The following is a 57671-nucleotide window of genomic DNA, read 5'->3' on the forward strand; positions in this document are numbered from 1 at the left end:
CCGTTTTCCCATGGGCTTCCCGGCTCGATAAACAGCGTCTTTACACCCACTTCGTTCAGCCAGTGCCGTACTCGCTTGCCTGTGAACTCCGGGCCATTGTCACTGCGGAGATGTTCCGGCACGCCTCGCGTTACAAATAGCGATGCTAAACGCTCTAGGCAGTGTTGATTCATGCTGTTGAATCCGGGCAACTTGGGGAATCATTTGAGCCAGATGGTGATGGCAGCGAAGAGAATCATGCCGAGAAAGTTTCGAGCCGTCTTTTCGTATCGGGTCGCCACTCGTCGGCATTGTTTCAGTTGACTGACACAGCGTTCCACCAAGTTTCTTTCCCGATAAGTATGTCGATCATAGTCCCGTGGCGTCTTGCGGTTGGATCGTGGTGGGATGATCGCGTGTGCTCCACCAGATTCGATCTTCTCCACCAGCGCGTTGCTGTCGTACCCTTTGTCAGCGATGACTTCTTCCACCGGATGGTCGCTCAACAGTTGTTCGGCATGGCTGATATCCGCATCCTGCCCCGGACTGAGACAGATCGTCATGGGTTGGCCCAACCCCTCTACCGACAAGTGGATTTTCGTGCCAAATCCGCCGCGAGATCGTCCCAACGCCTGGTCGTCCTCACCACCATTCATGCCGGCTGCATGCTGGTGAGCCCGAATGATCGTGCTGTCGAGCATCAAGCGTTCCAAGTCGGGATCCTGAACCACTTCCAGGATACGCTGCCAGACCTTCTTCTTGCACCACTCGTTGTAACGGTGGTAGGTCGTGTCCCATTTACCAAATCGCTCCGGAAGATCACGCCAGGGAATACCGGTCTTGGCTACATACCACACCGCGTTCATAAAGAGGCGGTTGTCGCGAGCCACCCCGCCATGTCCACCACGACGACCGGGAAGCAAACCTTCCAAACGGGCCCACTGCTCATCTGTCAACTCATGACGATGCATCGGCTTACTCCTTGCCTAATCTCGCACCATCATTTACCATCTTGGCTAGATTCAATCAACACGGCCTAATGATTTTGTGGAGAAAAATAGGTTTTTGTTCAATGGGATTTCGAATTCCGATGCTTGGAATGCCTCACAAGAGTTGCTTGACCGCATTTCAGAATAGTTTGTTACCTGCAATTACTGCTTGAAATTGTTGCCATTTTAGTGCTGTTCCGAATTCGGGAACAAATTTCTCACTCAAGGAAGTGATACGCGCCAGACTCCCATGCCAAGGTATGGAGTACCCCTTTCTTGGGTTTGGATTGCCGATAGATTAGCAGCATGAGGATAGCCGAGATCTTTTATTCGGTGCAGGGAGAAGGCATGCTGACGGGCATGCCTTCCGTTTTCGTACGCACCAGCGGCTGCAATCTGCGCTGCAGCTTCTGCGATACGCCTTACACCTCTTGGAAGCCTGAAGGCGATACGCTTTCTCTGGAACAGGTGGTGGAGAAGGTACTGAGTTACACGTGTCGGCACGTCGTAATCACCGGTGGCGAACCATTTATTGCGCCCGATCTGGAATCGCTTTGTCTAGCTGTGAGCCAGGCTGGCAAACACATCACGCTGGAAACTGCAGCCACGGTTTACAAACCTGTCAAAGCAGATTTGCTCAGCCTCAGTCCCAAGCTGAGCAATTCAAGTCCTGAAGCAGAAACAGGATGGGCAGAGCGCCATGAACGAGACCGAATGAACCTTCCCGTCATAAGGCAGTTTGTGGAAGAGTACCCCGTCCAGTTCAAGTGGGTGATTGATCAGCCGACGGATATTGATGAAGTTCGATCTATCATGGCTCAATTGCCTGCGGTTGATTCCGACAGGGTATTTCTGATGCCTCAGGCGATCACGCAGGAAGACTTTGTAGAAAAAGGCCGGTGGATTGCTGAACTGTGCAAACAGTATGGCTACCGTTTCGGTTCACGGCTGCATATCGAATTGTGGGGACATACGCGAGGGACGTAGAGGGACACGGTTAGCGTGCGTACACGCAGAGGCCATCCGGTAATTAAGTTGATCTAAACAGCCTGATCTCAAGAGGTTACGTTGTAGTTTGCGAACAGCAACACAACACATCAGGAGATCAGGCTTTGCGTGGTGCCAAGGAAGGCACGTCATTAGCCACGTTAATAGCGGAAGCGATCCCCGTATGCCAGGAAGCTGAACGACGTTGTCCGCGTCGAGGTGCAGGACGTAAGCCGGTCAGTCCCGATTGGGTCGTTGCCTTGCTGATTATGGTAGCGGTTCTGAAGCGAAAGAAGTCAAAATCAGCTCAATATCGGTTCATTCACCATCATCGTGCTGCTTTGTCGAAGGCTTTGGGAGGAGCACCCTTGCCCAGGCGAAGCACCTATTTTGAGCGGTATCGCCGAGCAGCGGGTTTGATGGAGATGGCCATCCGCATTCAAGGGGAATGGGCCGTGCGTGACGGGCTCGCTCAGCCTCAACGAGTGGCCATCGACAAGAGTGTGATTGCCGCGCGTGGACGTCGCTGGCATCACCAGTATCTGGCCGAGCGAGGCGGCTATCCACGCGGGGCTGATCGGGAGAGCACTTGGACACGCACTCCGCACGACGGTTGGATTCAGGGATATGCCTTCGAAGTGGTGGTAACTGCCCAGCCTAACGGTGTTGTTTGGCCGCTGCTGGCGTCTGCCCATCGAGCGTGCGACCGGGAAGCTCGTACATCCCTGGCTAAACTCCGGGCACTGCCGTCTGCCACACAGCATGTGATGGCGGACAGTGCCTACGACACCAACGATTGCACCGATGCGGTCGAGGGATCGCCTCGTCGACCGGGTCGTCGATTCGTGTGCCCTATTTACCACCGTGGCTGCCGCTCGAAGAAAGCTGTGCCGACGCCTCGCCGAGGCAAACGGCTTCGCTGGGTCAAGCGACGGCAGGAACGGGATAGCTATGTGAAGAGCCTTCAGGGTAAGCGACTGTTAACGCTTCGGAGCATCAGTGTCGAGCCTTTCAATGCACGTCTGAAAGCGCTCTTCGAACTCGAAGACACCGTCTGGCATCGTGGACTGGGCAACAACCAAACACAACTACTCGCTGCCATCGCCAACTATCAACTTCTGCTGCGACATAACCACCGCTGCGGAAACAACAACGGGCAAATACAATGGATCCTCGATGCACTCTGAATTACCGGACGGCCTCTGGCCGTACTCGGCCTAACCATGTTTGTGTGGTATGATGTAGTCGCTAGACTGCATGGTTAGCGTGCGTACACGCAAACGATGGCACCCAAGCTAACGGTTCTTATTATCTACTGTACCCCATACAAGATTAACGAATACAAAGCCAAAAAATGGCATCGCAGCTGACATCAATAAAATCATCAACCATGACATTTCGTTTGCTTTGAAATATACTTTTATAAAGCTTAATCCCGCGACCTGAATGAGAAAAAGAGCCAAGAAGAATTTCGCATACCCATTAATGATTTGAGTACCAATTTTATTCATCAACACTCCTTCTCGGTACCAGACAAGCCTGTCATGGGAACATTCAACTATGAAAACCACTGATTGATGAGGGGAAGAACGCTCCGGTGTGCAACTGGATACTTACAACTCCCCCAGTACCCCATTACTATCCCCAAACCGTTTCTGCTGAATCCCCAGCCTTTGCAGCATGGCGACGTAGAGATTAGTGATCGGCGTATTGAAGGCGTACTTCACATGTCGGCCCGGGTTCAGGCTGCCGCCAGCTTTACCGAAGAGGAGAATGGGAAGCTGGTCGTGGTTATGGCGGTTGCCATCGCCGATGCCTGAGCCGTAAAGGAGCATCATGTTATCGAGCAGGGTGCCGTTGCCTTCCTTGACCGACTTCAGCTTGCCGATGAGGTAGGCCAGATGTTCCAGATGGAACTGGTTGATCTTGGCGATCTTCTCGTGCTTGGCCTTGTCGCCGCCGTGATGCGACAGGTCGTGGTGCCCTTCGGGCACGCCAATGAACTTGTAGCTGCGGTTGCTGCCTTCGTTGGCAAAAACAAAAGTGCTGAAGCGGGTGATGTCAGCCTGGAAGGCGAGAACCTGCAGATCAGCCAGGGCCTTCATGTGGTCGCTGTATTCCTTGGGAATGCCGGTAGGCTTTTCCGTGGGCACTTTGATCTTGGCGTTTTCCTGCTTGTTGCGGTTGAGTCGGCTTTCCATCTCGCGGATGGAAGTGAGGTACTCATCGAGCTTGCGTTTATCAGAGCCGCCCAGTTGTTTTTCCAGCGAATGTGCGTCGTGGAGAACGGCGTCGAGCACGCTGCGGCGTTCATCGTGATTCTTGGGTGTACCGTACAGTCTTTCGAAAAGCTGCTTGGGGTCAACTTCCTTGGGCATCGGCGTTTGTTCAGAACGCCAGGAAAGGTTGTTGGAGTAGGCACAGGAGTAACCTGAATCACAGTTGCCAGCGTTCATGCCCTTGTCGCAGCCAATTTCCAGCGAAGGCAGCTTGGTGTGATGGCCGAGTTGGGAAGCAGCTACCTGATCTACCGACATGCCGATGCGGATATCAGCGCCAGCGGTTTTCTTGGGTTGGCTGCCTGTAAGAAATGCCGACATGGCACGGGCATGGTCGCCGGGGCCATCGCCGTTGGCACGGGCCTTGTCGCAAGTCAGGCCGCTGAGCACGCTGAAGTCATTCTTGAATTCAGCGAGCTTGGCGAGCGAGGGAGTGAGTTCATAATTGGCACCTTCACTATGTGGTGTCCAATCTTCCATATGGATGCCATTGGGTACATAGACGAATGCCATCCGCAGCGGAGCCTTGACGGTTTCAGCGGCAGAAGCCATCACCCCGCCGGGCAACATGCCTTCCAGGAAAGGCAGGGCAATAGACGCGGTTACACCCTTGAGCATCGTTCGGCGGGAAATCGGCTCTCTCATATTCCACTCCGGATGTTACGGCGTTTCTGGAACGGTTCACTCTTGACGATCTCTTGAATCAGGGCACTGAGCGTATCGCCCCGCTTTTGGGCCGCTTGTGCTATCTCGGCAAGATGCGGTCGATCACTCGACACGATTCCACGCCCTATAGCAAAGGTTACCATCTTTTCAGTCAGACAACGACGAAAATCTTCATCACGCTGCTTCAAAAGGACCACCAATTCCTGGGGCGACTTGAACGATTGCCCGCTCGGCAAGGTGCCAGCCGGGTCTACCGGATCGCTGCCATCCTTGGTGCGCCAGGTGCCGACGGCATCGAAATTCTCGAAGCCAAAGCCAATAGGATCCATGCGTTGATGGCAGGTAGCACAGTTGGGGTTCACCCTATGCTGTTCCATGCGCTGACGCAGAGTGCCTTTGAGTTCCTCTGTTTCTTTTAGTTCAGGAACATCAGGCGGTGGCGGCGGAGGTGGGGTGCCGAGGATCGTTTCCAGTACCCACTTCCCTCGCTTCACCGGCGACGTACGTGTCGGGTTCGAGGTCATAGTCAGGATGCTGGCATGCGTCAAGATGCCTCGACGGGGAGTCTCCTTCAAACTGACTTTTCGGAAATCGAGACCTTTGACCTCTTTCAGACCGTAATGCTTCGCCAGCCGTTCGTTCACGAACGTGAAGTCTGCATCAAGGAAGGTGGTGATGGGTAAATCCCTTACCAGCAGTTCCTGGAAGAAGAGTTCGGTTTCCTTCTGCATGGCCTGGCGGAGCGGTTCATCGAACGTGGGGAATCGCTTGGGATCGGGTGTGGCCTGCTGCAGGTTGCGCAGTTGCAGCCATTGCCCGGCAAAGTTCTCAACCAGAGCAAGGGCTTTGGGGTCGCGGAGCATCCGGCGGGCCTGAAGCTGAAGAACTTCAGGGTCTTTGAGCTTGCCTTGTTTGGCCAGGTTGAAGAGCGTTTCATCAGGCATACTGCTCCAGATGAAATACGACAACCTGCTGGCCAATTCGTAATCGTTCAGGCTCCGTACAGATGCGGTGCTGTCGTCCTTCTCGACACGGAAGAGGAAGTGAGGCGAGATCAGGATGGCCTGCAACGGAAGTTTGTGTGCTTCTTCAAAATTAGCGCCGCGCTGGCTGGCTTGGTCAAACAGTTTCATCAATCGATCAGTTTCGCTAGTGGATACAGGCCGCCTGAAGGCACGTTCAGCGAGTTGATGTAGATTGCGGCGGGCTGCTTCACGTGCAGACACTTTTTCGGCTGGAATGGTTCTCAATACAGGATGCAGCACCGCCACCGGCGTTGCATCCGTCGGCCCTTCTATCATCATGCCGACAATGATGAGGTTGCGATCACGCTGCTTTTCATCCTTGAGCGTGGGATCATAGAAATCATTGGTGAATGCAAGTGAAACCTTGTGCTGGCCTTCTTTTACCTGCACTTCAACTTCATAAGTCTTGCGGGGATCTTTGTCGGCTTCCACCGCTGAAATGTTAAATGTTTTGACGACTTTGTTATCGAGTTTCAGATCGAGTTTAGGCGGTTCGTTGCCCGCCTGTTGTCCGAAGGCACGCACACGTAGAGTATACTTGCCCGTCTTGGGAAATGGAAACTCGACATGCACTTCGGCATTGGTGTTCAATGCACGAAACTGATTGTTCTTGCTGAATGCTGAACCCACATTGCGAGGCTGCAACTCGCGGCCTTGAAAGCGTCGCTGCGTGCCAGACACCGGCTTGGCCACAGGTTTCATCGCCTGATCGGCAACCCGTTCTGCCGCGTTCAAATACTTTTCCAGCAATAGTGGCGGCAATGTCAGCACATCGCCAATGTTGTCGAACCCGTAGCCGACATCATCAGCAGGGAAATCATCAGCAGGTTTGAAATCGACTCCGAGCAAATCACGAATCGTGTTGTTGTACTCGTTGCGATTGAGCCGCCGCATGGTCACGCGGCCAGGGTCGCGTTTGCCTTGCAATTCTGAGCGTACCAGGGCAGCTTCCAGCCAGGCTGTCAGTTTGTCCCGCTCAGGCATGGAGGGCTGGGGCTTGTTCGCCGGGGGCATATCGCCATGCTTGACATTCTGAACCAGGGCGTGAAGCAACTCCGTCTTGGTGTTGAATGCTTCGGCATTTGGAAACGCTTCAAGATTGAGATCGCCCTTGGGCTTCTTTCCACCATGACAACTGATGCAATACTGCTTGAAGAGTGGAACAATCTGCGCTTGGTACTCATCAGCTTGCCCGGAAAACGGTTCGAGGGCAGAACCTGTCTGCAGGCATACAGCCATGCAAATACAGGCAACAAAACAAGCTATGGTGATGATCACCACACAACGCATGTATACCTCATGGAATGCTAAATGAACGGCGGGAAACAGGCAGATAATTTATCTTACCCCGTTAAAGCTGCGGAGTCGAGACGAAGGTGGATAGCAATTGATGAAAAGCTGTTAATCCAATCGCATTAACTTGAAATAGCAACATGCTTATCTGTCTGTTTGCCCGTCGCAATAGGAGCTGGTTTAGCTGGGACGGAGATTGGATCAGCTAAAGGAATAAACTGGAATATATGATGTTGACCGAGTTTGACTATGACGTTTGCTGGTATCAATGTATCCTTCGCGGTTTGTAGCCAGACTGTCAGATTCTTCAATTTGTTGTCGAGCAATTTCTGGTAGAACTCTTTGGAAGTCAGCCCGTGAGGCAGCGTGACATCCTGATTGAGAATCTGCGATGGTGGATCAGCCAGCAGCTTGGTGATAACCATTTGCTGCAGTTTGCTGGCAGGGTGGCCCAGCAGCTTTTCACCTGCCGGGTTCACATAGTGTATTTTCAGTTCCAGATCGGTGGCTATCAGGGCAATAGGCATATCTTTCAGCAATGCACCCATCGCCAGGTCGCGCGTTCGCAATCCCTGGAAATTCTTGAGGTGTATGTGATAGGTGGAAGAAAGCATCCGGCCTTCATCCTGATCAGGGCAGGGAGGCGGGCTTAGGTTCGCAGGAGGATTGAGTGGATGCGATAAAGAGGCCAAGGCTGTCGTGACATCATGCATAGTCTGCTTCAACTGGCTGCGTCTCTCAGCTAATCGTCTGCACAGTTCAATTACGAGGGCAGTCATCGACCACGGAGGTGGCTTGGCGCCTCGCCAGGGTTGAACCAGGGCTTCTTCGGTTTCGATGTTTTCTTCGAGAGATTCATTAATCTGATCAATGGCTTCCTGATGCCGACGTGGGCCAATGGTGGCAACATACGTTACTATGAGTGATATCAACGCAGCACTGAGGGCTGCAAAGACCAACCCCCACGACATGCCTACCAGCCAGGTGGCAAGCAAAACCATGAACGTAGGCAGCAGGGCGGCTACCATTAATAATGTGCGTTTCGCTTGGCTCATAACTCTAGCAAAATGTGGTTGCGTTTTTCACGCAGGGTCTATCTATTAAGGCGATGCAGAAACCTAGCTTACGAAAGAGTTCTCGTCCAATACAGGAAAATATTCTCATGATTCTCCAAAATGTTGTGGGGCGAGTTCATTGAAAATGCTTCTTGACAGTTTTGTAATGTGATATTCTCGTTCTGCTTCACCATTTGAAAGTTGATAACCATGCGACACATTCTTCTGCTTTTCATTCTGCCTTTAGTAACCATAACCAGTTACGGCAGTCTGCAGGACAAGCAAGCGGACAATTTTCGCCGCCTACCTCCAGCTGGCATCAAGATCAGCGATGCTGATCGAGCGGAGCTCACCAAGGATGTTGCTGCATTGGAGCAGGAGATCAAGGATGCACGTAAGGAACTGCAGGGCCAGCCTCGCCTGCTTGATCTCTTTCCCGATGTGATGATCTTCCACAAAGCGGTTGACTGGGCACTCAAGTACGATGAGTTCTACGAAGCCCGCGAAGTGAATGCTGCTCGTGAACTTTTGAAGGCTGGCCGTGAGCGGCTGGCCCAGATCAAGTCAAGAAAGCCTGAGTATATCAGTGAATGCGGCCTGGTGGTACGAGGCTACCTCTCCAAGATCGATAGCTCCGTACAACCCTATGGTCTGGCGATACCTGAATCGTACACACCCAAGACCTTGAGCAAGTATCGCCTCGATGTCTGGCTGCATGGCAGAGGTGAAAAGCTCACCGAGTTGGCGTTTATCGATCAGCGTTCCAGGCAACCTGGCGAGTTCACTCCACAAGATGCCTTCGTGCTGCATCCCTATGGCCGATATTGCAACGCGTTCAAGTTTGCCGGCGAAGTGGATGTGTTCGAAGCACTTGAACACTGCAAGAAACATTATCGCATCGATGAGAAGCGGCTGGTGGTGCGTGGCTTCAGCATGGGTGGAGCGGGCTGCTGGCATCTGGCAGTGCATCATCCCGATAAGTGGTGTACAGCTGCCCCGGGAGCAGGTTTTGCAGAGACAGCAGAGTTTGCAAACATCGCCAACGATCCTGTACCGCCAACCTGGTGGGAAAAGAAACTCTGGAACTGGTACGATGCGACGAGCTATGCGGAGAACCTGAAGAACCTGCCCACGGTGGCGTACAGTGGCGAGATCGACAAGCAGAAGCAGGCCGCCGACGTGATGGCCCGCGAGATGAAGAAGTTTGGTATGACGTTACGGCACATCATCGGCCCCAAGACGGGACATAGTTATCATCCCGAGGCGAAGCGGGAGGTGAATCGAAGTATTGCAAGAGCGATTGAATTTGAACGGCTCAAAGGTCTCGATGATGGTATCGAGTCGATTTTCACAACATGGACTTTACGATATGCATCATGTGGAGCATTAATGATCGATCAATTAGATGAGCACTGGAAACGAGCACGTATTGAATTTGAGAGACGAGGTGGTGTTGGCGGCCAAGGACTGAATGCGTCAACAGGCTTTAAGACCACGAATGTATCGGCGTTCAGCATTAAAACTCAGTTTGGGGGGATGTTCTCCGATGAACTGGGGATTGATGAAGACACAGTTGTTTTGCCAAAAACACAATCAGATGGCGCACTAATCGCCCACTTCCGCAAGGACAACGGCAAATGGAAACTTGTCGATACCCTCGATGACGGCAAACTCCGCAAGAAACCCGGCCTCCAAGGTCCCATTGATGATGCCTTCATGGACAGCTTCCTCATCGTGAAACCCAGCGATAAGTCGCCCTATGCCAAAGTGAACGAGTGGGTCGATGCAGAGATGAACCGGGCGATTGATCAATGGCGAAAACATTTCCGCGGCATTCCTCGCGTAAAGATGGACAAGGAAGTAACCGAAGCGGACATCAATAATCACAACCTCATTCTTTGGGGCCTGCCTGACAGCAATAGTGTGCTGAAGAAGATCGTAGGTAAACTGCCCATCCGCTGGGTTGATGGTAAACTGCATGCGGATGATAATTCTTACGATGCCGACACACATGCACCGATCCTGATCTACCCCAATCCACTCAACCCATCGAAGTACATTGTCCTCAACAGTGGCCACACTTTCCGCGAGGAAAGCAACCGCAGCAATGCAAGACAAACACCCAAACTCCCCGACTGGGCCATCGTTGATATCACCACGCCGCCAAACAGTTACCATCCAGGTAAGGTTGTGGATGCAGGATTCTTCGGCGAACAATGGGAATGGAAGAAACAAGAATCTCGCTAATCATGCTGGCAGTTCAGGCTGTTCCATGCGTACGATTTTGTACTGCTGTCCCTGTCGGATAATGGTGTCGCACCAGTTCTTTTCTTCAAAACGGTAATGAATCTGAATGGCTCGTGAAACTCCCTGTCGAAATCGTTCGATAGCCTGGGTGCTATCCACAGGTTCCTCATTGATGTGCTCATTCGGAGCGTGTTTTTCCTGCACACCCAATATGACACCGTGTTGTCGTAAATTGCGTATCAGTTCATCAAGGGTTTCCTGATCGACGAGTGCATTCCAGAGATCAGGCAAGGGAGCATCCTGGTTCATGGCCGCTCCTTCAGGAACTCCACCTGGTCGAGTTGTGCAGACGGGGCATGACACTGGGTACAGTTAGTCAGCCAGGGATGGGTGGTTCTGATGCCAGGCCGGGCAATCAGTCCATGACAGCTGGTGCAATCCTGCCTCATCCAGGTAGTGTGCGGAATGGTAGGTGGCGCTCCAGGCCAAGCTCGCGTTCCTGGTCCTGCTCGATCAGTGCCATGAAAATTATTCTCGGCCAAAATGGTCGTTGCCCAAGGAGTTTGCGTGCGATCACCTTCCACATGACATTGCGTGCAATTGGTGTAATGAGGATGGCTGACCTTGGTGGCAATACGATCACCCACCACAATTCCCTGTACATGGCAAGCCAGGCAACTGACGGCACTGCTCTGCGTGATGCCATGCGGAATGACAGGGGGTGCAGAATCATATGCACGTACACGTGCACGATCAGCTAACGCAGCAAGTTTCATTTCATCCGTACGAACGACAGGATCGAAAGGCCCTGGTTTGGGAAACTTGAAATCACTTAAGTGTGATGTCATGCCTGCATTGGCCTGTTGTCGTGCAACCGGCATTTCGCTGTAGCGAACAGCCTGTGGTACATCGGGCCTGGTAGTTCGTTCACTATTCCGCACCGGTGATGTCAGCGGGGCAGGTTCTGTGATCCCTCGAATATAACCGACCAGCGTGATACCGAGCACTATGACCACAATCAGGGAGAGAAATCGACGGACGAACAACGGCGTACGCAGTCTGCTGTCCACTGGAGTGGTTGTAGGCTCGTGGGATGGATGGGGTTGCGCGGAATTCATGACATCAACTCCCTGGCATCTAAACCTTAACCACTCTTGCTGCACATTTCTTATAGTCAGGTTGTTTGCTGTACGGACAATGTTCTTCGAGAGTCAGCAGATTGCACAGGAGCTTTTCATCGAAGAAGGGAATGAATAGGTGTCCCGGCGGACATTGCCCTCGGCCATCAACCCAGGCAGGCAGGGTCAATTTTCCACGTCGCGTTTCCAGTCTGATGGAATCTCCAGTCTTGACACCCAAGGCTGAAGCATCCTGCCTGCTGATTTCCACATAAGCCCCCGGCATGGCACGGCGAAGTTGGGGCACTCTCATCGTCATGGTGCCAGTATGCCAGTGTTCCAGAACTCTGCCGGTATCGAGCCAGAATGGATAGTCGCCATCAGGCACTTCAGGCGGTGGAACATAGGGCCTGAACCAGATCAGTGCTTTATCATCTTTGGTGACTGAGTGATAGAACTGCAATCCCTTTCCATGTTTCACGTAACTATCCTGACCCTCGATGAACCGGTATCGTGTCTCCTTCCAGCTGCCGTCTGATTGCTGTACCACCGGCCAGCGCAGGCCACGTGCTTTCGTCAGTTCAACGTAGGGTGCAACATCCTTGTGTTTTATTTTGGTGAATTGCCGATACTCTTCATAGAGTTTTTCATCGACGTTGATTTTGCCGTAGTAGTTTTCCCACTTCCAGCATTCGACTTCTTTGCCGTCTTTGTCTGTCATGCGGAAAAGGAATTTTCCATCGGCATCTTTCATACCGGTGTGGCCCAGTTCAAATAGCTTGTGAGCGACAGCAATGGTTTGCCAGCAGTCATCACGTGCCTGTCCTGGAGGTGGTACCATCTTGAACCATTGGTGTGTTCGCCTTTCTGAGTTGCCATACACACCGTTCTTTTCGACCCACAATGCAGAGGGCAGAATGAGATCAGCCAGTTCAGTCGTAGCAGTTGGGTAAACATCGGAGACAATGAGAAACTTGTTTTCCAGTCCCTGTTTTCCACGGAACAGCTTATTCAAATTAGGTAGCGATTGCCCCGGATTAGTGACTTGAACCCAGAGGGTGTCAATATCGCCCCCTTTCTCCGAAGGAGTGCAGAATTTCTCCCACATCTGGACCGTGTGGTAACCGGGCTTGGGGTTAATACGGCCATCAGGCAGATGCCAGAGCTTTTCAGCCTTTGCTTTCTGTTCAGGGATATCAACCCGTAAATCGCCCGGCAGTGCATGGCACAGCGTGCCAACCTCGCGGACTGTGCCGCACGCTGAAGGTTGGCCTGTCAGACTCTGTGGACCATCTCCTGGTTTGCCAAAGTGACCACTCAGTAAGTGAATACCGTGTACCAGATTATTGATGGCTGTGCCCATCGTGTGCTGGTTCATGCCCATGCACCACAGGCTGAGAATTTTCAGCTTGGGATTGCTGAAGAGGTCGCCCAGCAGCTTGAGTTGGTCAACGCTCAGTCCGCTGATTTCACTGACTTTTTCAGGGGTGTAGGGTGCCAGCATCTTCTGGTAATCTTCAAATGTGATGGGTTTTCCCATCAGAGTGCCAAAGGTTTTGTAATCTGCCCAGTCCTTAAGCTGCTCGTAACGTTCGGGTGGAGCATCAGCACGAAAGTTGCAGTATTTCGACACAAAATCCTGGCTGTAGGTTTTGCGGGCGATCAATTGTTGAGCAATGCAGTTAGCTACTGCGAGGTCGCTATGAGGTTTCACCAGTAGAAAATGATCAGCCTGCTCGGTAGTGCGGGTACGACGATAACCCATGTCGATGAGCATCACCTTCTCGCCACGCAGTCTGCGGTCAATGATCCTGCTGAATAACACAGGGTGCATCTCGGCAGGATTGTTCCCCCACAGGATTACGACATCGGCGTGATCGAGATCGTCGTAACAGTTGTAAGGTTCATCCACACCAAAGGTGCTGATGTAACCAGTGACTGCGGATGCCATGCACAATCGGGCATTAGGTTCGATGTGATTGTTGCTCAGACCAGCCTTCATGAACTTGTTGGCGGCATATCCTTCAGGCACGGTCCATTGCCCGGAGCCATAAAGAGCAAACTTCTCCGGAGCTTGATGAATACGCTGGGCAATGGTGTTGATTGCTTCTTCCCAACTGATGGGTTCGAGCTTGCCATTCCTTCGCAGCATTGGTGTCGTCAATCGATCTTTGCCATAAAGGATAGACCCGACATGGTAGCCTTTGACGCACAGCAGTCCTTTATTCACTTCTGCCTGGCGATCACCTGCGATGGCAACGACGCGATTATCCTTGACTGCAACCTGCACGTGACAGCCTGTACCGCAGAATCGGCAAGGCGCCTTGTTCCAGGTGACATCAGGTATCACCGGCAGTTCCTGTCGTGGGGGCTGTTTGGCAGTAGCAGTAGTGGTTGCGCGTTCTGCGGCCAGTGCGGTGGCAGCAGCCAGGGCCGAAGACTTCAGGAAATGTCGACGATGCAATTCAAGCGACATGATGTGCCTCCTGTTCTACGGTGCAATCATCCTCGAACGCAACATAAGCAACATGCACTTGTTGAACCCCTTCGAGGCAGGCGAGTTCATCATGCCAGCGCTGTGCGTCTTCTGCGGTATCTGTTTCCAATACTAAAGGCAGGCGATTTTCAATGACTTGACCGAGTGTGCATTGTACCATGTTGTTCAAATGACAAAGCACAGCATCGGATATCTGACGTTGTGGATCAAATTCGAGTACCAGGCCACAGAGTTGCATAATGGTAACCCCACTCGAATGCTAACACAGATACTGTAGCCGGTATATCGTCGATATCAAGAATAAAAGAATAATTATTCTTGATTTATCCAGCCGATGGTGTATTGTGACTGTGCAGTGAGGAGGTGCATCATGTTATCTCCGTGGTTTTCGCTATTCCGGAAAGTCCTCAAAATACTTTTCGCTGTAATAGCTGCTGTCTGCTCGTCTTGTTCCAGGACCGACAATGCAGAGAAGACTAATACAGCTGCGGTGGAAGCAGCCATAGTTGAAGCGCAGTACAGCACCTTCATTCGTAAGCCTGCCGGTCCGCCTACTGTCAAAACGGATATGCTGGATCATCACGGCTCCCCCATTTCCGTAGCCTGTAATACCTGCCATACGACAAGGCCTGCCAACCACGAAGCCAAGATCGGTACCGTACTACTGCAGTTTCATCAGGGCATCAAAGGGGCGCATGGCAACTTGAACTGCGTGGCGTGCCACCATCCTGATGAAGGCTATCAGTCGCTCCGTCTCGCCAATGGAAAATCGCTTCCTTATACGGAAGTCATGCAGCTTTGTGCCCAATGTCATGGCCCGCAGTATCGTGATTACCAGCATGGTGCACATGGTGGGATGAATGGCTACTGGGATCTGTCACGTGGCAACCGTTACCGTAACAATTGCATTGATTGCCACAATGCACATGCTCCCAAATTCCCGACGCTGCAACCTGCACCCGGCCCCATCAATCCCCATGCTTCTCAAACCAGCGGAATGCAAGGAGCAGGCCATGAGTAAAAAAGTGAACCTGCCTGTTCTGGGTGAAGTCAATCGCCGCACTCTGGTGAAAGCAGGTGCTGCGACATTGGGTGTAGGGCTCCTGGCGAAGGCACTCCAACCAATGATGGAGTGGACCGCTAACATGAGCACGGATGAGTTCCTGCAAAAACACTACAAGGAACTTGATGCTGCAGAAAAGCAGCGTGTGCTTCGCCGCCTTTCAGAAGAGGCTCAAAAGGAATACGGCGTCAATGTTAAGATCAAGGATCCACAGCCTCAACGTGGTGTTAAATATGCTTATGCCCTGAACCTGAGTGTTTGCACCGGTTGCCGCAAATGTGCTGAAGCCTGCACCATCGAAAACAACCACGATAGGGCGAGTAATAACAGCTACATTCGCGTCTACGAAATGCAGAAGGGTGGCATTGATTTCTCCAAAGGCAATTGCAATTACGATCACCCAGTACCCGCACCTGACAAATTCTACATGCCGGTGCAGTGTCAGCAGTGTAATAATCCGCCTTGCGTTTCGGTTTGCCCGGTAGAAGCCACGTGGAAGGAGCCCGATGGTCTGGTAGTGGTTGATTACAACTGGTGCATTGGCTGTCGGTATTGTGAAGCAGCCTGTCCTTACCATGCCCGTCGCTTCAATTGGACTAAGCCCGAAGTACCAGCGAAAGAGATGAATCCCAACCAGGGATATCTCTCTAACCGGGTACGTCCCCAGGGGGTAATGGAAAAGTGTACCTATTGTCTGCATCGTGTTCGCGAAGGCAGGCTGCCTGCCTGTCTGGAAGCCTGCCCGACAGGAGCTCGTGTCTTTGGCAATATTCTCGATCCAAAATCCGAGATTCGATGGATCATTGATAACAAGCGTGTGTTCGTTCTCAAGGAAGAACTCGGCACTCAACCGAGTTTCTTCTATTTCTTTGATAAATAATCGGAGGTGCACGATGAGTTCTCTTGCTGCCTCCCCTCAGAATCAGCCTTCAGCTATTCTCAGTTATCCCCGTTTTCTGAGGCTGGCATTACATGTCGCGACAGAAGGCAAATGGCTGTTTTACCTCTGGATGACCATTCTGACCGGTGTCGCTCTGGTCGGCGCCAATGCCTGGGCGGTGCAGGTGCGTGATGGTATGGCCCGTACCGGCATGAGCGATCATGTCAGTTGGGGGCTTTACATCGCCAACTTCACCTTCTTTGTCGGATTGGCAGCAGGTGGGGTCATGATGGTGATTCCAGCCTACCTGTATCACGATCATGAGATGCACGATGTGGTGATCGTTGGGGAAATTCTTGCCATTGCAGCCATCATTATGAGTACGCTTTCTGTCGTGGTGGATCTCGGAAGACCGGATCGCTTCTGGCATCTCATTCCTGGCATAGGCAGATTCAACTGGCCCATTTCCATGCTCACTTGGGATGTCATCGTCCTCAATGGATATCTCCTCATCAATCTCCATATTGTTGGTTATCTGCTCTACATGCGATTTCTGGGCCGACAGCCGAACCCAAAGTGGTACATTCCGTTCGTGTTTCTTTCCATCATCTGGGCAATCAGCATTCATACCGTGACGGCGTTCCTGTACTGTGGATTGGGTGGCAGACCGTTCTGGAACACCGCCCTCCTGGCTCCGCGTTTTCTGGCATCTGCTTTTGTTTCCGGTCCGTCATTCATCATTCTTCTGCTGATGGTTATTCGTTATTCCAGCCGCTTTGCAGTGCCTGATAAAGCAGTCAACACGCTGGTACAGATCATCCGTATTTCCATGTGCATCAACCTGCTCATGCTGGTTTCAGAATTGTTCACCATCTTCTATACCGGAGGTGGGCACCTGGCTTCTGCCAAATATCTGTTCTTTGGTGATCATGGTCACTACGGTCTAGTACCCTGGATCTGGACGTCGATTGCCTGCAGTGTATTAGGCTGCATTCTGTTTCTCAGCCCGTGGGTCTTTAGCAAGACATGGGTTCTATTAGGCGCCTGTGTGCTTTGCATCGTCGGAATATGGATCGAGAAAGGAATGGGTTTGATCATTCCAGGTTTTGTGCCATCGACTCTGCATGAAATGGTGGAATATACTCCCAGCTTGACGGAATGGAAAATCACTGCTGGCATCTGGGCGTTCGGTCTGATGATACTGACGGTTATTCTGAAGATTGCCATCGCTGTGTTTGGTGGTGAAATGAAACTGGAGGAAACGAAGAGTCAGTCTTCACAGCCCGATCTTCAAACTCCATGATCGAATGTGATTTTGCACCGCTTGAGGTTAACCAGGATTCAGCCATGTTCTCGTACAGCAAAACAACACAATATGCGATTGCTGCAGCGAGCAGGCTGGCAGAAGTGTACGATGACAAAATCAAGTTGAGTTCCATGGATATTGCCCATGATCGCGGATTGCCCAAGCCAGTGGTTGCTAAGGTATTAACTGTGTTGTCACAAGCAGGAATTGTTACCGGCTCACCAGGCCCCGGAGGTGGTTATACACTTGCTGAATCGCCTGAGAAAATCACTCTGCACCGCGTCGCAGAGTGCTTTGATCGATTGGAACAACCATTGACCTGTCCGTTTGGTCCGGGATACTGTGGTACGGGTAATCCCTGTCCGTTGCATCATCAACTGGTCAATTTGCAGGAGCAGTTCTCTCGCTTTCTGAAGAATAACTCACTGGCATCTTTCAGAAAAAAAGGACAGGGTGCTAAACTCCTGGAGTTGATTCCTCCCCGGAGGAAATCGTCATGAAAGGACTGATCCTCTGGTTGGCTGGGGGCAGCATTATTTCAATGATCTTGTGGTGCCTGCTGGGAATACTGCTCGGTGCCGGTGCGTACACGGTTTATTATGGGGAAGGGCTATCGTATCTCAGCAGCGACCCAAAAGCCTGTGTGAACTGTCACATCATGCGGGAACAGTACGATGAATGGCAGAAAGCCAGTCATCATGCCGCTGCCAGTTGTGTCGATTGTCATCTACCGCATGATCCATTAGGCAAGTGGATCGCCAAAGCCGAGAATGGATTCTGGCATTCCAAGGGATTTACTCTTCAGGATTTTCATGAGCCTATTCGCATACACAATAAAAATGCAACTATTCTGCAGGCGAATTGTGTGAGATGTCATCAGGATTTTGTTCATCAGATAACCACTATCAAGCCATCAGAATCAAACACTGTTCATTGCGTCCACTGTCATAACCATGTAGGACACGGGCCTTCACGCTGAAGTAATGCAAAGGAGCCACTGTGACAAACTCAACTGCCTCTACAACCTCATCCTGGTCACGTTCTTCCTGGTCGGGGAAGCTGTTGCTATGTCTGCTGGTGGCAGCGGCTACCATCGGTGTCATGCTGCTTTGGCAGAACATTGCTGAGCGCAAGCAGGAAGCGTTGCAGAATGTTTTCAAAGTGGTGGAAGTCACAGAGGATACGATAGATCCAGCCATCTGGGGGAAGAACTATCCCCGACAATATGACAGCTACAGTAGAACGGTTGATGTTGAACGAACCCGACATGGAGGTTCGGAAGCATTTCAGAAACTGGATGATGACCCCCGCTGGCGAATACTGTTCAAAGGATATGCCTTCGGAGTTGATTATCGCGAGGAACGTGGGCATGCCTACATGCTCAAGGATCAGGAAGAAACCGAACGCGTCAAGAACTTCAAGCAACCCGGCGCCTGTCTGCACTGCCATGCTTCCGTTCTGACTGCCTATCAGCAGACAGGAGTGAAGGCTGGCATTCCTAACGATGCAGCACATCGGCAACAGGCCATCATGAAAGGATTTGAAGAAGTCTGCGCCATGCCCTATGCCGAGGCAAACAAACTGGTTTCTCATCCTGTCAGTTGCGTTGATTGTCATGATCCTGCCACGATGGCACTGCGTGTCACCCGTCCTGGTTTCATCAATGGTATGCAGGTGCTGGCACAGTCGAGCGATCCGTTGCCCCATCTCCCAAGCGTGGAACGCTGGCGCAAAGGATCACGGAAAACGCCCTACGATCCGAATCTCGAAGCCAGCAGGCAGGAAATGCGTTCCATGGCTTGTGCTCAGTGCCATGTGGAGTATTACTTCAAAGGCGAAAAGAAATTGCTGACATACCCCTGGCACAAAGGATTGAAGGCTGACCAGATTGAAGAATACTACGATGAAGTGGGCTGGAAAGACTGGGTGCATGCTGATTCCGGTGCTCCGGTTCTCAAAGCTCAACATCCCGAATTTGAACTCTGGTCGCAAGGCATCCATGCTCGTTCCGGCGTTTCCTGTGCCGATTGTCACATGCCTTATAAACGTGAAGGTGCTATCAAGGTTAGTGACCATCACATCCGGAGCCCGATGCTCAACATCTCGCGTGCTTGTCAGACCTGCCATCATTACCCTGAGCAGGAAATTCTGAGCCGGGTGAATGCCATTCAAGACCGCACGAAGAACCTGATGCTGCGGGCAGAGAATGCCACGGTCGATCTGATCAAGGCATTGAATGAGGCAGGCAAGCAGGGCAAAAACGATGAACAACTGAAAGCGGTTCGTGCACTTCATCGCAAAGCGCAGTGGCGTCTAGATTTCATCGCTGCAGAAAACTCAACGGGTTTCCATGCCCCACAGGAATCAGCCAGGCTGCTGGGTGAAGCCATCGATTTCGCCCGCCAGGGGCAGATCAAACTGCTTGAAGTAAATAAGCCGACTGGAAAACCTTAAAGTGATTTCGCTAATCCAAGCGAAAGTCGAGGTGTTCGATGTTATTCAGATTCTCCCTCTCCATCGTGCTGTTGCTGCTTGTTGCATTGACACTTTTTGCAAGCGATATCGAACGTGAACCCATTAATTATTCCAAGGCAACTCCTGACAACTTGATCAGCAGGCTGCAGGAGAAACTGGAAGCAGGCAAAGCAAGACTGAAGTACGATCCGGAACATGGCTACCTCAAAGAACTGTTACGTGAGTTCAGTATCCCACTTTCATCTCAGGTATTGGTGTTTTCCAAAACCAGTCTGCAACGCAGCCATATCAGTCCCAAAACGCCTCGGGCCATCTATTTCAATGATGACATCTATCTTGGATACTGCATGAATGGCAGTGTCATGGAAATTTCCGTGGCCGATTCAAAACTGGGAACGGTCTTCTACACGATCGATCAGGAACAACAATCCAAGCCTGTCATCAAACGACAGACAGACAGTTGTCTGGTTTGCCATGCATCATCCTACAATCACGGCTTGCCCGGACATCTCGTCCGTTCGGTTTATCCTGACAGTACCGGCGAGCCACTGCTCGCATCCGGGTCGTATCGTACGGATCATACCAGTGCATTCGCTGAACGCTGGGGCGGCTGGTATGTGTCTGGTACTCATGGCAAGCAGGAACACATGGGAAATCAAATATTCAGTAAACGAAAGAATGAATCGTCAGGTAATCAACCTGCCAGCCAGAATCTGAATGATCTTTCCAGGTTCTTTACAGCTTCCATGTACCCATCGCCACACAGCGATATCGTAGCACTCATGGTCCTGGAGCACCAGACTATGGTTCATAATCGAATAACTCGTGCGTTGCTCGAAACCCGGATGGCTCAGCACTATCAGGATGATTTGAATAAAGCACTTCAGGAAAAGCCGGGGACGGTCTTTGATTCCACAAAAAGGCGCATCGAGAATCTGGCAGATGAACTGCTGAAATGCATGCTGTTGAGCGATGAAACAAAATTGACCAATCCGATAACTGGCACCACTTCATTTGCAAAAGAATTCACGGAGAATGGTCCACGGGACAGCAAAGGTCGTTCACTCCGAGATCTCGATTTGCAAACGAGGTTGTTTAAGTATCCATGCAGTTACCTGATCTATTCCAAATCTTTCGATGCATTACCACCGGCAGTACTAGACGTCTTCTACCAGAAACTGTTCAAAGTCTTGACTGGGAAAGATCAATCGCCTCATTTTTCACAACTCAGCGCGAGGGATAGACAAGCAATTCTTGAGATCCTGATTCAGACTAAATCTTCTTTACCCGGTTACTGGAATAAACGATAAAAAGCGCCTGGTTCCCTATATTCACATGGTCCATTCGTAGCGGATTTGCTGTCCGGAATGGATAATTCCATCAAATGCAGATTTCTTCATTCATGTAAATTGACGGGTTTCTTCACTTATGTCGATTAAATGAGATACCGATGTCATGAATGCGGCAGGATGCTACATTCATTCTGCTCAAGGAGTGAGCGATAATGTCTGTTTCGGCTTCCCGTATTGTTTGTTATCTTTCTGGCTTATTACTTGGATTTGCTGGATTTGTCTCTGTTCTAGCTGAAGATGGAACGAAGCCAGTAACACCGTCGAAACCCGAAACATCTCCTGCTATTTCGTTCGATTGCCAGTCCGATGGTTGTAGGAATTGCTGCGCGTTCGATTTTTCAAAAACACCACCCATTTGGCCAGCTCCACGAACTGGTAACTTTCCGAATCCACCCAAAGGGCCTGGCTATTATTCGCTGTTAGACCAGATCCGAGGTGAGTACAGGGAAAATCCACCTAAGTATGGTTACCCTCCTTTTGCTTTGATGCAGTACAGTTTTTTCAACGCTGATTTTCGATATCTTGATGATCCGAAGAACACTTCGTTTGATTATTGCGATCCCATCAAGCGAATGCATCTGGGTAACAACTGGCTCTTCTCAACAGGCGGACAGGTCTGGAACCGGTACATGAATGAAGACAACAGCCGACTGACTCATACTGACAATAACTACGATCTGTTCCGCGTTCGAGCTTATGGTGATCTCTGGTATCAGGATAAATTCCGGTTGTATGCCGAATTCATCAGCGCTCACATATTCGATCCTGATTTGCCTCAACTGCCTATTGATGCGAATGGTGCTGATTTTCAGAACCTGTTTATTGATCTGAAAATTGCTGAACTCGATGGTAATTCAGTATATCTTCGTGTTGGTCGTCAGGAATTGCTGTATGGTTCTCAGCGACTCATCTCGACACTCGACTGGGCAAATACTCGCCGCACCTTTCAAGGTGTATCAGCACTGTATCAAAGTGAAAAGTGGGATCTGTCCGCTTTCTGGGTTCAGCCTGTATTGCCAGACAAAGAAAAGTTCGATTCTGTGGATAACAATCAGAACTTTGCAGGCTTGTGGGCAACACATCGGCCTGAAAAAGGACAGTCCATCGATCTGTACTATCTGTTCCTTGACAATACCAATGAAGTGACTCAACTCAATATGACGCGTGCTCCATACAACGTGCACACAATGGGAAGTCGTTACTTTGGCGACAAGGATAATGTGCTTTGGGATGTGGAAGCTGCGTTGCAGTTAGGTAAACGTGGTGAAGGTCAGATTGTCGCAGGCATGGCAACAGCAGGTGCCGGGTATCATTTCTCCAATCTGCTCTTCAACCCTACCTTCTGGGTTTATTACGATTATGCAACAGGAGACAGCAATCCTAACGAGGGTAGCTACACCACATTCAACCAGCTGTTTCCATTCGGGCATTATTATCTGGGATGGGCTGACCTGGTTGGCAGGCAGAATATCCAGGATCTTAATGCCCATCTGTATCTCTATCCAACGAATTGGATAACACTTTGGCTGCAGTACCATCACTTCCGTTTGGCAGCAAGTCAGGATGCACTCTACAACGCTGCTGGACTGGCAATCCGTCGCGATCCATCGGGTAACGCCGGCTCAGAGGTAGGAAATGAGTTTGATCTTGTCCTCAACTTTCACTTAACCAAACACTCAGATCTGATGTTTGGCTATAGCAAGCTGTATGGAGGCTCTTTTCTCGAAGAGACATCTTCAGCGGAAAAAGCTGTCAATTCAGACATGCTCTTTCTGCTCTACAGTTACCGCTGGTAGCAAACCAACCTGTTAAAATTGACAGCTTCGTGTGGTGTAATGCTTTGGAAGATGACTGATGATCAGAAGATAAGACTGATTCGCAGGTTGGTAAACTTGCGTAATCAGGCATAGTTGCGATGTCTCTGTCGAGCAGGACAGGATAATTCATCGAAAAATGGCATTTATTGCCTGTTTTCTCTTGCAACCTGTTGTCAGAATGTAGAGAAATACAGTAGGATGTTTCGCATTCAGTAACATAGTCTACGATGCAAGTTACAGCTTGTAATAACGCTGTACTCATATACCGATACCACACCGAGGGTGCTATGAAACGCTTGATGGTTGCATGTATGGTCATGTCCTTGATGGCTAAGCCCATTTCCGCCCAGGACATCAACAAGTTGCTGCAACGTGTGCCTGCGACGGCTAATCTGTTAACAGTAATTGATTCTTCTGCACTGATGAAAACTGCCAAGGCACAGGCTGAAGGCTGGTCGCAAAAGAGAAATCTGGACTATCTCAGTGGCAAGATTCCTTTTCCTCCAGCCATCACGTTTGCCGTGATCGCTGCAGAAGTAGATACTGCTGAACGTCGCAATAACTGGCAGATCAGCCTCTTGCAATTTCCAGACAAGGTTTACGAAGACAAACTCGCTCAGCGTGAAGGTTCCGATGTCGAACTGATTGAAAACCTGTATGTAATTCCTTCCCGCCGCAACATGTACTTTGTCCAGTTCGACAGAGAAAGTTATGGCATCTATTCGCCAGCTAATCGTCAAAAGATGATCAACTGGGTCAAGTTTGCCAAGAACAACAGTGATGCTAAATTCAATCCCTATCTGATTGATGCTGTTTCACGTGGCGGCGCGAATGGCCAACTCAATATTGCCATGGACCTGTCACACAGTCTGGATCGTGTCGAAATCATCAACAGGTTGCAATCATCCAAGTTGATTATGGATTCCGGAATTGATCGCAAGCAATTGACCGATTTGATCGCTGGAATCAAAGGCTTGCGTTTCAGCTTGAACGTCACCAATAATTACATGGGCGAGCTAAGCATTGACTTTAACGACAATGTTCAGCCTTTCGAAAAGGTGCTGCCTGGGTTCCTGGTAGAAACGCTGGAACGCGCCGGATTCAACATGGGTGATTTGACACAATGGCAGAGCACCATGCGTGGAAAAACGCTTACTCTTAAAGGGGCGATCGATAATGACGATGTGACACGAATTCTGCACATGGTGATGCCACCAACAGTAGACACCTCGACGAATAATAATCTCAGCGGCGAAGCATTGATGGCAGCTACTTCACAATCCTATTTCAAAGCAGTGGATTCGCTTCTCAAAGACCTGCGTGCTCGAAGTGATCGTTTCGATCGCAACAAGGATTGGAATACCAATGCACAGTGGTATGAATACACGGTAAACAAGATCAATTCACTTCCAGTGGTGAATACGGATGAAGCTCTGCTGGCCTATGCAGCACAGGTAACGGATCAATTGTCTATCTGTTCTGAAAACCTCCGGGGTGTCAGCATTGAGGGCAAGGTTATTGATAGTTATCGTCGCGGCGGACGTGTTGCTGGTTGGGGTGGCTATTATGGTGGCGGTGGTTACAATGGTCTGGCTGGTGGTGGATTCGTGGGCAACACTTCAAATCGCCTCGAAGTGGAATCAGCGAAATTGGAAAATGCAGCCAAGGGAACCAAGGACCGCAATGCCATCTGGACTAAGATCAGTGAACAAACCACAACTATTCGCGATCAGATGGCTAAGAAGTACCGACTGGAATTCTAATATCTCAGAATCTGAATACATCTAACCGACCTGTCCGCAGGTCGGTTTTTTTTACGCCTGTTAGCTTGCTGGATAAAGCCTTCGTTTCTCTTAAGATGATAGTGCCTGCCTATACTCTCGCTGTCAGGAGAGCCTGCCATTCGATTTTGTCTGGTTGTTTTAATCTCGATAATTTCTGGCACTGCTGCACAGGCTGGCCCGCCAGCATTCACTGGGCTATACCCGGCCGGTACACAGCGCGGTACCACCACCGAAATTACTGCTTTAGGTACTTTTGATACATGGCCTGTACAGATCTGGGTCAGCGACAGTAAAGTCAGTATCAAGCCAGGCAAAGATAAAGGTAAGCTGGCAGTTTCCGTTGCTGCAGATGCGGTACCCGGCATTTACTGGATTCGATTAATCTCCAGCGATGGCTCGAGTTCTCAACGCCCTCTACTCGTCAGTACGACACAGGAAGCCTTGGAAAGAGAGCCGAACGATAAGGCCGATCAGGCAGCCATCATAACTTTGCCTCACATCATTAATGGTAAGTTGAATCGCAACGGCGACGTCGATCACTTTGCCGTTTCACTCAAAAAGGGCGAGACATTGACGGCTGCAGTCGAAGCACATCAGGCTTTTCGATCAGCTGCAGATACAGTCCTGCAATTGGTCACACCAACAGGTACGGTACTGGCCCAGAATCATGATTATCGTGGCCTGGATCCACAACTGGTTTACGAGGCAGGCAGCGATCAGAAAGTGATCATCCGTGTTTTCGGGTTTCCAGCTAATCCGGATCAATCCATTCGTTTATCCGGCGGCGATCTTTTTGTGTATCGTCTTTTGCTCACCACTCAGGGAATTGCTGAATATGCATTGCCCTTGGCAGTGAATCGTGACAAACCAGACCCCATTAAATTGTTCGGTCAACGATCCGTTGAAAAGCAACCACTGGTGAATTGGAATGGAGTTGCGGGTGTAGTGTATCATCCACATTTCTTGGGTTATGCTGCAATTCGAAAAGAAACCATACCGTTGAAAGACGCCAGCGATACCAGCGTCACGGAAATGGTGAATGCTCCAGTTGGCATCACCGGCCGATTATCTAAATCCAATCCTGAGTTTCAGTTGAAATGGCAGGGTGAAAAAGGCAGGAAAGTTATCATTCAGGTACTGAGTCACAGCTATGGACTGGAAGTCGATCCAGTTGTCGTCATTCAGGATTCAGGTGGCAAGCAGGTTCATCAGGCACAACTTAATACTTTGATTAACGATTTGTCTACTCCATTTGTACCTGCCGATAGTGGAGTATTTACAGTCAAAGTTAGAGATCTTCATGGCAGACATGGATTTCGGCAGGTGTTCATGCTGCGTATTACGTATGAGGTGCCCGACTTCAGTGTTCAACTGGATAAGGACAGCTTCATCCTCTCTGCCTCTAAACCGCTTGAGATTCCTCTGAAGTTGACTTCAGTGTCAGGCTTTTCTGAAGATGTCGACTATCAGGTACAGGGGCTGCCAGCAGGTGTACAGAACAATGTCATCACAACAGGTTCGGGAGACAAGAAAACTATCGCAATTCAATTGCAGACAACCCAGGTGGGGATACAGACTCCATTCCAGATACGTGCTGTCTGCAGGAAAAGTAACCTTCAACGTGCTGTACTGGCTTCACTACCCGATTACGGCGAAACAACTTCGAATTTCTGGCTAACGACCATCAAGTAGATTGAACAGGGTAATTAGTTGATATTACTGAATAGTTCCTCCGCCTTCTCCAGCAGTCTGGCTCCCATCTCGCGTAAATGAAATTTCTGAACTTTGCCGGTTACCGTCATGGGAAAACTGTCGGTAAATTGCCAGTATTTGGGTATTTTGAATGCACTGAGACGAGGCTGACAATAGTTGATGAGGTCGGTTCTGGTCAGCGATGCATCAGGCCGTAATCGAATCCATGCCATCACCTCTTCACCATATTTTGTGCTGGGAACACCGACGATGTGCGCTTCACTCACATCAGGATGTGTATGCAATACAGCTTCAATTTCTGCAGGATAAATATTCTCGCCGCCACGAATGATCATGTCTTTGATTCTTCCGACAATTTTCAGATATCCATCTTCATCCATGACAGCAAGATCGCCGGTACGCATCCAGCCTGCCGAATCAATGCTGGCTGTGGTTGCTTCGAGATTATCCCAGTAGCCTGACATGACACTGTAGCCTCGGGTGCAGAGTTCGCCAGGCGTATTGCGCGGTAGAACCTGGGCTGTACATGCATCACGGATGCAGATTTCCACATGTGGATGTACTTTACCTACTGTGCTGACACGACGTTCAACTGGATCATCTCTTAGCGACATGGTTGAGATGGGAGAAGTTTCCGTCATGCCATATCCAATAGCAACCTCAGGCATGTGCAGCTTGGAAATAACATCGCACATCAATTCAATCGGGCAGGGTGCTCCTGCCATCACACCGGTTCGTAACGAAGAAACATCGTAGGATTCAAACCCTGGCTCCTCCAGCAGGCAGCGGAACATGGTCGGTACTCCATAGAGTGAAGTACATCGCTCCTGCTGTACTGCCTGCAAGGTGGGTTTGGCTGCAAATGCTTCAGCAGGCACGACCACACAGGCTCCACGAGCCAGACACGCGAGATTTCCCAGTACCATTCCGAAACAATGATAAAAAGGTACCGGTACGCAGACACGGTCCCGTTCCGAATAGGCAAGGGATTCTCCTACAAACCAGGCATTGTTGAGAATGTTATGATGTGTAAGCGTTGCCCCCTTGGGATGCCCGGTGGTTCCTGAAGTGTATTGGATGTTGATGGGGTCATCAAACTGGAGCATGCTCGCTCGCATTTCCAGATCTTTTTCCGGAACTGTTTTGCCTGTTGCCAATAGTGTTTCCCAATCTTGATTTAGAAACAGAATATGTTGCAACGCATCACAACGTGGCCGAACGGTTTCAATGATGCTCAAGTAATTGCTGTGCTTGAAGCCAGCAGCATGAATGAGGACGGATATACCAGCCTGCTGGAGGACAAATTCCAATTCCGGAGCCTGGTATGCCGGGTTGACATTAACCAGAATGGCACCAACACGTGCTGTGGCATACTGAACCGCAACCCATTCATAACAATTGGGTGACCAGATGCCTACACGGTCTCCTGGCCTTACACCCATCGCCAAGAGTCCCCTGGCACAATCATTGATCAGTTCCCAAAGCTTTGCATATGTCGCCCGAAAGTTTTGGGAGCAAACAACAAGTGCGTCTCTGTCTGGAAACTGCTGTACAACACTTTCTAACTGTTCGCCAATAGTCATACCCAACAATGGCGATGAGTAGGCACCGTGCGTATAGGATGGATTGATCATGCAGAGCATGGTAGCGAAAAAACTGCACGAGAGTGAAAGGAATTCCCACATTCTTATTCCACATGACAATAAGAATACTTTACATTATTGGTGAATACTCCTGTATTAACTTGGTCATGGCTGATCGCTCATCAGGCAATCACGTGGGATTTGAGGAACGTAACATGAGCAGTAAGTTTTTCGCCTGGAGTATGTTGCTCATCGTCCTTCTGGCGCCTGCAGGTTGTGCTAAACCAAAACCACCTGCAACGCTGGCCGCCAATGCTCCACTTTATTTCCATCCCGAGTTGAAACTCAGCTGGCCTGTTACACCACGGGAAAGTTGTGAGGAGAAAGACCTGCCTGGCGGCATTCATCGGATGTATCATGCAGTCAGTCAAACAAGTTCGCGTTCCGGTGATGTATCATTAATGGCGAGTGTCGTCGAATACCCCGCTGGGAAAGTGAAAGATGCACCAACTATGATCAATGAGTACTTATTCGCAACCAATGGTGATGAAACCAGTCGAAAAACAATCAGTCATGGTCCGGACCAATTACCTGGCGTTGAAGTTACCACACGCATTCTCAGTAAATATGGGCGAAAACTGGTCGTAGTTGCCGGGAATCGAATCTATGAACTCGTAGCGACATGTCCTCGCGAAAAGCCACTCAATCAGCCTGAGATCAATGCATTTTTTGATTCACTGCATATCAAAAAAACTCCCTGAACTCCTGGTACGATCAATATTCAACTTTGACGTTCAACCTAGTGAGGTAATCACCCATCCAGGTAGGCATCAGTCGACTCATCACCAGTAGTGCATAGTTGCCGAATGGAAACGCGAAGTAAGGCTTCTTCTTTTCAATTGCAGGCATCATTCGATTGACTGCGTCTTCCGGAGAAAGAATGCCAGGCGTTGGCACACCCAGCATGGCATTCATTTGCGATCGGATATAACTCGGGCAGATGGTGGTACAGTGAATGCCGTAAGGCTTCAACTCAACACGCAGACTGTCAAGAAACGCACTGACACCAGCCTTGCTGGCACAATACCCTGCCATGTGAGGCAAACCCCGATAACTGGCCAGACTGGAGAGGGCAACAATGTGTCCCTGTTTTCTTTCAATCAGCCCAGGCAGAATAGGTTCCAGTGTATTGGCCATACCGATGAGATTCACTGCTATCTGCTTCTCAAATATGTCAGCACTGAAATTCTTGATGGGATTGTTCAGTGCAACTCCTGCATTGGCAATAATAACGTTCGTTGGCCCTAGTTCGGTTTCAAGCTGCTTGATAGCTGCATGCATGGTCTGTCTTGAAGTGATATCACACGCAAACAGGCTTACTTTGACTTGTTGATATTGTTGAACAAGTTTATCGCGGATTTGCTGTAAAGGCTCAATTGCGAGGTCCATCAACCCTAAAGATGCTCCGCGCTTGGCAAACTGTTCTGCCAGTTGACTGCCAATGGCACCAGCAGCGCCCGTGATTAACACCACTTGCCCAGCATAGTTGTGCATGGTTGTACCTGATTCCATTGATCGATCACCATGGACATGGTGTTTATATTTAATGTTTGATCTGTAAGAGTGGTGATATCACAATAGCTGTTGAGTTACCTGGAGAACAGCATGGACGAGTTGTTGTTCGAAGATAGCAGATTGTCAGAGGAACTGGATTCGCGGGTACGATCCGACTTGCGGCAAGGTGAAAAGTTGCTTTGGGTCGGGCAGCCCCGTCCGGGCCGGCTGTCTCGGCAGGCCTGGCCGATTGTGCTGTTTGGAATTCCATGGACTGCTTTCGCGCTTTTCTGGATGGCCATGGCTTCCGGATTTATCTTCCTTGGTAATCAGAACCCTCAACCTGCTGGTCAAGGCTTCGATATATTTCGCTGGTTCTTCCCTTTGTTTGGTTTACCTTTTGTACTTGTCGGCTTGGGAATGCTGAGTTCACCGTATTGGTTCACCAGACGCGCCAGAAAAACCTGTTATGCCGTCACAACGCAGCGAGCCATCATCTGGCAGGCAGGCTGGTTTGGAAGCATGGAAATACGTTCGTTTGCACCTGCTGAACTCAACAGAATTCGACGAGTGGAATACGCTAACGGTGAAGGCGATTTAATATTCGAAGACTTGTTGACTATGGCACATTTCGAACGATCCAGACATCAGACCAGTATGCGGGCGGGTTTTATGGGCATCAGTAATGTTAAGAAAATTGAAGAGTTAATTACCAAGGCTCTATTGCATCCATCCAACGAGACACCTCAATCAGAAAACACTTCTCAGCAGTAACTTCATGCAACTGCAATTGCATGCATGTTATCGCTTGCGTACCTTTTGCCCGCGCGTTAGTGTCAAAATGTTACTGTTTACCGGTTGAGAAGATGATTCGCAACATTACCAGCATTTTATCTTTTCTGACCTTCATCTCACTTGCTTGGGGTGATGAACCACCGGTTGATTTCTTGCGGCAAATCAAACCGATTCTCTCGGACAAGTGTTTCCAGTGCCACGGCCCGGATGACCAACATCGTAAAGCTGGCTTAAGGCTTGATGTCGAAAGCCAGGCTAAAGGTAAACGCAAAAACCGAATAGCCATTGTTCCTCACGATCTGAAGCGAAGCACACTGCTCCAGAGAATTGAATCGGAAGACCGTGAAGATCGCATGCCACCACCAGATTCAGGCAAGCAACTGACCGAGGCTGAAATTCAATTACTGAAACGCTGGATCAGCCAGGGTGCTCACTGGGGGGATCATTGGGCCTATGTGCCACCCAAAAAGGCAGACAAACTGGTAACCATTGATGGCTACCTTATAGCCAGGCTTCAACGGGAAAAGTTGACCCAGTCGCAACCAGCCGACACGGTAACACTGATGCGACGGCTCCATTTCGACCTGATTGGTCTGCCACCAACTCCTTATGAAGTCAACCGTTATCGACCAGCAATGTATGAACAGATGGTTGATCGTTTGCTGGAACGTCCGGAATATGGTGAACGCCTCGCCAGCTACTGGCTTGATCTGGTCCGCTATGCAGACACCGTAGGTTACCATGGCGACCAGGATCATCATGCAACTCCCTATCGCGATTACGTTATTGACAGCTTCAACCGCAACGTACCGTTTGATCGTTTCACTCAAGAGCAGCTTGCTGGCGATTTGCTGCCCAATAGTGGCATGGATGAGAAAATTGCCACTTGTTACAACCGGTTGCTGCAGACTTCCCACGAAGGTGGCGTGCAGCCTAAGGAATACCTGGCAATCTACGCTGCTGCCCGTGTCCGCAATGTTTCCACAGTCTGGATGGGTGCTACGCTAGGCTGCGCTCAATGTCATAATCACAAGTTTGATCCCTACACCATCAAAGACTTCTACTCGTTTGCAGCATTCTTTGCCGATGTGGATGAAGAAAAGCACTTGCGAGGGGGAGGCAGTGACACAGTACCGACAAAACGCCCTCCTGAAATCATTGTTCATACCCGGTTACAACGAGAACGTCTTGCAGCATTGGAAGAAGTCATCCGCACCAATGAGAGAGAATTCAAGAATGCTACACCAGAAGCCAGAACCCAACTGGAGAGACAAATACGCCAGGCACGTTCCGATAAACTGCAACTGGAGAAAAACAGTCGAAAAGTCATGGTGACTCAAGCGGTTACTCCGCGCATCACCCGCATCCTCCCGCGTGGTAACTGGCTCGATGACAGCGGTCCAGTAGTGGAACCTGCTGTGCCTGAGTTTCTAGGTAAACTTTCCGTCACGGCTCGTCGTGCCAATCGGCTGGATTTAGCCCGCTGGCTAACCGATGAAAAGCAGGGTATCGGTGGGCTGACTGCACGTGTCTTTGTCAATCGTCTTTGGGCGCTTTTTTTCGGTCAGGGACTTTGCAGAAGTCTGGAAGATTTTGGCAATCAAGGTTATGCACCAGATCATCCTGAACTCCTCGATCACCTGGCAAACGATTTCATCGAGAGCGGTTGGAATGTCAAAAAGTTGATCAAACAGATTGTTATGAGCAAAACCTATCAGCAATCTTCTAACTACCGGCTTGAACTCAAGGATCGCGATCCAGAGAACAGGTTACTGGCCAGGCAAAGCAAGTTCCGCCTGCCCGGTGAAATGGTACGAGACAATGCTCTCTTAGTCAGTGGCTTGCTGGTTCTCGAACGGGAAGGAAAAAGTATCAAGCCCTATCAGCCGGCTGGTTACTATCGTCATCTGAATTTTCCCAAGCGAGAGTATCATCCCGATCTGAATCAACAACAATTTCGCCGAGGTGTCTATGTTCATTGGCAAAGGCAATTTCTCCACCCGATGATGAAAGCCTTTGATGCACCGAGCAGGGAAGAGTGTACGGTGCAACGGCAACGGTCGAACACCCCACAAGCAGCACTCGTTCTTCTGAACGACCCCACATTCCTCGAAGCAGCACGCCATTTTGCTCAGAAGATAATGTCTCACGAGCAACCCGATAACAAGTCGCGTATTCAACATGCTTTCAACAAGGCACTTAACCGGCAGCCAGACGATGCAGAGCAGGCCATTTTGCTGGACATGCTGACACACAGCAGAAACGCATACAGAACAAACCCTGAAGCAGCTCGAAAACTCATCACAGTGGGACTCACTAAGCCTGATGCAACGTTCGATCCAGTCGAACTGGCATCCTGGATGATGGTCAGTCGAGCCATTTTCAATCTCAGCGAAATGGTGACACGGAATTGAAAGGCAAACGAACCGAATGAACCCCTTTTCTTCCATCACACGCCGCTCATTTCTGGCCCGCAGTGGCATCAGCGTCGGCGCTCTTGCGCTGGGTGATTTGCTACACCGAGATTTGTTCGCCAGTGAACGTGGCTTGCCTGGGTTGCCTCATCATAAACCCAAAGCAAAGCGGGTGATTTTCCTCTACATGTCTGGCGGGCCAAGCCATCTGGAAACTTTTGACTACAAACCAGAGCTGGCCAAACACGATGGCAAACCGATGCCCGCTTCATTCACCAAAGGCCAGCCTATTGCCCAATTACAGGGTGCAGAACTCAGGGCTCAGGGGCCACTCACTCGTTTCGCTAAGTATGGCAAGAACGGCCAGTGGATCAGTTCCTTTCTACCCTGGCATGCCACCATGGCTGATGACATTACGATCATCCGCTCGATGGTCACCGATCAGATCAATCACGACCCGGCCCACACCATGATGAACACCGGCACCGCCATCAGTGGCAGGCCTTCGATGGGTTCGTGGATCACCTATGGCTTGGGCAGCGAATGCGACAACCTGCCCGGGTTCATCGTCATGACGAGTTTTGCAGGCCGGAATCCACAGCCTATCTCGCAGCGCATGTGGGGGCCTGGATTTTTGCCAAGCCGATATCAGGGTGTCGAATTCAATTCTGTAGGAGAGCCGGTTTCCTACCTCAAACCACCGGTAGGAATTACTTCCACTCAACAGAAGAGATTGGTGGATTCCATTATTTCACTCGACCAGCATCGCAATAAGCAGGCATTCGACCCTGAAGTGGAGACACGTATCAAAGCATACGAGATGGCGTTTAAAATGCAGACCGCGGTTCCCGAACTCATGGACATCTCCAAAGAACCAGCCAGTGTTCTGGAAAAGTACGGAGCCACACCGGGTGACGGGTCATTTGCTTCCAACTGTCTGCTGGCACGTCGGCTCGCTGAACGAGGTGTGCGTTTTATTCAACTGTATCATCGCGACTGGGATCACCACGGCGACCTGGTGCGCTACATGAACATCTGCTGTAATGCGACAGACAAGCCCACGTATGCGTTGCTCCAGGATTTGAAACAGCGAGGCATGTTGGACGATACCTTGATCATCTGGGGCGGTGAGTTTGGCCGTACGCCGATGTACCAGGGTAAAGGCGGTGTAGGACGTGATCACCACATCAAAGGATTTTCCATGTGGCTGGCAGGCGGAGGCATCAAGCCCGGCATCAGTTATGGCAACACTGATGAACTCGGATATCACGCTGTCGAGAATCCAGTCCATGTCCGCGATCTGCACGCTACTGTGCTGCATCAACTAGGAATCGACCATAATCGGCTTTCAGTGAAATATCAGGGGCTGGACATGAAGTTGACGGGAGTGGAACCGGCACGGGTGGTGAAAGAGATTCTGCTGTGAAAGTGAATAACAATTTGGACCCAATGTTGTCTTCGCAATACCAACTATCGCACAATGAACTTTTTCATTCCATTTCGCAGACTGGCTGAGTACTATTTACTCTTCCCACGTACTCTCCATGGAATGTCATGCTGCGCACTTCCTTACTTTTGTCATTGGCACTTGTTGCCTTGGGTTGTTCATCGAAATCTTCTACTTCCATAGTAACCAAGTACCGTATTGGTGTAGTGCCCAAGGGAACCACCCACGATCACTGGAAAGCAGTTCGTGCCGGGGCATTGCAGGCGGCACAGGAACTGGGCAACATCGAAATCCTCTGGGATGGCCCTTCGCGTGAAGATGAACGAGGCAGACAGCAGGAAATCGTCGAACGGTTCACCAGCACCAATTCAGTCAACGGCATCGTCTTGGCTCCGTGTGACAAAACTACATTGGTCGAACCCGTAAAAGCCGCCTTGGCGCAGAACAAATACATCGTCCTGATCGATTCTGACTTGGAAAACAAACCCGAAATACAAAACAATCCCTATTACCTCGGGTATGTTGCCACCAATAACAAACAGGGTGGCGTGGAAGCAGGCAAACGGGTGCTGGAATTGATCAAAGGAAAACCATCCGCACGCGTCATGATGATCCGCTACCAGCGAGGTTCAGAAAGCACCGAACAGCGTGAAGCTGGCTTTCGCGAAACCATTCAGGCCGCCCAGGCTGCTGGTCAGAAGATTGAACTGATCGAGCCACAAGATGAAGCAGGCGCTACTGTCAGTTCCGCTCAGCCGGTCGCTGAAAGATTGTTGCAGAAGGAACAGAACCTGGATGTGCTCTTCATGCCCAATGAATCATCCACTGCCGGGGCCTTGGCAGCCATGGAGGCGCTAAACCTTACGGATAAGATCAAACTCGTTGGTTTCGACATGAGCCAGACGTTAATTTCTGGAATGCAGACGGGCAAGATTCAAGGCCTGGTGTTACAGGATCCCTTTGAAATGGGCTATCAGTCTGTGAAACGCATTCATGATAAGCTTACGGGCAAACCCCGCACCGGAGACGTGGTCTTTTACACGGGCCTGGCCATGCTGACTAAGCAGAACATGGAAGAACCCCGCCTGAAAAACCTGTACGCCCGTCAGGAACAAGTCGTCAGTGGAAAGAAATAGGTATGTCACGATTGGAACTGCAACAACTTTCCAAGCGGTTCGGCAGCCAGTTAGCGCTGCGAAATGTTTCGCTGACTGTTGAGCTTGGAGAAGTGCATGCCCTGGTGGGTGAAAACGGTGCCGGAAAATCTACCCTGGTGAAAATTCTGTCCGGCGCGATCAGGCGTGATTCAGGCGACATCCTACTCGATGGAAAGGTGTTCAATCCACAGAACCCCCTGCAAGCCCGTCGAGCCGGCGTGGCTATGGTATACCAGGAATTAGCCCTGGCACCACATCTATCAATAGAAGACAACCTCATGCTCGGCATGGAACAGCACAGCCTGGGCTGGCTCATGCTGGGAGAGCAGAGAGAAAAGGTCCAACGAGCATTAAGCATACTTGATCATGCAGAACTTGATCCATCCATGAAGACAGGTAGTCTTTCGCCTGGCTTAAAGCAAGTAGTTGAAATCGCCCGGGCCATTGCCAACGATGCCAGGCTTATTATTTTCGATGAACCCACCAGCTCACTCACTCAAAACGATACTCAGAAACTTTTTGCACTCATCGACAAATTGAAGAAGCAGGGTACCAGCATTATCTACATCAGCCATTTTCTGGAAGAGGTACAGCGCGTGGCTGATCGTTACACGGTGCTCAGAAATGGCGAAAGTGTTACCAGTGGTGAGGTCAGTTCTACTCCCTCACGCGTCATGATTGAACAGATGATAGGAAGGCCTGCAGGGGAACTTTATCCACGTGTGCCTCATCAACTGGGAAAAACTTTGCTCGAAGTTGATGAATTGCAGGGGCAAAACCTGCCTCTGCAGATCAGCTTCCATTTACAGCAGGGCGAAATCATGGGGATTTTCGGCCTGGTGGGTGCAGGTCGTACCGAGACATTGCGTGCTCTTGCCGGGCTGGATCGGTCAACAGCCCGTACATTGTTTTGGAAGAACGAATCGCTGCTGAACCGAAATGCTTCATCCCGACTGCAGAAAGGCGTTGGTCTGTTGAGTGAAGACCGCAAAACCGAAGGACTCTCTACGACTCAAAGCCTCGAAGAAAACCTGACTCTGAGCCGACTGGAACCCTATCTCACAGCTGGCTGGCTCAATTGGCAAGAGCGAACCGAAGCAACAGAACACTGGCTGACACAGTTCAACGTTCGACATCGTCAAACCACCCAGTCTGCAGCAGAACTCAGTGGTGGCAACCAGCAGAAACTGGCACTGGCTCGCCTTTTTCACCAGGGAGCAGAGCTGATTCTGCTCGATGAACCTACCAAAGGTGTGGATATCGGCAGCAAGCAGGAAATCTATCGCCTCATTGGTGAGCAGGCTGCGCTGGGCAAATCTTTTATTGTGGTCAGCAGTTATCTGCCTGAACTTTTGGGAATCTGCGATACATTGGCAGTCATGGTGCGTGGCAAACTATGCAATAAAAAGCCCATACAGGATTGGACAGCACAGGAAATGATGGCCATGGCCACCGCAACTACCTGATGAAACCTATGCAACGAACCGGAACACTCCTGCGCTACCTGGGCCCTTTTGTGGGGCTCGCACTCGTCATTGCAGTCTTTGGTATTCTCAACTACCTCCACGGAACCGCTGACGATTTCCTCAACTGGAGCAACTTCCAGCTGCTGATTACCCATGCCAGCATCGTCGCAGCGGCAGGCTTGGGCATGACCATTATCATGATAGCCGGCGGTATCGATCTCTCCGTGGGTTACGTTATCTCTCTGGTCACCGTCATCATGATGATGACCTTCCGTTGGGTTATCAATGACCTCGCTGGCAGCGAAACAATGGCTGGTCTGGCTGCACTGGCAGCAGGACTGCTGACTGGTGTGGTATGCGGAACATTTAACGGCGTGGTGATTACGCAATGGAAAATCGTCCCGTTTGTTGCCACCCTCGCCATGCTGGGCATTGCACGAGGTGTTGGCATTTATTTTACCGAAGGCAGCAGACTCAGTTTTCCAACAGGCACTGGTCCATTACCGTGGATGACAGCCCTTCGCTCCATTGATCCAATGGCTGATTGGACCTTCTTTTCTCCTTCAGTCTGGAGCGTTTTCATACTCGGATGCATCGTGGCTGCGGTGCTGCGTTACACCGTATTGGGCAGGCACTGCTTTGCCATCGGTTCGAGCGAACCAACTGCACGGCTATGCGGCGTACGGGTGGAACGTACGAAAATCATGATCTACGCCCTGGCAGGATTACTAACTGGCTGGGCAGGGGTGCTGCAGTTCTGCCGATCAGGCGCCGGCTCACATGATGTGGGAGCAGGCATGGAATTGAGCGTGATTGCCGCCGTAGTCATTGGCGGAGGCAGCCTGAACGGCGGCGAGGGTACTATCCTGGGAACGATTCTTGGCGCTATCATCATCAGTGTGCTCGATAACGGTTGCAGCCGACTGAATCTCCAGCCGGATGTACGTTATGTGATTATTGCTGCTATCATCCTGGGAGTGGCTGCCCTCAACAGTTGGCGGAGCACCAAACGCTAATCCGTACTTGCTTGGCGGATCATATGATTCATCTCGCTTTACTACTACTCTTACTTCAACCTCCAGAAAAAGATGATCTCAGCAAGTACATCATCATTAGCGAGGGAACCATGCCGGTCATACTCTCCGCGCCGCATGGTGGCACGGTTGACATCCCTGGAGTGGAGGAAAGATCAGGTGGTGATACAGTAGCCCAGTTCACCACCGTGCGTGACATCAATACCGACCTGTTAGCTTTGGAACTTGCCGATGCACTCAAGAAAAAACTGAATGGCACACCTTATGTGGTGGTTGCCCGGTTCAGCCGAAAGTACATTGATGCCAATCGACCGGCCCAGGGAGCCTATGAATCTGAGAAAGCCAGGCCAATATACGATGCCTATCATCAAGCACTTGAAACAGCATGTAAAAAGGTCAAAAGCAAGTGGGGATCAGGCTTGCTGCTTGATATTCACGGCCAGGCAGTGCAGGCAGATGCCATCTTTCGAGGAACACTGAATGGCAAATCATTATCCCTGTTGAATCAACGATTTGGTTCTGCTGCACTTACAGGAAAACACAGTTTCCAGAAACGACTCGAAGAGAAGGGGTACCTGTTCAAGCCAGATTCCGAATCCAATGAAAAGGAAACACGTTTCACAGGTGGGTACATCACCCAGCACTATGGCAGCCACACTGGCTATGGAATCGATGCCATTCAACTCGAAATGGGTGGGAAATACACCGGCAAAGCCAACCGGGCAAAAACCGCCAGCGACCTGGCTGATGCCATCGACCATCATTTCAAGCATTTTGTTCTGCAAGATGATGCGGGTAACAACGAAAAGAAATAGTTATACTGGAATGTCAATCATGCTGGAAATAGACAATGCCTTTTGACTTACAGCCGACGCTGAAAGGTAACCTGATTACACTTCGTCCGTTGCGTGAAGACGACTTTCCCAGTTTGTTTGAAGTCGCCAGCGATCCGCTGATCTGGGAACAGCATCCGCAGCACGATCGGTACAAGGAAGAAGTATTCCGTGGCTTCTTCAAGGATGCGATGGCATCGGGCGGGGCGTTATTGGTGACTGATAACCGCGATAACAAGGTCATTGGCTCTTCCCGATTCAATGATTACGATGAAGCGCTGAAACAGATCGAGATAGGCTGGTCGTTCCTGGCCCGGTCGCATTGGGGTAGCACCTATAATCATGAAATGAAAGACCTCATGCTTCGCCATGCGTTTCAGTTTGTCGAAAGTGTCGTATTCCTGATTGGACCCTATAACCTGCGATCTCAATGTGCCATCGAACGAATTGGCGCCAAACGTATTGGCTATTCGAAAGATTCCAAGGGAGCCACCTGTGTGGTCTATCGCATCAATGCTTCAGAGTACAAGACGCGTACATGCTAAATGCGATCAGATTAGGAAATAGCATGCAGGATAGATCATTCCCCAAAAAACTGGACGTCATGGACGATGCAACAGCAGATATGCCGCGCAAGAAAACTCCGGCAGAGCGGCTGGCGATGGTCAGCGATGCCAACGATAACTTGCGTATCCTGGTGGCTGCAGGAGTCCGCTGGCAACATCCCGATTGGGACGAAGCTCAAGTTCAGAAAGAAATGGTAAGGAGAATGACGCGTGAAGCAGATTAGAATTTAACGATAATCTCACTCCGCCAAGATCTCATGAATCACCTCACCATGCACATCGGTGAGTCGCCTATCAATCCCATTATGTCTGACGGTCAGCCGTTCGTGATCGATGCCCATCAGATGTAGTAATGTGGCATGAAGATCGTAACACGTTGTTTTGTCTCGACCTGCCTGGTATCCGAACTCGTCGCTTTCGCCATGTGAGACACCAGGCTTCAAACCTGCGCCAGCCATCCAGGTAACTAATGTGCCGCCATTATGATCGCGGCCTGTGCTGCTCTGGGTAAAAGGCATTCTGCCAAACTCCGTGGTCCAGATGAGCAGCGTATCGTCGAACATTCCACGAGCCTTCAAATCCTGCACCAGAGCAGCAGTGGGCTGGTCAACCTGTCTGGCTGCTGGTGGCAACTCCTTTGCAATGTTGCCATGATTATCCCAGTTGAAAGTTGGTCCGCCTGCGCCGCTCCAGACCTGAACAAACCGCACACCCCGTTCCAGCAACCTACGGGCCAACAGGCAGTTTCTGCTGAAGCTGCCTTCATGTGCAGGGCGAGCTGTACCATAAAGATCATGCATCTTCTGAGGTTCACGTGAAAGATCAAACGCTTCTGGCGCGGCCAACTGCATTTTGGCAGCCAACTCGTACGACTGTACTCGTGCCTTGAGACGGCTATCTCCCGGATGTCCCTCGGCATAGCGTTCATTAAGTTGCTTGAGCAATGACAATCCTTCCTGGCTGGCTGCAGGTGTCACAAATTTGGCTGAAGCAGCAGCATGCAGATCAGGAATGGGACTTGTTCCAGAGGGATTGATCAGCGTGCCCTGATTACTGGCAGGGAGGAACCCCGCACCGAAGTTTCCCATGCCGTTGTAAGGCAAACCGCGTGAATCAGGCAACACGATGAACGCAGGCAGGTTTTCCGTCAGGCGCCCCAGAGCATAACTCACCCAGGCTCCTGCACAGGGAAAACCAGGCAACAGAAAACCGGTGTTCTGCAGGTAACTGGCCGGGCCATGTACATTCGTCTTGGAGGTCTGGGCCATCAGAAACGTCAGGTCATCGACACAGCGGGCGATGTGAGGAAACACATCGGTAACCCATCTGCCACACTGGCCATGCTGCTTCCAGGTGAAAGGCGATTTCATCAAGGGGCCGGGCACGCCGGTAGCAGAAGCCTTGATGCCAAAATCTACCTGTTGACCATGTCGCTTTTCGAGTTCAGGCTTGTAGTCAAATGTGTCCATCTGGCTCACGCCGCCGTTCATGAAAAGCTGAACGACACGTTTGATCTTGGCAGGGTGATGCAGTCCACCGTTGAATTCAGGGCGTGGCTTGTTGTCGTCAGCAAAACTGTCGCTGGCCAGCAGATGGGCCAGAGCCAGGCTGCCGAATCCATGTGTCAACAATTCACGACGGCTGAACGCCATGTTCTATTACTCGATGAAGAGAAATTCGCTGCTGTTGAAAAATACTCTGCATAAATTCGCCAAGCCATGTTTCTGAGCATAGACCGACCAGTTTTGCAGTTCTTCCACAGTTGCAGATCGACCGAATACCAGCTTAGACGCTGATTGCACCTGATCATGAACAGTGGAAGATGTTTGGCTGCACCGCTGAGCCAGGTGTTCCGCATAACGGAGCATGAACTGGTTGTTCCAGAGCGCCAATGCCTGCAGCGCTCCAACGGAAGCGCCTCGCACCGGGGCCGACTGCGATGCATCAGGGCAATCGAGCGCCTCCAGAAGTGGATCAGGCCGTGTGCGGAAAATATAGCGGTAAATGCTGCGCCGTCGAGAAGCCGGGCTGTCGACATCAAACTTGTCATAGTCAGCCAGTGGCGTTACATGGATGCCGGGCTTCATCTCGAAATGTTTCACCGGTGGGCCATACATGGTGGTATCGAGTTTGCCGGTGATCAACAGAATCGTATCTCGAACCGATTCAGCATCAAGCCTTTGACGGTTCATTCGCCAGAGCAGTCGGTTATCGGCATCGATGAGGGCAGCCTGGGCGTCGTGACGAGTGCTTTGCCGATAGGCACTACTGGTGACTATGAGCCGATGTAGTTTCTTAAGCGAGCCGCCGTTGTCACGGAAATCTATTGCCAGCCAATCGAGCAGTTCCGGGTGCGATGGAGTGCCGCCCATTTTGCCCAGGTCATTGGGTGTATCTACGATGCCTTTGCCGAAGTGATAATGCCAGACACGGTTGACGATGGTTCGCCAGGTGAGGGGGTTGTCATGATCACTAAGCCAACGGGCCAAGGCTGCCCGACGTGCTCCTTCGTGACTGGCATCTTTAAGCGTAAACTTGACAGGCACCACAGCGACGCTTGCTGGATCAGCTACTTTGCCCGGTTTGCGAATGTCGCCTCTTCGGAGAACGTGTACTTGACGTGGGACGGGTGAAGGTTTGAAACTGCCATCAGCGCTAAACTGATTAGTGCCACAATAGACCTTGTGAGGTGCAGGCAGCCTGGCGATTTGTTGTTTCAACTCTTCTTCCCAAATCAGCCTGGCCAATTCGCCCTGTTGCTCAGTTGTCCGGCCTGAAGTTTCCAACAAGGTCAGAATGGCAGAGGAGGGGAGAGGTTTGACTAAAGGAACAGGTTCAGCGGTCAACGCAAGACGAAACCTCCCTAACAGATGACTGCCTCCATGAAGTTGATCCAGTTCAACAGTGATGAATGTCCCATCCGCATAGCCAACAGGCTTTTCGAGAGTAAAGTATGCCTGGTGAGCCTGTCCTTCTGCAGGATGAATGCCCCACGCTGTGCTTGCAACACCGTCGAGAGCATGACTGATGTTCCAGCCTTCCTGGTTAAAGTCAGCGCTGGACTGTATGATCTTGATCGGAACTGCTGGTTGTGAGCTGTTTCTGGGTCGAATGGTCATTCGCACCTCGCTCAGGTGCAAGTTGCCATTGTCACACCGGCCAGGCCCTTGCTTGGGCAGTGTTTCATCGCACAACACTTCGAGTCTCAGTCCGGTGATGTTTTGCAGCGAGGTATGGAAGCTGATCTGGTAGCAATCCTTGTCCGGTCGATTGCCCACTGCGAGGATGGATTTGTCTAACAGAGGTTTCAGAATGGAACCTTCTTTCGATTTACATTGAACAGGCGTCTGTATCATCCAGGGTTGCTGTTGTTGGCGCCAGTCTTTTTCGAAGGATGCAACTTGATGTTGTCTTACCTGCGTGTGCAGCAATGGGTTATTATGGTTTTTCAGTGCTTGTAGCTTGTTCAGCATTCCTTCCAGTGCCTGCCGCTGTTGATGTGTTGCCGGGTCAATGTCGTAGGTGCGTTCAGCCTTATCAATACCTGCAAACACTGCCTGCAGCGAATAATAATCGTTCAGAGTAATGGGATCGAATTTATGATCATGACAACGGGCACAATGCACTGTCAGCCCGGCAAAGGTGGACATGGTGGTGGTTACCATATCATCACGATCGAGGTAATGAGCTATCTGTCTATCGAGGGAGTCTTCACGAATGCCCATCAGGCCACTCTCGTCCCAAGGCCCGGCTGCAAGGAATCCAGTTGCAGCTACCAGCGATGGCTTGTCAGGAAAGAGCACATCGCCTGCAATCTGTTCTTCGATCATGCGGGCATATGGAGTATCTTCGTTGAAGGCGCGGATGAGATAATCGCGGTAGGGCCAGGCGTTGGGCCGTGGGCGGTCCTGATCCTGCCCATGCGAATCAGCATAGTGTGCCACATCGAGCCAGTGCCGTGCCCAGCGTTCGCCATACCGAGGACTGGCCAGCAGCCGGGCAACCACTTTTTTATAAGCATCGGGCGAATTATCCTGCTCGAAAGCTGTCCACTCCTGTGAAGTGGGAGGCAAGCCAGTCAGGTCGTAGGTTACCCGGCGAAGCAGTGTTCGTTTGTCTGCTTCTGGCGAAGGGTGAAGCCCTTTTTCCTCAAGCTTCTGTAGCACAAAAGCATCAATCGGTGTTCTTACCCATGCATGTTTTAATGAAGGTGGGATTGGAAGTGTAAGCGGTTTGAACGACCACCAGATCGGTTCTGATTTGACAGGTTCGTCACCCGCTGCACTGAATAACAGCAGGCAGGCAATCATCAGCGAAATACATTTCGTCCATCGGGAGAACATGTTACCAACTCAACGGGCGGGTACAACAGGCAGTCTTAACAGCATAGCCTATCGTACAGGCGTGTCACAATAGAAAACGCTGTTAAAACTCTGCCTCTTTTATGGACCTAACGGACCATCATCAGGCAGCTTCCGTAATGATGTTACTTCTCGCTTGGCTCCTACCAGTTCATCACGCATGCGTTCGATCTCACGATCAATCTGTTCCGGCGTTGCTCCCAGTTCGCGTAATACGAATTCAGTCAGTGACAAGGCAACTTCACCTTCGCCTGCAAAGACCTCATTCGCACCCGCCTGCAGAAGCGCATCGACTTCACGCAGATAGGTGGTACGGGCAATCACTCGAATTTTGGGGTTTATCTCCCGAGCAATACGAATAACCTCTGGGGCAGTTTGAATACCTGAGGAGGTAATCAACAAGGCAATGGCATCCGCAATACCCGCTGCCTGCAGTATTTCACGGTGGGAAGCATCTCCATAAACTGCTTTTCTTCCTTCGCCTCGCAAACGTTGCACGGTATCACGATTCATTTCAATAATCGTTGGCTCAATCTCGCTTTCTAAAAGCAGTCTGGATACGGTTTGTCCAATGGGTCCGTAGCCAATTACCACCGCTCGATAGACTTCCGAGGGCGCCTCGGAGGCATGCAGCAAATCTGGTTCAAGACGTGATCGCCTGGTCAGCTTTTCCCAGAGTTTCGGATGCGACTTCAGCATCTTCTCAATCGAATCCACGGCTCGATACAAGAGTGGATTGACGCTGATGGAAACGATGGCGACGAACACGAGTGCATCGCTGGAGCCCGGTGGCAGAATATGCAATTCTCGACCCACCGCTGCAAGGATAAATGAAAACTCACCGATTTGAGCCAACACTACCGCTACGGATATGCCTACCTTCACCGGATAGCCTAACCAAAGCACAATGAAAAGTGCAGCCAGGGGTTTGCCGACGAGCACAATTACCAGCGTGCTGAAAACTACCCAGGGGCTTTGCACAATGAAGCCGGGATTGAACAGCATGCCTACAGAAACAAAAAAGAGAACAGCAAAAGCATCACGCATTGGCAACGCTTCCGAGGCAGCACGCAAGCTGAACTCTGAGCGGCCCACCACCATACCAGCCAGGAAAGCTCCCAGGGCCATGGAGACATCAAAGACCTTGGCTGAACCAACGGCAATTCCCAGTGCGACCACAAGCACTGTCAATGTGAATAATTCCCTCGAACGTGTCTCAGCTACCTTGCCGAGAATCCAGGGAATTAACTTCTGCCCAACATAAAACGTGAATACGATCATCATGCCGAGTTTGGCCAGAGACCACAGGAGCGACTGTATCGTTTCCCACACCCCACCCCGGTTCTCGCCAAAAATGGCTGGGAGCAGCACCAGCACGAGTACAGTGAATATATCCTCCACCACCAGCCAGCCGACAGCAATGTGACCAGATGGAGTGTGCAGATCATTATTATCCGATAGTACGCGAACCAGCACCACCGTACTGGCAACTGATATAGCGAGGCCAAAAACCAACCCTGCAGACCAGCCCCAGCCAAATCCGATCGCCATGATTATACCCAGAATCGTTGCTACCAGGCTTTGGCCTACTGCTCCAGGAATGGCAACACGCCGAACCTGAAACAATTCTTCCAGGTGGAAATGTAAGCCGACTCCGAACATGAGCAGTATCACGCCGATTTCAGCCATCTGCTCTGCCAGTTCTCGATTGGCAACAAAGCCAGGCGTATGCGGCCCGACAGCAATCCCAGCCAGCAGGTAGCCGACAATGGGGGACAAGCCCAGCCGGTGCGTAATGTATCCCAGCACCAGGGCAGCGGTCAGACCCAGGGTCAGTGTCAGAATCAAATCAAGGTGTTGATGCATGCAATCTCCTACTGCTCAGGTTATCAGTGAGATTGCGAGTGGAAACCCATATTCAGAAGACAGAAATGAGGTAAGGAGGGACAGGGGTAAAGAGAGAAATTTGATAGAGGTGAGATGCATTTAACTTTTCTTCAAAATAATTGAAAGGAAAAATGCCTGGCCAGACAGTATTCTTGAGTAAGCGGATTGAGGACTTGTACGCTTGGTAAAACGCCTGGCCATGCCACTGACAGACTGGGTGAATGTACATGCGATGGCTAACGCCAGCGATGGACAGTTGCTCTATCGTTTTGCACGGCTGGGCGAACAACAGGCATTCAGCGTGCTGATGAAACGGCACGGTTCCTTAGTATGGGGAGTCTGTCGGCGATTGCTGATTCGACATCACGATGCAGAAGATGCCTTCCAGGCTACCTTCATTGTTCTGGCTCGCAAAGCTGCAACTTTGCGACAACCCGAACAACTGGCAGCCTGGCTGCATGGCGTTGCACAGCGTACAGCCTGGCAGATAAGTCGCCAGCAGAAACTCAGTCACGCGATGGAACCCTTACTGGATATTCCAGTAGCTGACGCACAACTGGCAACCTGGAAGGAATGCCGACAGATCATTGATCAGGCAGTGTCAAAGTTGCCTGCATCATTGCGGATTGTGTTCCTGCTTTCGCAGTATGAGGAACAAACGACGCTCGCGATTGCCAGGAAACTGGGTGTGCCTGAAGGCACCGTGGTTTCAAGGCTGCATCGGGCACGGAAACTGTTGCAAGGCTGTTTGAATCGGCACGGCATTACTTCAGCGGCTGGCGCTGTCACAATCTGCTGGGGCTTATCCTTGCCGGAATCCCTCGCTGCTGCTTCCTTGAAAACCATGTTCACTGCTGTCCCTTCACTGCTGGTGGTGGGGCTTGCTCAAGGAGTTCTTTCGACCATGTTCTGGACAAAATTTGCTGCAGTTTCTGCCATAGCATTGTCACTGGGTGTAGCAGGTACTGGCACAGTTACTTTGCTGGCACAGGGTAGCTCAGGGAAGAAGTCCGCTACTTCATCAATTCAAGATGCTCAGTCTGGACGACAGGATCGCATCAAGCAACTGGAAAGTCAGTTACTTGAGGCACGTGATCGTGAATTAACGCTTCGTGCAGAACTTGATTCCATGAAGAAGCGTGTCGAAGATGTACAAATGCGTTTGGAATCGGAAGTGCAGAAAGAGCGAAAACTGCAGGCCTTCCTGAGCGATAAGATGGTGGCACAGGAAAAGGAGCAACTGGCTGATCGCGAGAAGATGATCCTGCGTGACAAGATGGAACTGGAAAAGCGTAGAGCCATGAGGCTGAAAGATTACACGGAAGCGAGAGAACTGCTTGCAAGTGAAATCAGCGAGTTGCGTAAAAGAATGATGGAACATGAACGAGTAATGGACGAAATGATGAACCGTCAGGCTGCTATCGACATAGCGAGGGAGAAAACTGATGTTTTGAAACTCTCAATCGAGAAGGTTCGTGCACAACTGGGTGACAAGCATGAAAAAGTACAGCAACTGACTTCAGAGTATGAAAAGAATCGTGCTGAGATGCAGGAGTTGTTAAAGCAGAAGATACGGATGCCTGCCAACGATGATCGCGAGCTGTTGCAATCGCAACTGAAACTGCGAGAAAAGCTTCTGCTCGAAGTCGATGAAAAGCTGCTGCGGAGCAAGCTCAAACTTGATTAATCACCATTGATGATTTTCAAACCCAGCGGCAGATCGTCTCCGAACATCTGCTGCTGTTCTTCTTTCTCCAGCGAGCGTTGATGCTCCACCAGATCAAGGTAGCGATGAGGCGCCTTAAACTCTTCCAGCGTCTTTAATACCCGGCTGCGCAGCACTTCATCGATATCGAGGCCACGCAGTCCAATGCGGCGGGAGATGTTCGTCAAAGTCCACAACCAGAGCTGGCGGTCTGAATCATGCCGTGGTTGATAAGGCAACAACTGTTCAATCCAGCGACTGACAACCTCGGCGGTGACAATATTATTAATGGGTGCATACAGCATCGAGCGGGAACCCAGCCTGGCCAGCGCCCATGGGGTTGCAAGCTGCACAGGAGGTCGGCGGTACTGCTTGAGCAGTGGTTCTGCCAGCAGTCCTTTGACTTTGGGTTCGAGCCGTTCCAGGCTGGCGACTGCTCGCCACATTTCAGCCAGCTCATTGGGATTGGGCCTGATAACGGGCGATTTACCTGCCAGCAATACCGGCCTGAGGCGATCAAGTAACGTGATCTGCAGGTTGGGAGCAAGTCCACCACTGACACGCCGCCAGAGTATCCAGAAATCGGCGCCGCCTTCGTTACCGGATCGACCCGGCCCGCATAGCATTTTCCAAAGCTGATCGATACGAAAGCGATCACGGCTGTCGCCATAACCAGGCCGCAGGCAGTAGCCTGTCAGATGATACCAGCGCGAGAGATGTGAAGGAGAACGCCTTCGCTGTTCAGCTACCTCAAGCAGACTATCAGCCAAACGTCTGCACAACGACGATGGCCAGCTGCGCCTGGATGCATCCAGCAGTCTTTCCCACGTTTTCGTTAATTGTTTTGCGGGTTGTTCATCCTGATGGGAGAAAACCGTCCGAAGTTCTGCCAGCGCCGCTTCGATTCGATCTTCGGGAAACGCATGCTCAGGCGATTGTTCGACGACAGATGGTGCAGGTTCGGTTGATTCTTCTGAAGCGGGATCGACTGAAACAGCATCGCGCGTATTGAATTCAAGTCTCCATCGATGCGGACTGTTTTGCGCTACCAGGGAAAGTTCCAGCGTGCCAATGGGTGTCAACGTGCTGGTGAGTGTGACGGGTACACCTTTGGTGCCTGATCGCTTTCCTCCACGCAGAAGCGTTTGTAGTGGCGCCAGTTTTTGCAGTTGGCTTGGAGGAATCTTGAGCGTTGCCCCAGCCTGATCCTCATCTCTTACGGTGGAAGTGTAGAGTGGAAACTGAACAGGCTGGCCTAGTGACAGTTCCAGCACCGGTTCATTCAATTCAATCGTCTGTCCTTCTTCCATGTGTTGTGGAACGACACAGAGCATTTGCGTAGCATCATCACGTGAGCCGATGGCCATGTAGTAGGAACGGGCTAATCCGCCTGCGATAGCTCTACCGCCATACTCGCGTTGCCTGCCAAAATATGCTGCACCCAAAGCCACAGACAAATCAAGCGATGGAGTCGTAAGAATAATCGGCTGCCAGTCTGCACCAAACCAGTTCCGCATCACTTGTAACATGCGCTCACGCAAAACCGGTGGGGTAAAAACCCCGCCATTAAACAGAATAGCAGCAGGTGGTTCTGCAAGTGTTTGATGATGCTGACGCAGAAAATTTGCCAGGTGTCGGGTGATGGCTGCATCGCTGACGAAAGGCAGCCCCATTTCATGGATGCCAGTTGTTTTGGATCGAGCCGGTTCACTTTCCCACGATACTTCTGGGAAGAAGCCTTCCATCAGTTGCTCTTCCAACTCAGCAAGCGTCAGGCTGGTAGATAACGATGATGCAACAACCGATTTGCCTCGACCCATGATGGCGACAGGATATTCGTTCGGGCCATTCATTGTCAGAATGGCTTCCTTGGCAGTTCGAGCAGCTTGCGTCAACTGTCCGAATCGTCCTGCATCCAGCTTGCCTGCCTTCAATTTGTCTTCGAGCAAATGGGCAAGTGCCAGATCCATATTATCGCCGCCCAGCAGCAGGTGATCGCCAACAGCTTTGCGGACAAACCCCAGCGTGCCTTCCTCAGCAACGCATTCGATGAGAGAAAAATCGGTGGTGCCTCCACCCACATCCAGCACCAGGCAAGTCATCCCTTCTTTTAATGGCTGCTTGCGCCTGCGATCCCGATCAGCCTGCGCAATCCACGCATAAAACGCAGCTTGTGGCTCTTCCAGCAAAGTGACATTCAAAAATCCTGCACGCCTTGCTGCTTCAGCAGTGAGTTGCCGGGCTACATCATCAAACGATGAAGGTACGGTAAGTGTGATACGTTGCTCTTCAAACCGTGCTGGGCTTTTCTCTGCCTGCTGTTGATGATTCCACGATTGTGCCAGGTGCTGCAGATATCGTGTGGAAGCATCCACCGCAGAGACTTTGGGAACATCGCTGGAAGCACCCCAGGGCAGAATAGCTGCCTGGCGATCTACCCCATCGTGACACAGCCAACTTTTGGCCGATGAGACGAGTCTGCCTGCGACTTTCGCTCCCCAGGTACGTGCCGCTTCGCCAACCATGTATTTTCGTTCGGCATCCCAGGGCAGGGCAGCAGCACCAGCAGGCAACTCATGCTCGCTGGGCAAATACAGAAACGAAGGCAACAGCGGCTTGGCGTCAACATCACCCGGTGCAACCAGTTGAACTACAGGAATGGGCAGCAAATCGTTCTTACGTTTGACCATCTCCACTGCCGCCAGCGCGCAGTTCGTCGTGCCCAGATCGATGCCAATGGAGTATCGTGCCATACCCCGTAGGATATGAGGAGCCTGTTGCCAGAAAAGAAGTGTCGCGAGCAATCCTCCATGACCCTGAATGACCTCATCCTGACAGTATTGCTGGGCTTGATGGCCTTGCTCTACGCCTCCATTGGTCATGCTGGTTCATCAGGCTACCAGGCTTCCATGGCAATCATGGGTGTGTCTGCAGAACTCATGAAGCCAACTGCATTGTGTCTGAATGTCATCGTGGCATTGATAGGAACGATTCAGTTTGCCAGCCGGGGTTATGTTCAGTGGCACAGGCTGTTCTGGTTGATTGTGGCATCGGTACCTGCTGCCTACCTGGGTGGTTTCTTCACACTGCCTGCTGGGTGGTACTTCATCGCTGTGGCTGTTGTCCTATGGTTTGCTGCAGTCAAGTTGTGGCTGACACCCAGACAGGCAAGCCAGAATACTGAGGAAATCTCCAGACCCTTAAACCCATTTTTGTTACTTGTTGCAGGAGGTGGGTTGGGGTTTCTTTCAGGATTGACCGGTACAGGTGGTGGCATCTTTTTGACCCCGTTGCTGATACTCTGTGGCTGGGCCACCCCTCGCCAGGCAGCTGGGTTGTCAGTGGCTTTCATTCTCGCCAACTCGCCCGCAGCCTTGATTGGCTGGTGGAATAAGCAGACGGGTCCGGTCGAAGTGCCTGCCTTGTTACCATTGTGGATGATTCTGGTTGCAGTATGCGGCTGGCTCGGCTCCTGGTTTGGCAGCAAGTATGGCAGCCCGATCATCCTCCGACGCTTGTTATCGCTGGTACTCATCATTGCCGGTTCTAAACTACTTTTGCAGGGGTTAAAATAAGAGTGCTCGGTGCTCAGTACTTAGTCCTGAGTGCTCAGTACTTGGCTCCAAAGGAGCCTCCGATTTTAGCCAGGCCCGGCAGGGCCTGGTAAGATGCAAAGCGAAACCAAGCTCCGAAGGAGCGCTCGACAATCACTCGGAGATATGACATGTCGGTTCTGCTCATCACCTGCTGCTTGCTGCTTCAATCACCTGGCAAAACCGATACTGCGAAAACAGAACAACCAAAACCCAAGCCAACCCTCAACCAACTCCTGGCCAAACTGAGGGACTTGAGCAGTGAGCAACAGGCGGAACTCAAGAAACTGAACACCGAATATGCAGCCTTGATTGCAGAGCTCGAAGCTGAACGGGACAGTAAACTGGCTGCGGTCTTAAACAAAAATCAGAAGGAACAAATCGCCAGGCTACTGGCAGAAGAACTGGATCAATACAGGGTGGTCTTAACCGCCAAGTTCAATCGCCCCGGTCAGTTGTTCAAGCCCATGAAAGATATTCTGGGACTTGATCAGTTGATGGCTCGTCAACGACTGGATGTAGCGCTAGGCAAACCGGTTGCTGAGAACTTGCCTAAGGCAAAAGCAGAAGCTCTGGTCAAAGCGTTCACTGCAGCCGGCGCGAAGGTGATCATGGAGAAGCAGGAAGGGCGATAAGGAAAACTAAAATGCAAAACGTTTTCTTGCGATAAACCCCTTATGTATCGGCGGCAAGTCCCAATCGGGTTCTGCTTCATCCAGTTCCATCTTTATCAGGTCTGATTCCTCAACTAATCTCAGTAAATACTCTTTATACTTTTGGACTAATTGCTGCTCCAACTCAGCAATAGTTGTTGCCTTGCAGCGGATGTTCGGCATGGAACGGACAAAGGCAACATAATAGGGACGTTCTGTCGAGGGATTCTTGATAATCTCGTAGTAAAGGAATTTGCCTATGCAAGATTCGAATAAAGTAAAAACACGCTGATATGCCAATTGCCAGGGGCGATGCTCCTTATCTAAGCAATCAACTATCAATTTCATCGAATTCCGTGCTCTAATGTAGTTGTCTGGTTTCTCAACGGGTGTAAGTTCCAGGTGATGACTGACCTGTTCACGTTTGTGCCAGTTTTCAAAGTTTGTGGATTCACCAACCAGGAACTCCTTTTTCGCAAGCGTCGTTACTTGCCATTCTGGTGTAAAAGTAAAGGGTAATTCGATTATTTTTATTCCTGCAGTGAATCGATGATTGGTCGGCACAGGTGGCAGCTTGCAGACAGGTTCAAAGGAAACCAGCATCCAACTTATCAAGATCGTTAGCATGGCAACCTCCTCATGGTTCATGCTTTTGCTGTGCTATACCAAGGTGCCAAAATGCTGCAAGTCAGCAATTCTCTTCGGCACGCAGTCTAAAACGTAAACTGTAAACCCAGGAGATAGCCGTTATCGAACCAAAGAGGTGGTTGAGCCAGAAGCGGGCCATACAGGGGCACGCCATAACTGGGAGTTTCATTTCTCTCCACTTCGATGAAGTCTTTATCCTGCAGCATCTTCAATAAATACTGTTTGTAGTCCGCAAGCAATTTCTGCTCCAATTCTCCCATGCTCGTTGCCTTGCATTGAATATTTGGCATCGAACAAACTCTGGCGGCGTAATACGGTGATTTGATAGTAGGAGTATGCAGTAACTCATACATCAATACTTTCTTGATGTACGGGAAGTCGGACCAGCTTAGTTGAATGTCCAAGTGCCAGGGGCAATGATGTGCTTGCTTTTCTTCATAGCCGATTAGGCCGTAAAGTCGTGTACAGAATCTCTGTGCTTTGACTGGCACTATCACAGAGTAATCTGTTCTCTTTACAAAGACTGATTTCCAAGTTTCCCTGTTTGATTTTGAAGGGATACTTTCTACCTTGCTGTCACGTTCAGCAAGTTCAACGACTTTCCATTGCTGAATACGAGAGTGATTGTCACACGTTGCAATAAGCTTGAGCATTCTCGGCGTTTTTACTGACTGCCAGGAACAGCAAGAAGAATGATGTCAGCATGGTAACCTCCTTTTGGTTCATGCTTTCTCTGTGCTATAGCAAGTGGTCACAAATGCTGCAATATGGCTTTGTTCCACTGCAAAACACACAAAATAACATATCAAACAGGCCGTTATTCCCCAATTTCCCTTTGCACTCACGGAACTTTGTAGAGTAGATTAGGGTTAGCTCATAAAGCCGTTTGTTTCATCCAGAACGCTATTCGCCTATCAAGGAATTTCGCTATGTGGGGCATGTCTACCGGTGGCATTGGTCGACGTCATTTTCTGAAACATATGGCTGGCTTCTCCCTGATGGCTGCTCCCAGCATCAGCTTTGTGCAGGGCCTGCATGCTATGCAGAGCAAGCTCAAAAAGGAGAACAAGAGCATCATCATCCTTTGGATGGATGGCGGCCCCAGTCATATGGATACCTGGGATATGAAGCCGGGTGAATCGACAGGCGGACAGTTCAAGCCGATCAAGACCAGTGCCAATGGAGTCATGATCAGCGAGCATCTGCCCCTGGTTGCGAAGCAGATGAAACATTTGAGCCTGGTCCGTTCGCTGGTAACGAATGAAGGTTCGCATGAGCGTGGCAGAACACTGATGCATACTGCCTACGCTGCCAACCCTGCCATCACATTCCCCAGCCTGGGAGCGGTTGCTTCGCAGCAGATTGCACCTAAGGAACTTGCTATACCCTCGTTTGTAAGCGTGAGTCGTCCCTCTGAAGGCCCCGGCTTTCTGGGCATGACTTATGCACCGTTCAATGTACAAAACCCAGGCAGCATGCCTGATAATGTTGATCTGCCTCGCGACCTCGGTGATGAACGCAGCAAAATTGTGCGGGGTGATTTCCGTAAACAGTTCCTCGCCAAGGTAGAGAATCAGTTTGCTGCCCAGAATCGTGGCGTTGCAGCCAGTGCCCATACCGATGTATACAAGAAGGCATACGATCTCACTTACTCACAACTCAAGAACGTCTTCGATCTGAAGATCGATGGCAACAAAGCGATGGACAAGAAGTACGAAGAGATGTATGGCACCGATACCTTCGGTCGCGGTTGCCTGCTGGCCCGCAAACTGGTTGAAGCGGGTGTTACCTGTGTGGAAGTCACACTCGGTGGTTGGGATAATCACAACAACATATTCCAAGCATTACACAACAGCAGTACACCAAGTGGCACAGGCATGAACAACCGTACCGGACTCCTGGATCGATTGGATAAAGGCATGGCTGCCCTGGTTCAGGATCTCGTAGATCGAGGTATGTGGAAAAACACTGTTGTAGTCTGGATGGGTGAATTCGGGCGTACGCCGAAAATTAATCAGAACGGCGGACGTGACCACTGGGCCCGCTGCTGGTCAGTGGCACTCGGTGGTGGTGGCATCAAAGGCGGCATCGTTCACGGCTCCACCGACAAAGACGGTACCAGTGTTAAAGACGACCCATGCACAGTGGGTGATCTCTTCGCAACTCTCTACACAGCTATGGGAATCAATCCCGAAACGGAAATTCGCGATCCATTGGGACGACCTCGAAAAATTTCAGGTGAAAAAGCAGGAAAACCGATCAGCACCCTCATTTAACCGGCTTGTTGCCCCTGATACTGCTGACAGGCAATTTCCGGGAGTTACTCAGGATCAGCAAGTTTTTCATCTTCTCTGCAGGTGTTAGTTTACGCTTCCTGTGGCTCTTCCGCAGTCATGAATTTCATGGCTCATCTGACCCTTACTATTTACCATTCTTTGCAAGTATGCCCTTGCATAAGTACCTTTCACTGCTTAGAATCCATTGTCCATACGACGACGAAATGACTTTGATAGTGCTGAACACAGTTGATCATTACAGGATGTAATGCTCGTGTTGATAAGGCTGTTAGAGCAGTGGAATGCTTGACATTCCGTTTATGACTCGCAACGAAAAACTGGCGCATGCCCCTTTGGTTGGTCTTCCAGGGATGTTTGGACCGACGAGTGCTTCGTTGACCAGATTGTCCCTTGACCTCTCCGCCTTCCGATGAAGCGCGAACTCAAGGCCACCAGAGGAAACGTGATGAAAACGGCAAAGCCCATTAAGAAGAAGAAAACCAAAAGCAAACCCGCTATGGTCTCCGTCAAGAAAAGTGCAGCTGCTGTCAAAACCAAAGCCAAAACCAAGTTGACCACCATCAAGGTGCATACACAGCCGGAGATGCCTGAGTTTTATCTTCCCACCATCTACTCCTCTGATCTGCTCACTCCTGAAGAAGAACGACAGCTCCTAACCAACTTCTGGGAAAACAAGAAAGAACTGGTTCGCCAGCTTCTCAAACATTACGCCAAGCAACTCAAGCAGCATCGTCCGCCGATGGAACCCTGGCCCATGGCCCAGTTCATCCGCGAACATACCACTTACGAAGTGCGCAAGCATACCAGTATCAAGCCAGTCTTTGAACGCTATGTGACGTTCAAGCATCGACTGGCTTCTGCCAACATCCGCCTGGCTGCTCACGTCGCCAAGCGTTTCCGCCATCATGCCCTGGCTTATACCGATCTCCTGCAGGAAGCAGTGTGTGGTCTGATGCAGGCGATTGATCGCTTCGATGTCAGCCACGGTACACGATTGGCAACCTATGCAACCTGGTGGATTCGTCAGACTCTGCAGATAGCAGTAGCTCGTCAAAGCCACCTGGTGAGCCTGTCGCCTCACCATCTGCAGGAACTTGGCCTCTTGCAGCAGGAATCAGAAGCACTGGCTCATGGCGGCAAGCACCTGCCTAGTTCACAAGAACTGGCCAAGCGTACTGGCAGCAGTCTCGAACACCTGACTCACTTGCAGACTGCTACACGAACTCCTGTAAGTTTGAATGCTGTTCTCGATGATGACAGCGATTTCAAGCTCACCGAAGCGATGCCTGACAACAATACAAACATTCTTCGCGATAACAACGAACGCCAGGAAGCACTCAACTACCTGATGGATAACCTTCGTCCTCGTGAACGGAAAGTGCTCGACCTACGTTTTGGCCTGACCGGCGCCGGCGCTCACAGCCTGCGACAGATCGGCCACTTGCTTCGCATCAGCAAGGAACGCGTGCGTCAGATTCAGAACCGTGCTTTAGAGAAGCTTCGAGGTTCTGCTGAACGAGTTGGATGGGAGCCAAATCTACTGCTCGACTGATGCTTTGGTACTGATTGATAAGAAAACCAGGCATTCGCCTGGTTTTCTTCGTTTCAGGCTTCTCACAATCTTCAACCGGTCGCGTCGCTACTTAATTTGACCGGTTTCCTATACTAAACAGTTGCCATGTACTTCCGGAGGATTCTCCCTCAGTCCGGAGTTTGCAGCCAGACTTGGGGACAGGAACTTTATGAAACGTAATGATATTCGCAATGTTGCCATTATTGCTCACGTCGATCATGGCAAAACAACCTTAGTGGATGAAATGCTGCGTCAGTCGGGTCTCTTCCGTGCCGGGGAACTCGAAAAGCTCGAAGGCGGCCAGCATGGCCTGATCATGGATTCCAACCCGCTGGAACGTGAACGAGGCATCACGATTCTTGCCAAGAACTGTGCCATCAAGTGGGGCGATACCAAGATCAACATCATTGATACGCCGGGCCACGCTGACTTTGGTGGCGAAGTGGAACGTGTGCTCCGCATGGCAGATGGTGCTGCACTACTGGTGGATGCTGCAGAAGGCCCCTTGCCTCAGACGAGGTTCGTGCTTCGCAAGGCATTTGAATGTGGACTGAAACCTATTGTGGTCATCAACAAGATTGATCGGCCCGATGCGCGTGTTCAGGAAGTGCTCAACGGCATCTTCGATCTCTTTGTCGATCTCGATGCCGATGATGCTACCTGTGATTTCCCGGTAGTATATGCATCAGGCCGCAATGGCTGGGCCAAGCTGAGCATGGATGATGAAAGCAAGGACTTGCGCCCACTCGTTGAAACCATCATGAAACATGTCCCTCCACCTGATGTGAACATGGAAGCTCCTGTACAGTTCCAGGTGAATAATCTTGATCACAGTGAATTTGTAGGCCGCATCGCAGTTGGCAAAGTCTACGCAGGCAAACTCAGGAAGAATCAGCGGGTTGCAGTGCTCAGCCGCGATAACAAACGGACTGATTACAACATCAAACAACTGCTCACCTTCGACCGATTGGGTCGAAACGAAGTGGAAGAAGTCACCGCGGGAGATATCTGTGCTATCGTCGGCCTGACTGATGTGGAGATTGGTGATACGGTAGCAGATATCGATCATCCCAATCCACTTCCGGCTTTGAAAGTGGATGAGCCTACGCTTACCATGCTCTTCCGCATCAACGATTCGCCCTTTTCAGGCCGCGATGGTGAATATGTCACCAGCAGGCAGTTGCGGGATCGACTGTTCAAGGAACTTGAACGGAATGTAGCTCTGCGCGTGGTGCCTGTCGAAGGCAAATCAGATGAGTTCATGGTATCAGGCCGCGGTTTACTCCACCTCGGCATTCTGCTGGAGACCATGCGCCGCGAAGGTTACGAACTCTCTGTCGGCAAGCCTCGAGTCATCATGAAAGAAGAAGGGGGCATGAAGCTGGAACCGGTGGAATATCTCGTTATCGAGTGCCCGCAGGGTTCTGTCGGTGCTGTCATGGAACTGGTGGGTAATCGCCGGGCTGAGTGCCTCAAGATGGATGCTCGCGGAGAATTGACTCACTTGGAGTTTACCATCCCGGCACGCGGCCTGATCGGTTTAAAAACCCGATTGTTGACTGCCACCAGCGGGCAGGCGA

Annotated in this window: 46 protein-coding genes and 1 pseudogene (1 of these 47 running past the window's edge); 29 read left to right on the forward strand and 18 right to left on the reverse strand. The window is 50.7% G+C overall.

Features of this window, described 5'->3' with window-relative positions:
- Both JNJ77_10030 and JNJ77_10035 read right to left on the reverse strand, forming a co-directional pair.
- Window positions 1–149: pseudogene (locus JNJ77_10030) on the reverse strand (transposase family protein).
- A 51-nt stretch (window positions 150–200) separates the two neighbouring features.
- Window positions 201–950 carry an IS5 family transposase gene (locus JNJ77_10035; GenBank protein MBL8822914.1) on the reverse strand — a complete coding sequence of 250 codons (750 nt, stop codon included), beginning with the start codon at window positions 948–950 and terminating at the stop codon, window positions 201–203.
- A gap of 324 nt (window positions 951–1274) precedes the next feature.
- On the opposite strand from JNJ77_10035, the gene JNJ77_10040 reads away from it, so the two are divergent.
- The gene (locus tag JNJ77_10040; GenBank protein ID MBL8822915.1) at window positions 1275–1955 is read left to right on the forward strand and encodes a 7-carboxy-7-deazaguanine synthase QueE; all 681 of its coding nucleotides are present in this window, start codon (window positions 1275–1277) and stop codon (window positions 1953–1955) included.
- A gap of 125 nt (window positions 1956–2080) precedes the next feature.
- Window positions 2081–3142 carry a hypothetical protein gene (locus JNJ77_10045; GenBank protein ID MBL8822916.1) on the forward strand — a complete coding sequence of 354 codons (1062 nt, stop codon included), beginning with the start codon at window positions 2081–2083 and terminating at the stop codon, window positions 3140–3142.
- 108 nt (window positions 3143–3250) lie between these two features.
- On the opposite strand, the gene JNJ77_10050 is transcribed toward JNJ77_10045, so the two are convergent.
- The 4 genes from JNJ77_10050 to JNJ77_10065 form a co-directional block, all read right to left on the reverse strand.
- Complete coding sequence (locus JNJ77_10050) at window positions 3251–3466, reverse strand: hypothetical protein (protein MBL8822917.1); 216 nt, start codon at window positions 3464–3466, stop codon at window positions 3251–3253.
- A 102-nt stretch (window positions 3467–3568) separates the two neighbouring features.
- Window positions 3569–4879 (reverse strand): DUF1552 domain-containing protein, encoded by a 1311-nt coding sequence (locus JNJ77_10055; GenBank protein ID MBL8822918.1) that lies wholly within the window; start codon window positions 4877–4879, stop codon window positions 3569–3571.
- Complete coding sequence (locus tag JNJ77_10060) at window positions 4876–7215, reverse strand: DUF1592 domain-containing protein (protein ID MBL8822919.1); 2340 nt, start codon at window positions 7213–7215, stop codon at window positions 4876–4878. Before JNJ77_10060 ends, JNJ77_10055 begins: the two co-directional genes overlap by 4 nt.
- 125 nt (window positions 7216–7340) lie before the next feature.
- Window positions 7341–8273, reverse strand: coding sequence for a hypothetical protein (locus tag JNJ77_10065; GenBank protein ID MBL8822920.1), 933 nt, complete (start codon window positions 8271–8273; stop codon window positions 7341–7343).
- 210 nt (window positions 8274–8483) lie between these two features.
- On the opposite strand from JNJ77_10065, the gene JNJ77_10070 reads away from it, so the two are divergent.
- Entirely contained in the window at window positions 8484–10520 is a 2037-nt protein-coding gene (locus tag JNJ77_10070) for a prolyl oligopeptidase family serine peptidase (GenBank protein MBL8822921.1), read from the forward strand.
- Here JNJ77_10070 and JNJ77_10075 read toward each other — a convergent pair whose 3' ends face one another.
- The 4 genes from JNJ77_10075 to JNJ77_10090 are packed head-to-tail and all read right to left on the reverse strand — an operon-like array spanning window position 10521 to window position 14373.
- Window positions 10521–10829, reverse strand: a complete 309-nt coding sequence (locus JNJ77_10075; GenBank protein MBL8822922.1) for a hypothetical protein — start codon at window positions 10827–10829, stop codon at window positions 10521–10523.
- A complete protein-coding gene (locus tag JNJ77_10080) occupies window positions 10826–11638 on the reverse strand; it encodes a nitrate reductase cytochrome c-type subunit (protein MBL8822923.1) in 813 nt (270 codons plus the stop codon). The genes JNJ77_10075 and JNJ77_10080 overlap by 4 nt, the downstream gene beginning before the upstream one ends.
- A gap of 19 nt (window positions 11639–11657) precedes the next feature.
- Complete coding sequence (locus JNJ77_10085; GenBank protein ID MBL8822924.1) at window positions 11658–14114, reverse strand: molybdopterin-dependent oxidoreductase; 2457 nt, start codon at window positions 14112–14114, stop codon at window positions 11658–11660.
- Window positions 14104–14373 (reverse strand): hypothetical protein, encoded by a 270-nt coding sequence (locus tag JNJ77_10090; protein ID MBL8822925.1) that lies wholly within the window; start codon window positions 14371–14373, stop codon window positions 14104–14106. The genes JNJ77_10085 and JNJ77_10090 overlap by 11 nt, the downstream gene beginning before the upstream one ends.
- A 132-nt stretch (window positions 14374–14505) precedes the next feature.
- On the opposite strand from JNJ77_10090, the gene JNJ77_10095 reads away from it, so the two are divergent.
- The 10 genes from JNJ77_10095 to JNJ77_10140 all read left to right on the forward strand — a co-directional run bounded on the left by JNJ77_10095 (window position 14506) and on the right by JNJ77_10140 (window position 26504).
- A complete protein-coding gene (locus JNJ77_10095) occupies window positions 14506–15156 on the forward strand; it encodes a hypothetical protein (protein MBL8822926.1) in 651 nt (216 codons plus the stop codon).
- A complete protein-coding gene (locus JNJ77_10100; GenBank protein MBL8822927.1) occupies window positions 15149–16078 on the forward strand; it encodes a 4Fe-4S dicluster domain-containing protein in 930 nt (309 codons plus the stop codon). The genes JNJ77_10095 and JNJ77_10100 overlap by 8 nt, the downstream gene beginning before the upstream one ends.
- Window positions 16079–16091: 13 nt before the next feature.
- Window positions 16092–17381, forward strand: coding sequence for a polysulfide reductase NrfD (gene nrfD / locus JNJ77_10105; GenBank protein MBL8822928.1), 1290 nt, complete (start codon window positions 16092–16094; stop codon window positions 17379–17381).
- A 44-nt stretch (window positions 17382–17425) separates the two neighbouring features.
- Window positions 17426–17884, forward strand: a complete 459-nt coding sequence (locus JNJ77_10110) for an Rrf2 family transcriptional regulator (GenBank protein MBL8822929.1) — start codon at window positions 17426–17428, stop codon at window positions 17882–17884.
- Complete coding sequence (gene nrfH / locus JNJ77_10115; protein ID MBL8822930.1) at window positions 17881–18363, forward strand: cytochrome c nitrite reductase small subunit; 483 nt, start codon at window positions 17881–17883, stop codon at window positions 18361–18363. Before JNJ77_10110 ends, nrfH begins: the two co-directional genes overlap by 4 nt.
- A gap of 122 nt (window positions 18364–18485) precedes the next feature.
- Window positions 18486–19838, forward strand: coding sequence for an ammonia-forming cytochrome c nitrite reductase subunit c552 (locus JNJ77_10120; GenBank protein MBL8822931.1), 1353 nt, complete (start codon window positions 18486–18488; stop codon window positions 19836–19838).
- A 38-nt stretch (window positions 19839–19876) separates the two neighbouring features.
- Window positions 19877–21169 carry a hypothetical protein gene (locus tag JNJ77_10125; GenBank protein ID MBL8822932.1) on the forward strand — a complete coding sequence of 431 codons (1293 nt, stop codon included), beginning with the start codon at window positions 19877–19879 and terminating at the stop codon, window positions 21167–21169.
- A 194-nt stretch (window positions 21170–21363) separates the two neighbouring features.
- Window positions 21364–23007, forward strand: a complete 1644-nt coding sequence (locus tag JNJ77_10130; protein MBL8822933.1) for an alginate export family protein — start codon at window positions 21364–21366, stop codon at window positions 23005–23007.
- Window positions 23008–23315: 308 nt separating this feature from the next.
- Complete coding sequence (locus tag JNJ77_10135; GenBank protein ID MBL8822934.1) at window positions 23316–24791, forward strand: hypothetical protein; 1476 nt, start codon at window positions 23316–23318, stop codon at window positions 24789–24791.
- Between the two features lie 462 nt (window positions 24792–25253).
- Window positions 25254–26504: a hypothetical protein gene (locus JNJ77_10140; protein ID MBL8822935.1), complete on the forward strand. Its 1251-nt coding sequence runs from the start codon at window positions 25254–25256 to the stop codon at window positions 26502–26504.
- A gap of 14 nt (window positions 26505–26518) precedes the next feature.
- Here JNJ77_10140 and JNJ77_10145 read toward each other — a convergent pair whose 3' ends face one another.
- Window positions 26519–28159, reverse strand: coding sequence for an AMP-binding protein (locus JNJ77_10145; protein MBL8822936.1), 1641 nt, complete (start codon window positions 28157–28159; stop codon window positions 26519–26521).
- A gap of 164 nt (window positions 28160–28323) precedes the next feature.
- Between JNJ77_10145 and JNJ77_10150 the strand changes: the two genes are divergently transcribed.
- Window positions 28324–28869: a hypothetical protein gene (locus JNJ77_10150; protein MBL8822937.1), complete on the forward strand. Its 546-nt coding sequence runs from the start codon at window positions 28324–28326 to the stop codon at window positions 28867–28869.
- Window positions 28870–28882: 13 nt separating this feature from the next.
- Here JNJ77_10150 and JNJ77_10155 read toward each other — a convergent pair whose 3' ends face one another.
- Window positions 28883–29662 (reverse strand): SDR family NAD(P)-dependent oxidoreductase, encoded by a 780-nt coding sequence (locus JNJ77_10155; GenBank protein MBL8822938.1) that lies wholly within the window; start codon window positions 29660–29662, stop codon window positions 28883–28885.
- Between the two features lie 111 nt (window positions 29663–29773).
- On the opposite strand from JNJ77_10155, the gene JNJ77_10160 reads away from it, so the two are divergent.
- From JNJ77_10160 to JNJ77_10200, 9 genes are all read left to right on the forward strand, one after another.
- Window positions 29774–30436, forward strand: a complete 663-nt coding sequence (locus JNJ77_10160) for a hypothetical protein (protein ID MBL8822939.1) — start codon at window positions 29774–29776, stop codon at window positions 30434–30436.
- A 92-nt stretch (window positions 30437–30528) separates the two neighbouring features.
- A complete protein-coding gene (locus JNJ77_10165) occupies window positions 30529–32871 on the forward strand; it encodes a PSD1 domain-containing protein (GenBank protein MBL8822940.1) in 2343 nt (780 codons plus the stop codon).
- 16 nt (window positions 32872–32887) lie between these two features.
- Window positions 32888–34297 (forward strand): DUF1501 domain-containing protein, encoded by a 1410-nt coding sequence (locus JNJ77_10170; protein MBL8822941.1) that lies wholly within the window; start codon window positions 32888–32890, stop codon window positions 34295–34297.
- A gap of 128 nt (window positions 34298–34425) precedes the next feature.
- Window positions 34426–35454 carry a substrate-binding domain-containing protein gene (locus JNJ77_10175; protein MBL8822942.1) on the forward strand — a complete coding sequence of 343 codons (1029 nt, stop codon included), beginning with the start codon at window positions 34426–34428 and terminating at the stop codon, window positions 35452–35454.
- A 2-nt stretch (window positions 35455–35456) separates the two neighbouring features.
- Complete coding sequence (locus JNJ77_10180; GenBank protein ID MBL8822943.1) at window positions 35457–36941, forward strand: sugar ABC transporter ATP-binding protein; 1485 nt, start codon at window positions 35457–35459, stop codon at window positions 36939–36941.
- Window positions 36941–37957, forward strand: a complete 1017-nt coding sequence (locus tag JNJ77_10185; GenBank protein ID MBL8822944.1) for an ABC transporter permease — start codon at window positions 36941–36943, stop codon at window positions 37955–37957. The genes JNJ77_10180 and JNJ77_10185 overlap by 1 nt, the downstream gene beginning before the upstream one ends.
- Before the next feature lie 23 nt (window positions 37958–37980).
- Complete coding sequence (locus tag JNJ77_10190; GenBank protein ID MBL8822945.1) at window positions 37981–38790, forward strand: N-formylglutamate amidohydrolase; 810 nt, start codon at window positions 37981–37983, stop codon at window positions 38788–38790.
- 35 nt (window positions 38791–38825) lie between these two features.
- A complete protein-coding gene (locus JNJ77_10195; GenBank protein ID MBL8822946.1) occupies window positions 38826–39353 on the forward strand; it encodes a GNAT family N-acetyltransferase in 528 nt (175 codons plus the stop codon).
- Window positions 39354–39376: 23 nt separating this feature from the next.
- Window positions 39377–39598 (forward strand): hypothetical protein, encoded by a 222-nt coding sequence (locus tag JNJ77_10200; GenBank protein MBL8822947.1) that lies wholly within the window; start codon window positions 39377–39379, stop codon window positions 39596–39598.
- A gap of 15 nt (window positions 39599–39613) precedes the next feature.
- On the opposite strand, the gene JNJ77_10205 is transcribed toward JNJ77_10200, so the two are convergent.
- The 3 genes from JNJ77_10205 to JNJ77_10215 all read right to left on the reverse strand — a co-directional run bounded on the left by JNJ77_10205 (window position 39614) and on the right by JNJ77_10215 (window position 45601).
- On the reverse strand, window positions 39614–41026 hold the full coding sequence (locus JNJ77_10205) for a DUF1501 domain-containing protein (GenBank protein MBL8822948.1): 1413 nt from the start codon (window positions 41024–41026) through the stop codon (window positions 39614–39616).
- 6 nt (window positions 41027–41032) lie between these two features.
- Window positions 41033–43717, reverse strand: a complete 2685-nt coding sequence (locus JNJ77_10210; GenBank protein MBL8822949.1) for a DUF1549 domain-containing protein — start codon at window positions 43715–43717, stop codon at window positions 41033–41035.
- Window positions 43718–43816: 99 nt separating this feature from the next.
- Window positions 43817–45601: a cation:proton antiporter gene (locus tag JNJ77_10215; protein ID MBL8822950.1), complete on the reverse strand. Its 1785-nt coding sequence runs from the start codon at window positions 45599–45601 to the stop codon at window positions 43817–43819.
- A gap of 202 nt (window positions 45602–45803) precedes the next feature.
- Here JNJ77_10215 and JNJ77_10220 point away from each other — a divergent pair, with 202 nt between their 5' ends.
- Window positions 45804–47309, forward strand: coding sequence for a sigma-70 family RNA polymerase sigma factor (locus JNJ77_10220; protein ID MBL8822951.1), 1506 nt, complete (start codon window positions 45804–45806; stop codon window positions 47307–47309).
- On the opposite strand, the gene JNJ77_10225 is transcribed toward JNJ77_10220, so the two are convergent.
- The gene (locus JNJ77_10225) at window positions 47306–50080 is read right to left on the reverse strand and encodes an Hsp70 family protein (protein ID MBL8822952.1); all 2775 of its coding nucleotides are present in this window, start codon (window positions 50078–50080) and stop codon (window positions 47306–47308) included. The two genes, JNJ77_10220 and JNJ77_10225, sit on opposite strands and share 4 nt — an antisense overlap.
- 57 nt (window positions 50081–50137) lie before the next feature.
- On the opposite strand from JNJ77_10225, the gene JNJ77_10230 reads away from it, so the two are divergent.
- Both JNJ77_10230 and JNJ77_10235 read left to right on the forward strand, forming a co-directional pair.
- The gene (locus tag JNJ77_10230) at window positions 50138–50902 is read left to right on the forward strand and encodes a sulfite exporter TauE/SafE family protein (GenBank protein ID MBL8822953.1); all 765 of its coding nucleotides are present in this window, start codon (window positions 50138–50140) and stop codon (window positions 50900–50902) included.
- 149 nt (window positions 50903–51051) lie between these two features.
- Entirely contained in the window at window positions 51052–51555 is a 504-nt protein-coding gene (locus tag JNJ77_10235) for a hypothetical protein (GenBank protein ID MBL8822954.1), read from the forward strand.
- A 6-nt stretch (window positions 51556–51561) separates the two neighbouring features.
- Here JNJ77_10235 and JNJ77_10240 read toward each other — a convergent pair whose 3' ends face one another.
- Together JNJ77_10240 and JNJ77_10245 are read right to left on the reverse strand one after the other, a co-directional pair.
- Window positions 51562–52200 carry a hypothetical protein gene (locus JNJ77_10240; GenBank protein ID MBL8822955.1) on the reverse strand — a complete coding sequence of 213 codons (639 nt, stop codon included), beginning with the start codon at window positions 52198–52200 and terminating at the stop codon, window positions 51562–51564.
- Window positions 52201–52286: 86 nt separating this feature from the next.
- On the reverse strand, window positions 52287–52511 hold the full coding sequence (locus tag JNJ77_10245; protein ID MBL8822956.1) for a hypothetical protein: 225 nt from the start codon (window positions 52509–52511) through the stop codon (window positions 52287–52289).
- Between the two features lie 639 nt (window positions 52512–53150).
- Between JNJ77_10245 and JNJ77_10250 the strand changes: the two genes are divergently transcribed.
- The 3 genes from JNJ77_10250 to typA form a co-directional block, all read left to right on the forward strand.
- Complete coding sequence (locus JNJ77_10250) at window positions 53151–54497, forward strand: DUF1501 domain-containing protein (protein MBL8822957.1); 1347 nt, start codon at window positions 53151–53153, stop codon at window positions 54495–54497.
- A 604-nt stretch (window positions 54498–55101) separates the two neighbouring features.
- Window positions 55102–56070, forward strand: coding sequence for a sigma-70 family RNA polymerase sigma factor (locus JNJ77_10255; GenBank protein MBL8822958.1), 969 nt, complete (start codon window positions 55102–55104; stop codon window positions 56068–56070).
- 190 nt (window positions 56071–56260) lie between these two features.
- Window positions 56261–57671, forward strand: partial view of a translational GTPase TypA gene (typA, locus tag JNJ77_10260; GenBank protein MBL8822959.1) — the 5' portion only. Its footprint extends 431 nt past the window's final position; 1411 of the gene's 1842 nt are visible here — the first part of the coding sequence; it begins with the start codon at window positions 56261–56263; its stop codon lies beyond the right edge, outside the window.

This window comes from Planctomycetia bacterium (assembly GCA_016795155.1).
Classification (GTDB): Bacteria; Planctomycetota; Planctomycetia; order Gemmatales; family HRBIN36; genus JAEUIE01.

Excerpts from the sequence above, each read along its gene's own strand:
- JNJ77_10035 (MBL8822914.1), bottom strand. The coding sequence starts at position 950 with ATGCATCGTCATGAGTTGACAGATGAGCAGTGGGCCCGTTTGGAAGGT.
- JNJ77_10040 (MBL8822915.1), top strand. The coding sequence starts at position 1,275 with ATGAGGATAGCCGAGATCTTTTATTCGGTGCAGGGAGAAGGCATGCTG.
- JNJ77_10050 (MBL8822917.1), bottom strand. The coding sequence starts at position 3,466 with ATGAATAAAATTGGTACTCAAATCATTAATGGGTATGCGAAATTCTTC.
- JNJ77_10055 (MBL8822918.1), bottom strand. The coding sequence starts at position 4,879 with ATGAGAGAGCCGATTTCCCGCCGAACGATGCTCAAGGGTGTAACCGCG.
- JNJ77_10060 (MBL8822919.1), bottom strand. The coding sequence starts at position 7,215 with ATGCGTTGTGTGGTGATCATCACCATAGCTTGTTTTGTTGCCTGTATT.
- JNJ77_10065 (MBL8822920.1), bottom strand. The coding sequence starts at position 8,273 with ATGAGCCAAGCGAAACGCACATTATTAATGGTAGCCGCCCTGCTGCCT.
- JNJ77_10070 (MBL8822921.1), top strand. The coding sequence starts at position 8,484 with ATGCGACACATTCTTCTGCTTTTCATTCTGCCTTTAGTAACCATAACC.
- JNJ77_10075 (MBL8822922.1), bottom strand. The coding sequence starts at position 10,829 with ATGAACCAGGATGCTCCCTTGCCTGATCTCTGGAATGCACTCGTCGAT.
- JNJ77_10080 (MBL8822923.1), bottom strand. The coding sequence starts at position 11,638 with ATGAATTCCGCGCAACCCCATCCATCCCACGAGCCTACAACCACTCCA.
- JNJ77_10085 (MBL8822924.1), bottom strand. The coding sequence starts at position 14,114 with ATGTCGCTTGAATTGCATCGTCGACATTTCCTGAAGTCTTCGGCCCTG.
- JNJ77_10090 (MBL8822925.1), bottom strand. The coding sequence starts at position 14,373 with ATGCAACTCTGTGGCCTGGTACTCGAATTTGATCCACAACGTCAGATA.
- JNJ77_10095 (MBL8822926.1), top strand. The coding sequence starts at position 14,506 with ATGTTATCTCCGTGGTTTTCGCTATTCCGGAAAGTCCTCAAAATACTT.
- JNJ77_10100 (MBL8822927.1), top strand. The coding sequence starts at position 15,149 with ATGAGTAAAAAAGTGAACCTGCCTGTTCTGGGTGAAGTCAATCGCCGC.
- nrfD (MBL8822928.1), top strand. The coding sequence starts at position 16,092 with ATGAGTTCTCTTGCTGCCTCCCCTCAGAATCAGCCTTCAGCTATTCTC.
- JNJ77_10110 (MBL8822929.1), top strand. The coding sequence starts at position 17,426 with ATGTTCTCGTACAGCAAAACAACACAATATGCGATTGCTGCAGCGAGC.
- nrfH (MBL8822930.1), top strand. The coding sequence starts at position 17,881 with ATGAAAGGACTGATCCTCTGGTTGGCTGGGGGCAGCATTATTTCAATG.
- JNJ77_10120 (MBL8822931.1), top strand. The coding sequence starts at position 18,486 with ATGCTGCTTTGGCAGAACATTGCTGAGCGCAAGCAGGAAGCGTTGCAG.
- JNJ77_10125 (MBL8822932.1), top strand. The coding sequence starts at position 19,877 with ATGTTATTCAGATTCTCCCTCTCCATCGTGCTGTTGCTGCTTGTTGCA.
- JNJ77_10130 (MBL8822933.1), top strand. The coding sequence starts at position 21,364 with ATGTCTGTTTCGGCTTCCCGTATTGTTTGTTATCTTTCTGGCTTATTA.
- JNJ77_10135 (MBL8822934.1), top strand. The coding sequence starts at position 23,316 with ATGAAACGCTTGATGGTTGCATGTATGGTCATGTCCTTGATGGCTAAG.
- JNJ77_10145 (MBL8822936.1), bottom strand. The coding sequence starts at position 28,159 with ATGATCAATCCATCCTATACGCACGGTGCCTACTCATCGCCATTGTTG.
- JNJ77_10150 (MBL8822937.1), top strand. The coding sequence starts at position 28,324 with ATGAGCAGTAAGTTTTTCGCCTGGAGTATGTTGCTCATCGTCCTTCTG.
- JNJ77_10155 (MBL8822938.1), bottom strand. The coding sequence starts at position 29,662 with ATGCACAACTATGCTGGGCAAGTGGTGTTAATCACGGGCGCTGCTGGT.
- JNJ77_10160 (MBL8822939.1), top strand. The coding sequence starts at position 29,774 with ATGGACGAGTTGTTGTTCGAAGATAGCAGATTGTCAGAGGAACTGGAT.
- JNJ77_10165 (MBL8822940.1), top strand. The coding sequence starts at position 30,529 with ATGATTCGCAACATTACCAGCATTTTATCTTTTCTGACCTTCATCTCA.
- JNJ77_10170 (MBL8822941.1), top strand. The coding sequence starts at position 32,888 with ATGAACCCCTTTTCTTCCATCACACGCCGCTCATTTCTGGCCCGCAGT.
- JNJ77_10175 (MBL8822942.1), top strand. The coding sequence starts at position 34,426 with ATGCTGCGCACTTCCTTACTTTTGTCATTGGCACTTGTTGCCTTGGGT.
- JNJ77_10180 (MBL8822943.1), top strand. The coding sequence starts at position 35,457 with ATGTCACGATTGGAACTGCAACAACTTTCCAAGCGGTTCGGCAGCCAG.
- JNJ77_10185 (MBL8822944.1), top strand. The coding sequence starts at position 36,941 with ATGAAACCTATGCAACGAACCGGAACACTCCTGCGCTACCTGGGCCCT.
- JNJ77_10190 (MBL8822945.1), top strand. The coding sequence starts at position 37,981 with ATGATTCATCTCGCTTTACTACTACTCTTACTTCAACCTCCAGAAAAA.
- JNJ77_10195 (MBL8822946.1), top strand. The coding sequence starts at position 38,826 with ATGCCTTTTGACTTACAGCCGACGCTGAAAGGTAACCTGATTACACTT.
- JNJ77_10200 (MBL8822947.1), top strand. The coding sequence starts at position 39,377 with ATGCAGGATAGATCATTCCCCAAAAAACTGGACGTCATGGACGATGCA.
- JNJ77_10205 (MBL8822948.1), bottom strand. The coding sequence starts at position 41,026 with ATGGCGTTCAGCCGTCGTGAATTGTTGACACATGGATTCGGCAGCCTG.
- JNJ77_10210 (MBL8822949.1), bottom strand. The coding sequence starts at position 43,717 with ATGTTCTCCCGATGGACGAAATGTATTTCGCTGATGATTGCCTGCCTG.
- JNJ77_10215 (MBL8822950.1), bottom strand. The coding sequence starts at position 45,601 with ATGCATCAACACCTTGATTTGATTCTGACACTGACCCTGGGTCTGACC.
- JNJ77_10225 (MBL8822952.1), bottom strand. The coding sequence starts at position 50,080 with ATGGCACGATACTCCATTGGCATCGATCTGGGCACGACGAACTGCGCG.
- JNJ77_10230 (MBL8822953.1), top strand. The coding sequence starts at position 50,138 with ATGACCCTGAATGACCTCATCCTGACAGTATTGCTGGGCTTGATGGCC.
- JNJ77_10235 (MBL8822954.1), top strand. The coding sequence starts at position 51,052 with ATGTCGGTTCTGCTCATCACCTGCTGCTTGCTGCTTCAATCACCTGGC.
- JNJ77_10240 (MBL8822955.1), bottom strand. The coding sequence starts at position 52,200 with ATGCTAACGATCTTGATAAGTTGGATGCTGGTTTCCTTTGAACCTGTC.
- JNJ77_10245 (MBL8822956.1), bottom strand. The coding sequence starts at position 52,511 with ATGCCAAATATTCAATGCAAGGCAACGAGCATGGGAGAATTGGAGCAG.
- JNJ77_10250 (MBL8822957.1), top strand. The coding sequence starts at position 53,151 with ATGTGGGGCATGTCTACCGGTGGCATTGGTCGACGTCATTTTCTGAAA.
- JNJ77_10255 (MBL8822958.1), top strand. The coding sequence starts at position 55,102 with ATGCCTGAGTTTTATCTTCCCACCATCTACTCCTCTGATCTGCTCACT.